General features: G+C 45.5%; 43 protein-coding genes and 1 tRNA gene. 12 read left to right on the top strand and 32 right to left on the bottom strand.

The genetic code is table 11. The features are described from left to right. Positions 1–260 precede the first annotated feature (260 nt). Both BMY62_RS04685 and BMY62_RS04680 read left to right on the top strand, forming a co-directional pair. Positions 261–1,595 (top strand): HD-GYP domain-containing protein, encoded by a 1,335-nt coding sequence (locus tag BMY62_RS04685; RefSeq protein ID WP_090657255.1) that lies wholly within the window; start codon positions 261–263, stop codon positions 1,593–1,595. Further along, entirely contained in the window at positions 1,555–2,898 is a 1,344-nt protein-coding gene (locus tag BMY62_RS04680; protein ID WP_090657164.1) for a putative bifunctional diguanylate cyclase/phosphodiesterase, read from the top strand. Before BMY62_RS04685 ends, BMY62_RS04680 begins: the two co-directional genes overlap by 41 nt. A gap of 173 nt (positions 2,899–3,071) precedes the next feature. Here BMY62_RS04680 and BMY62_RS04675 read toward each other — a convergent pair whose 3' ends face one another. The 6 genes from BMY62_RS04675 to BMY62_RS04650 form a co-directional block, all read right to left on the bottom strand. Next, positions 3,072–3,761, bottom strand: a complete 690-nt coding sequence (locus tag BMY62_RS04675) for a M48 family metallopeptidase (protein ID WP_090657163.1) — start codon at positions 3,759–3,761, stop codon at positions 3,072–3,074. Continuing rightward, entirely contained in the window at positions 3,761–4,525 is a 765-nt protein-coding gene (locus tag BMY62_RS04670) for a lysophospholipid acyltransferase family protein (RefSeq protein WP_177170291.1), read from the bottom strand. Before BMY62_RS04670 ends, BMY62_RS04675 begins: the two co-directional genes overlap by 1 nt. Continuing rightward, a complete protein-coding gene (gene gmhB / locus BMY62_RS04665; RefSeq protein ID WP_090657161.1) occupies positions 4,522–5,061 on the bottom strand; it encodes a D-glycero-beta-D-manno-heptose 1,7-bisphosphate 7-phosphatase in 540 nt (179 codons plus the stop codon). The genes BMY62_RS04670 and gmhB overlap by 4 nt, the downstream gene beginning before the upstream one ends. Before the next feature lies 1 nt (position 5,062). Further along, positions 5,063–7,180 (bottom strand): glycine--tRNA ligase subunit beta, encoded by a 2,118-nt coding sequence (gene glyS / locus BMY62_RS04660; RefSeq protein WP_090657159.1) that lies wholly within the window; start codon positions 7,178–7,180, stop codon positions 5,063–5,065. Beyond that, positions 7,177–8,109, bottom strand: a complete 933-nt coding sequence (gene glyQ, locus BMY62_RS04655) for a glycine--tRNA ligase subunit alpha (RefSeq protein ID WP_090657157.1) — start codon at positions 8,107–8,109, stop codon at positions 7,177–7,179. Before glyQ ends, glyS begins: the two co-directional genes overlap by 4 nt. A gap of 143 nt (positions 8,110–8,252) precedes the next feature. Beyond that, positions 8,253–9,260 (bottom strand): J domain-containing protein, encoded by a 1,008-nt coding sequence (locus tag BMY62_RS04650; protein ID WP_143058754.1) that lies wholly within the window; start codon positions 9,258–9,260, stop codon positions 8,253–8,255. 685 nt (positions 9,261–9,945) lie between these two features. On the opposite strand from BMY62_RS04650, the gene BMY62_RS04645 reads away from it, so the two are divergent. Further along, positions 9,946–10,695, top strand: a complete 750-nt coding sequence (locus tag BMY62_RS04645; protein ID WP_177170290.1) for a DUF4114 domain-containing protein — start codon at positions 9,946–9,948, stop codon at positions 10,693–10,695. A 240-nt stretch (positions 10,696–10,935) separates the two neighbouring features. On the opposite strand, the gene BMY62_RS04640 is transcribed toward BMY62_RS04645, so the two are convergent. Continuing rightward, positions 10,936–12,456, bottom strand: a complete 1,521-nt coding sequence (locus BMY62_RS04640; RefSeq protein WP_090657153.1) for an NAD(P)H-hydrate dehydratase — start codon at positions 12,454–12,456, stop codon at positions 10,936–10,938. 74 nt (positions 12,457–12,530) lie between these two features. Here BMY62_RS04640 and purL point away from each other — a divergent pair, with 74 nt between their 5' ends. The 3 genes from purL (at position 12,531) to BMY62_RS04625 (ending at position 19,996) form a co-directional block, all read left to right on the top strand. Further along, the gene (purL, locus tag BMY62_RS04635; protein ID WP_090657151.1) at positions 12,531–16,562 is read left to right on the top strand and encodes a phosphoribosylformylglycinamidine synthase; all 4,032 of its coding nucleotides are present in this window, start codon (positions 12,531–12,533) and stop codon (positions 16,560–16,562) included. A gap of 18 nt (positions 16,563–16,580) precedes the next feature. Further along, positions 16,581–17,840 (top strand): ChaN family lipoprotein, encoded by a 1,260-nt coding sequence (locus BMY62_RS04630; RefSeq protein WP_090657149.1) that lies wholly within the window; start codon positions 16,581–16,583, stop codon positions 17,838–17,840. Positions 17,841–17,941: 101 nt separating this feature from the next. Next, positions 17,942–19,996: a M1 family metallopeptidase gene (locus BMY62_RS04625; RefSeq protein ID WP_090657147.1), complete on the top strand. Its 2,055-nt coding sequence runs from the start codon at positions 17,942–17,944 to the stop codon at positions 19,994–19,996. 304 nt (positions 19,997–20,300) lie between these two features. On the opposite strand, the gene glgB is transcribed toward BMY62_RS04625, so the two are convergent. Continuing rightward, positions 20,301–22,526 (bottom strand): 1,4-alpha-glucan branching protein GlgB, encoded by a 2,226-nt coding sequence (gene glgB / locus BMY62_RS04615; RefSeq protein WP_090657143.1) that lies wholly within the window; start codon positions 22,524–22,526, stop codon positions 20,301–20,303. 226 nt (positions 22,527–22,752) lie between these two features. Between glgB and glgC the strand changes: the two genes are divergently transcribed. The 5 genes from glgC to lpxK all read left to right on the top strand — a co-directional run bounded on the left by glgC (position 22,753) and on the right by lpxK (position 30,979). Beyond that, on the top strand, positions 22,753–24,033 hold the full coding sequence (gene glgC, locus BMY62_RS04610) for a glucose-1-phosphate adenylyltransferase (protein ID WP_090657141.1): 1,281 nt from the start codon (positions 22,753–22,755) through the stop codon (positions 24,031–24,033). Between the two features lie 12 nt (positions 24,034–24,045). Next, on the top strand, positions 24,046–25,746 hold the full coding sequence (locus tag BMY62_RS04605; RefSeq protein ID WP_090657139.1) for a glycoside hydrolase family 57 protein: 1,701 nt from the start codon (positions 24,046–24,048) through the stop codon (positions 25,744–25,746). Between the two features lie 129 nt (positions 25,747–25,875). Beyond that, a complete protein-coding gene (locus BMY62_RS04600; protein WP_090657137.1) occupies positions 25,876–27,900 on the top strand; it encodes an alpha-amylase/4-alpha-glucanotransferase domain-containing protein in 2,025 nt (674 codons plus the stop codon). 50 nt (positions 27,901–27,950) lie between these two features. Next, the gene (pgi, locus tag BMY62_RS04595) at positions 27,951–29,588 is read left to right on the top strand and encodes a glucose-6-phosphate isomerase (RefSeq protein WP_090657135.1); all 1,638 of its coding nucleotides are present in this window, start codon (positions 27,951–27,953) and stop codon (positions 29,586–29,588) included. A 341-nt stretch (positions 29,589–29,929) separates the two neighbouring features. Then, positions 29,930–30,979 carry a tetraacyldisaccharide 4'-kinase gene (lpxK, locus tag BMY62_RS04590; protein ID WP_090657133.1) on the top strand — a complete coding sequence of 350 codons (1,050 nt, stop codon included), beginning with the start codon at positions 29,930–29,932 and terminating at the stop codon, positions 30,977–30,979. A 129-nt stretch (positions 30,980–31,108) separates the two neighbouring features. Here the strand turns inward: lpxK and lnt are convergent, their stop codons facing one another. Beyond that, entirely contained in the window at positions 31,109–32,608 is a 1,500-nt protein-coding gene (gene lnt, locus BMY62_RS04585; protein WP_371264068.1) for an apolipoprotein N-acyltransferase, read from the bottom strand. Between the two features lie 222 nt (positions 32,609–32,830). On the opposite strand from lnt, the gene lysS reads away from it, so the two are divergent. Beyond that, positions 32,831–34,342: a lysine--tRNA ligase gene (lysS, locus tag BMY62_RS04580; RefSeq protein ID WP_090657130.1), complete on the top strand. Its 1,512-nt coding sequence runs from the start codon at positions 32,831–32,833 to the stop codon at positions 34,340–34,342. Between the two features lie 70 nt (positions 34,343–34,412). On the opposite strand, the gene xerD is transcribed toward lysS, so the two are convergent. The 23 genes from xerD to pstC form a co-directional block, all read right to left on the bottom strand. Next, positions 34,413–35,327 (bottom strand): site-specific tyrosine recombinase XerD, encoded by a 915-nt coding sequence (xerD, locus tag BMY62_RS04575; RefSeq protein ID WP_090657128.1) that lies wholly within the window; start codon positions 35,325–35,327, stop codon positions 34,413–34,415. After that, complete coding sequence (locus tag BMY62_RS04570; protein ID WP_090657126.1) at positions 35,314–35,820, bottom strand: methylated-DNA--[protein]-cysteine S-methyltransferase; 507 nt, start codon at positions 35,818–35,820, stop codon at positions 35,314–35,316. Before BMY62_RS04570 ends, xerD begins: the two co-directional genes overlap by 14 nt. Before the next feature lie 418 nt (positions 35,821–36,238). Next, entirely contained in the window at positions 36,239–38,161 is a 1,923-nt protein-coding gene (htpG, locus tag BMY62_RS04565) for a molecular chaperone HtpG (protein ID WP_090657124.1), read from the bottom strand. A 206-nt stretch (positions 38,162–38,367) separates the two neighbouring features. Next, complete coding sequence (gene nuoN, locus BMY62_RS04560; protein WP_090657123.1) at positions 38,368–39,813, bottom strand: NADH-quinone oxidoreductase subunit NuoN; 1,446 nt, start codon at positions 39,811–39,813, stop codon at positions 38,368–38,370. A 46-nt stretch (positions 39,814–39,859) separates the two neighbouring features. Further along, on the bottom strand, positions 39,860–41,344 hold the full coding sequence (locus BMY62_RS04555; RefSeq protein ID WP_090657121.1) for an NADH-quinone oxidoreductase subunit M: 1,485 nt from the start codon (positions 41,342–41,344) through the stop codon (positions 39,860–39,862). Between the two features lie 72 nt (positions 41,345–41,416). Then, entirely contained in the window at positions 41,417–43,357 is a 1,941-nt protein-coding gene (nuoL, locus tag BMY62_RS04550) for an NADH-quinone oxidoreductase subunit L (protein ID WP_090657119.1), read from the bottom strand. Between the two features lie 60 nt (positions 43,358–43,417). Beyond that, positions 43,418–43,723 carry an NADH-quinone oxidoreductase subunit NuoK gene (gene nuoK / locus BMY62_RS04545; RefSeq protein ID WP_090657116.1) on the bottom strand — a complete coding sequence of 102 codons (306 nt, stop codon included), beginning with the start codon at positions 43,721–43,723 and terminating at the stop codon, positions 43,418–43,420. 53 nt (positions 43,724–43,776) lie between these two features. After that, positions 43,777–44,382, bottom strand: coding sequence for an NADH-quinone oxidoreductase subunit J (locus BMY62_RS04540; RefSeq protein ID WP_090657114.1), 606 nt, complete (start codon positions 44,380–44,382; stop codon positions 43,777–43,779). 19 nt (positions 44,383–44,401) lie between these two features. Further along, on the bottom strand, positions 44,402–44,890 hold the full coding sequence (gene nuoI / locus BMY62_RS04535; RefSeq protein WP_090657111.1) for an NADH-quinone oxidoreductase subunit NuoI: 489 nt from the start codon (positions 44,888–44,890) through the stop codon (positions 44,402–44,404). Between the two features lie 13 nt (positions 44,891–44,903). Beyond that, entirely contained in the window at positions 44,904–46,001 is a 1,098-nt protein-coding gene (nuoH, locus tag BMY62_RS04530; RefSeq protein ID WP_090657110.1) for an NADH-quinone oxidoreductase subunit NuoH, read from the bottom strand. A gap of 24 nt (positions 46,002–46,025) precedes the next feature. Further along, positions 46,026–48,431, bottom strand: coding sequence for an NADH-quinone oxidoreductase subunit NuoG (gene nuoG / locus BMY62_RS04525; RefSeq protein ID WP_090657108.1), 2,406 nt, complete (start codon positions 48,429–48,431; stop codon positions 46,026–46,028). Between the two features lie 82 nt (positions 48,432–48,513). Further along, positions 48,514–49,791 (bottom strand): NADH-quinone oxidoreductase subunit NuoF, encoded by a 1,278-nt coding sequence (gene nuoF, locus BMY62_RS04520; RefSeq protein WP_090657107.1) that lies wholly within the window; start codon positions 49,789–49,791, stop codon positions 48,514–48,516. Next, on the bottom strand, positions 49,788–50,264 hold the full coding sequence (nuoE, locus tag BMY62_RS04515) for an NADH-quinone oxidoreductase subunit NuoE (protein ID WP_090657098.1): 477 nt from the start codon (positions 50,262–50,264) through the stop codon (positions 49,788–49,790). The genes nuoF and nuoE overlap by 4 nt, the downstream gene beginning before the upstream one ends. A 5-nt stretch (positions 50,265–50,269) precedes the next feature. Continuing rightward, entirely contained in the window at positions 50,270–51,523 is a 1,254-nt protein-coding gene (locus BMY62_RS04510) for an NADH-quinone oxidoreductase subunit D (protein WP_090657096.1), read from the bottom strand. 43 nt (positions 51,524–51,566) lie between these two features. Next, positions 51,567–52,190: an NADH-quinone oxidoreductase subunit C gene (locus BMY62_RS04505; RefSeq protein WP_090657092.1), complete on the bottom strand. Its 624-nt coding sequence runs from the start codon at positions 52,188–52,190 to the stop codon at positions 51,567–51,569. A 4-nt stretch (positions 52,191–52,194) separates the two neighbouring features. Next, the gene (locus BMY62_RS04500; RefSeq protein WP_090633679.1) at positions 52,195–52,674 is read right to left on the bottom strand and encodes a NuoB/complex I 20 kDa subunit family protein; all 480 of its coding nucleotides are present in this window, start codon (positions 52,672–52,674) and stop codon (positions 52,195–52,197) included. 4 nt (positions 52,675–52,678) lie between these two features. Continuing rightward, complete coding sequence (locus tag BMY62_RS04495) at positions 52,679–53,035, bottom strand: NADH-quinone oxidoreductase subunit A (protein ID WP_090657091.1); 357 nt, start codon at positions 53,033–53,035, stop codon at positions 52,679–52,681. A 96-nt stretch (positions 53,036–53,131) separates the two neighbouring features. Beyond that, positions 53,132–53,216: transfer RNA gene (locus BMY62_RS04490), tRNA-Leu, on the bottom strand. A 47-nt stretch (positions 53,217–53,263) separates the two neighbouring features. Then, positions 53,264–53,659, bottom strand: a complete 396-nt coding sequence (gene secG / locus BMY62_RS04485) for a preprotein translocase subunit SecG (protein ID WP_090657090.1) — start codon at positions 53,657–53,659, stop codon at positions 53,264–53,266. A 19-nt stretch (positions 53,660–53,678) separates the two neighbouring features. Beyond that, positions 53,679–54,437 (bottom strand): triose-phosphate isomerase, encoded by a 759-nt coding sequence (tpiA, locus tag BMY62_RS04480; protein ID WP_090657089.1) that lies wholly within the window; start codon positions 54,435–54,437, stop codon positions 53,679–53,681. A gap of 183 nt (positions 54,438–54,620) precedes the next feature. Continuing rightward, on the bottom strand, positions 54,621–55,403 hold the full coding sequence (pstB, locus tag BMY62_RS04475) for a phosphate ABC transporter ATP-binding protein PstB (RefSeq protein WP_090657088.1): 783 nt from the start codon (positions 55,401–55,403) through the stop codon (positions 54,621–54,623). Between the two features lie 4 nt (positions 55,404–55,407). Continuing rightward, on the bottom strand, positions 55,408–56,316 hold the full coding sequence (gene pstA / locus BMY62_RS04470) for a phosphate ABC transporter permease PstA (RefSeq protein WP_371264070.1): 909 nt from the start codon (positions 56,314–56,316) through the stop codon (positions 55,408–55,410). Positions 56,317–56,359: 43 nt separating this feature from the next. Beyond that, positions 56,360–57,280: a phosphate ABC transporter permease subunit PstC gene (gene pstC, locus BMY62_RS04465; RefSeq protein WP_371264069.1), complete on the bottom strand. Its 921-nt coding sequence runs from the start codon at positions 57,278–57,280 to the stop codon at positions 56,360–56,362. Between the last annotated feature and the right edge of the window lie 391 nt (positions 57,281–57,671).

Raw genomic sequence — 57,671 nt, 5'->3', positions numbered from 1 at the left:
AAATATGGCGATTTCACCGCCTTTTTCAATCTCTAATTTTGGAAAAAAGAGTGTATAAATCAGATTTATAGACCGCTGAATCCATTTACGATTCGCTATATTAGATGTAGCGGATGCTACTATCAATGGCCAAATATTCGGAACAGGCCTATTGGCGAGATTCTAATGAGCAGCCAACAAAGCTAATTATCAGAAGGCCCGCCAAAAATAAAACCAGATACATAAATAATAATTTATTGACGGTACGTTTTGTTAATGACATGCAAACCAGTAATACAACCCACAAAGTAATGGTACGGAACCTGAAATTCGGCATGTATGTGAGCCAGCTTGATCGCCCCTGGCTGGAAACGCCATATTCGATTCAAGGTATTCTGATTACCGACATGGAAGACATCCTAGAGCTTGAACGACACTGCAGATATGTTTATGTTGATATCAATCGATGTGAATCACACATAATCCAAAAATATCGTCTGGGAAAATTTGATCAAATACTGACAAAAGAAACCTACAAAGCCAGCCTTGATGCACTGAATAAAGCACTCATCCGTGAAACCACCAAAAAAGCCGGAAAAATTCGTCAGACACCCAGAGCAGTTGTTGACAAAACACACTTTCATGGTAATCAGGTTTACGCCGACGCATGTACAGTCGAGGAAGAACTTCCAGTTGCTACCCGGGTGCATCAGTTTGCGCACGATATCATCAAAGAAATCACCAGCGACTTTGAACGCAATCAATATCTTGAAGTGAGTGGTGCACAAAACTCAGTATATGCATTGCGGGACAGCATCATAAGAAACCCCGATGCAATGCTGTTACTCGCTCAACTTAAATCTTCCGGTGAAACGCTCTATGACGATGCCGTGAAACATTCCATTCTATTGATGGCGTTTGGCAGACATCTTGGTCTCCCAGGAAATGAACTTTCAATGCTGGGATTAGGCGGCATGTTTATGGATATCGGCAAACTGCAGTTACGACAAAAAATAACCGCCACCCAGGATGCGCCCGACACCGTCGATGTGAACCTATTGAAACAACATGTGTTACTTGGTGAAAAAATAATTAAACAGTCAGGCGACATACCCACATCCGTATATGAAATTGTTGCACAGCATCACGAACGTGAGGACGGATGCGGGTATCCGCGAGGACTCAGTGCCAATCAGTTGAATACTTATGCACGCATGGCCGCAATTGTTGACAATTATCTGGAACTTTGCAAGTCACAAGCAAACGTCCCGTCAAACAGCGCATTTCAGGTTTTTAATCAACTAAAAACACTGGCCCGTTATGGGTTAAATGCAACCCTGGTTGAACAGTTTGCACACTGCCTTGGTTTTTTTCCCGTGGGCAGCCTGGTGGAGCTAAACTCGGGCGAAGTAGCTATCGTATTGTCACACAGTCGCTCCAAAAGATCTCTGCCCTCTGTCATGGTGATACTCGACGCCAACAAACAACCTTATACAATGCCTGAAACTCGAAACCTCAGACTGATGAAACCCGGACCGGACGGTGCACCATACACTATTGTGCAGGATCTGCCACATGGCGCTTATGGTATTGATTCCGCCAGTCATTATTTATGAAACACATCATAACTTAGCGATGCCGATTCATAGTTATCAAGCCTTTCTACAGACTGCTTCAAAAATCCTGCTGGACGCCAACAATGCGCACCAGCATAGCGCCGTGATCATTATTAATCTGGATGGGCTGCCAAAACTCGATGGTATCCTGGGATATACGGAAGTCGATGAAATTCTCGGCAACCTGGTTCAACAAATACAAGGCGCTTTAAATGGTAAGGATATTACCGGACCTAGTGGGCGCCATCAAATCTGCTGTCTGCTTTCTGATTTACTGACTACGAATCATGCGATTCTGGCAGCACACAAAATCATGCGTATTTTTACACAAAACCACTACTTCAATCGTCGGCGGGTCAGCTTGCTGCCACGTATTGGTGTGGCACTGAATAGTACCAAGAAAGACAATCTAAAACAGCTCATGTGCAACGCCAGCACTGCCCTCTATCATGCACAGCGCAACCGGGAAACGATTCGCTTATACGACGATAATGAAAAGGCGTTGTTGCTTTCCGGTATGGATATCTGGTCAGAACTTGACCGGGCAATCGATACCGACGAACTACAATTGGTCTTTCAACCACAACTGTGGATAAGCACGGGGACAATCAGGTCAGTTGAAGCATTACTACGCTGGAATCACTCCAGTCTGGGATTCATTCCGCCAGATAAACTCGTACAAGCGGCTGAAGGTACTGAACTAATGACCAAGCTGACACTGTGGGTTCTCAACTCAGCGCTGAGGCAGTGCCAGGAATATCGCAAAGCTGGTCTTAGCACAGGTGTTTCAATCAACTTATCCGCTGACGATTTTAACGACACTGAACTGGTAGAATTGATCGAACAGGCCGCCAATATCTGGTGCGTACCTCCTGGCGATATCATGATTGAGTTAACAGAAACAACCATCATGGAGGACCAAAACAACTCATTAGAGACAATACATGCCCTGAAAAATATCGGCTTCAAACTTGCAATGGACGATTTCGGAACAGGGTATTCTTCTATGGAACGGCTATTGCTGCTGCCACTGGACGAAATCAAAATCGACAAAACCTTTGTTAAGGACATGCTGATGTATCCCGCACATGAGCATATTGTCAGCTCAATGATCAATATAGGCCATCGACTTAATCTGGATATTGTGGCTGAAGGCGTCGAGGATATGGAAACCTATAAGCACCTCCAGATACTGGGTTGCGATGCCGTTCAGGGCTATTTTGTAGGCAACGGCATGACGTTGTCTGAACTGATCAGTTTTGGCCTTCGGCTCAAAGCAGTCGGACGAGATGCGCTCTGTTAAACCTGGTAGCTGACGAACCGTAATCCAGGAATCTGCAACGCTACCAAAAGCCGAAGGGCTGCCTGATGTAATTCCATAACGATCGCAACGTGGCTCAATTCAAATAACACTCGCAAAATGACTGCTTTCAGCATAAAAGCCCTGGTCAATCAGGCTTTTGGATCATGAACAGGCTAGTAGTTGCGCAATTCCCTGCGCGCATGCTGATAATCCGGATATATGGCAGCAACTCGTTTCCAGAACGCGCTTGAATGGTTCATTTCAAACAAATGACATAACTCATGAGCAACGACATAATCAACCAGAAATAGCGGTAACTGCACAAGACGTACATTCAATCGAATGACGCCGCTGCTGTTACAACTGCCCCAACGTGTCTTGGCATGCGAGAGTTTGAAAGGCGGATAAGGCAAGTTGAGTCGGTCCGCATACAACGCCAGGCGCTCACTGAAACAGGCAAGGGCACGCTGCCGATACCAGTCAATCATCCATTTCCGAAAAACTTCCGAAGACAAATACCGGTCAGACAATTTCTTTTCAGCGGAATCGGCAGGCACCATGCAAAGCTGGCCGTTTACCGTTATTTCTGGCTTCCATAAATCGCCCAGTAAGGGAAACACTGCTGTGCCAGGCAAAAAACCAACCGCTGTATCTTGTGAAAGCTTATTGCGCCAGATGACCAATTTTTCAAGAATCCAGTCTGTTTTACCGAGAACGATTGCATCTATTTGAGCGCTCGTCAGATCATGTGGCGCATTAACCTGCAGACCCTGTTGACAGATCCTCAAGCCAACCGATTTGCGGCCGCTGCGTTTTATTCGATAATCAATGACTTCACCGGCCAGGCGAATTTGACGCAACATCACTGATTTCTGGCTTCAGTCTGTATGGTGCTACTATTGATTGCCGTCTGTCGCTGACTGATACGTACCACTTCGGTTTCGATCCATTCTTCCACCTTGGCGTTAAGTTCATTAGCCTCCATTCCCGCCGGATCAATTGGTTTGCCGATACTGACGGTAATGATACCGGGTTTTTTGACAAAAGCGTTTCTGGCCCAGAATTCACCAGCATTATGGGCGACCGGCACGACCAGCGTGTTGGTATGGGTCGCTAGCCATGCGCCACCGATACGATAGCTCCCCCGCTTGCCGGGTGGCATGCGTGTACCCTCTGGAAAAATCACCACCCAAAAACCACTTTTCAGTCGCTCCTGTCCCTGCTCCACTACCTGGTCTAGCGCACTTCTTCCAGCAGTACGGTCAATAGCAATGGGACTGGTCATTGCCAGCCCCCAGCCAAAAAATGGAATCTGTAACAGTTCTTTTTTCAGAACCCATACCTGCGGTGGAAAAATTTTCTGAAAAGCCAGTGTCTCCCAGGCTGATTGATGTTTAGATAACACGATACTCGGGGTTTTCGGAATATTCTCAGCACCCAGCAGGCGATAGCGCAAACCACAGACATGCTGCAGTAAAAACAGAATCATGCGTGTCCAGGTTGATGTTACACGATAGCGGGCATGCGCGGACAATGGAAAACATGCCAGCGTGAAAATCGCATATGGTGGTGTGATTATGACGAGCAGCAACATGTAACAGGCAGAACGTAAAAATGCCAGCATCATGCGAATCCTACGATGGCATCAACCGCAGCTGACAGATCGTCATATACCTGTGTGCGCGGTGGCAGTTTATCCATTTCCCGGGTTGCTTTGCCTTTACCGGTCAACACGAGAATCGGTAAAGCGCCTACAGCATCCGCTACCAGCAAATCACGCAAGGCGTCTCCAATCGTCGGCGTATTTTTCAGATCCGTTCCGTAACGTTGCATGATTTCTTCAAACATGCCGGTTTTTGGCTTGCGACAACGACATTTGTCAGCACTGGTATGCGGACAGAAAAAAATAGAATCAATCCGTCCGCCTGCCTGGGCCACTGCTTTATACATTTTATCGTTAATAGCATTAAACGTGACCATGTCAAGCAGACCTCGACCGATCCCGGACTGATTGGTAGCGGTTACAATCCGATAACCGAAATGCGTCAGGCGCGCAATAGCCTCTATACTGTTAGGAATCGGTTCCCACTCATCTGGAGTCTTTATAAAAGTTTCACTGCTCTGATTAATGACGCCGTTATGATCAAGAATAACCAGTTTCATATCAACCTGCCAGCTTGGAAAGATCGGCCACCCGGTTCATTGCCTGATGCATCATTTTGAGCAAGCATAACCGGTTGATACGCAGACCAGCATCATCCGTATTGACCATAACATGGTCAAAAAATGTATCAACCGGCTCCTTGAGGGCGGCAAGCGATTGCAGCGAACGAGTATATTCACCGGATTCAAATGCATTGTCTGCCTGCGGCTTGGCCTGCATCAGTGCATCGTACAGAGCGGTTTCGGCCGGTTCTTTAAGCAAACCCGTGTTTACCTGGCTGTGAATGACTGCATTGCTTTCTGTGCTTTTTTCCAGAATATTATGCACGCGCTTGTTGGCAGCCGCGAGACTTGGGGCTTCAGGGAGCTTCTCAAACGCGCGCACGGCTTCAAGCCGTTTGGGGATGTCTTTGAGAATTGCTGGTGCCTGGCTCAATACAGCATCAATAGTCTGCGGCGTATAGCCCTGTTCACGCAGGTTTCCCGCCAGGCGGTCATATATGAACTGTAATGGCGAGATCGCTGTTTCAGGGTATTTCTCGTCAAATGCAAGCCGGGCTTCCTTGAGCAGGAAATCCAGCGACAAGGGTAATTCTTTTTCAATCAAGATGCGAATCACACCCAATGCATGTCGCCGAAGCGCAAACGGATCTTTGTCGCCCGTCGGCACTTGACCGATACTGAACAAACCGGTCAGCGTCTCAAGCTTATCAGCCAGCGCAACACAAATTCCAACCATATTACGCGGCAATGAATCGCCGGAGAAACGCGGTTTATAATGATCCGCGATAGCCTGCGCAATTGTTTCTCCGTGTCCGTCATGCAACGCATAATAATATCCCATGATACCTTGTAATTCGGGAAACTCGCCGACCATTTCTGTCAACAGATCCGTTTTGGATAATAATGTTGCTTTACCTGCATCATCCGCCAACGCTTCACCGCCAAGTAGCAGTGCAATAGACCGGGCGATGACTCGTACCCGCTGAATACGTTCTCCCTGGGTACCAAGTTTATTGTGATAGACTACCTGATCAAGCCCGGGTAATCGAGACTCCAGCGACTTCTTGCGATCCTGATCGTAGAAAAATTTGGCATCGGCCAAACGCGAGCGCACAACGCGTTCATTGCCGGTAACAACAAGCGATGGATCGGCTGGACGAATATTCGAAACCAGCAAAAATTTGTTCGCCAGTTTTGCATTTGCATCCATCAGCGGAAAATATTTCTGATTGGCCTTCATCGTCAATATCAGGCATTCCTGCGGCACTTCGAGAAATTCGGGGTCGAACTGGCCAATCAGTACATTGGGCCACTCAACCAGCGCAGTAACTTCGTTGAGCAATGCATCATCCTGAAACAATGTCAGCCCTGCCTTTTCTGACGCTGCATTCAGTTGCTGGCTGATTTCATTACGACGATCATCAAAGCCAGCGATAACAGCGCCTTCTTCCAGCAGTTGCTGTGCATAGCTATCCGCGTTTTGCAACTGAATAAATAACTGGCTTGCTTCAAACCGGTGTCCCAGCGCCTCACGCCCCGCGTCCAACCCCAATAGCCGGACCGGTATTATTTCCGAGCCATGCAAAGCAACCAGCGTATGCGCAGGACGTACAAAATTGACACTCTCCCAGCCGTCTGCAAGCTGATATGTCATCACTTTAGGTATCGGCAGCCGACCAATAATCTCGTCAAGCGCAATTTGCACCCCGTCTGCCAACTTCGTCCCAGTGACAACAGTATCCAGAAACAATGTTTCTGTTTTACCGTCACGGACGCGCTTGAGCTCGGCAACAGCGTCAGCACTCGCCCCCAAACTGGTCAGCTTTTTCAGCAACGGTGGCGTTGGCCGGCCTTTTTCGTCCAGTCCGACTTTGACCGGCATAAGTTTCCGTGAAACGGGTTTATCCGCCGCCTGTGATACAACATTCGGCACCCACACAGCTAAACGCCTGGGTGAAGCGTACACCTTGAATGCTGCTGCCTGTACGTCGTTTATAAGCGCTTGCGCTTGTAGACTAGCAATAATCGATTCAGCAAAACTGAAACCCAGCTGTTCAAGTGACTGGGGCGGCAGCTCCTCCACACCCAATTCAATCAATAAGTTCTTTGCTGTCATGCGGTATTTTTCGAGTGTGCAGATGCAGGCATTTGCGCCACCCAGGTACGTGGTGCCAGAGGAAATGGCGGATCAAGTTGCTCACGGCTAGCGTAATAGGCCTGTGCCACATCACGCGAAAGTGCACGAATGCGGCCAATATACGCAGCGCGTTCGGTTACCGAAATTGAACCACGCGCATCCAGCAAATTAAAAATATGCGCCGCTTTCAGCACATGCTCATAGCCCGGCAATGGCAAACGCAGATCGATTAACCGCTGCGCCTGTGTCTCATGGTTGGAAAATGCGCAAAACAAGTATTCCGGATCGCTTTGTTCAAAATTATAAACCGATTGCTCAACCTCATTCTGGTGATAGACATCTCGATATCTCAGACCTTCTGTCCAGACCAGATCAAACACGTTTTCGACGCCCTGCAAATACATGGCCAGACGCTCCAGACCATAAGTGATTTCCCCGGTTATCGGTTTGCAATTGATTCCCCCAACCTGCTGGAAATAGGTAAATTGCGTCACTTCCATCCCATTTAACCACGCTTCCCAACCTAGACCCCAGGCGCCGAGTGTTGGATTTTCCCAGTCGTCCTCGACCAGACGCACATCGTTTTTTCGCAAATCGAGACCAAGCTCCCGCAATGAATCAAAATACAAATCCAGAATATTACTGGGTGCGGGCTTAAATACAACCTGAAACTGGTAATAATGCTGCAGACGATTAGGATTATCACCGTAGCGACCATCCTTGGGACGGCGAGATGGCTGTACATAAGCTGCCTTCCACGGCTCAGGGCCGAGCGCGCGCAAAAATGTCGCGGTATGACTGGTCCCGGCACCCACCTCGGTGTCGAAAGGTTGCAAAATGGCGCAGCCCTGCCTTGCCCAATACTGTTGCAAAATAAAAATAATTTCCTGAAAAGTATGCTTGCTCATGAAAAAAACGTTGGCAGCGTTTGCTAAATTTGGAATAGTCGAATTTTACAGGGTTTTACGGCAAGCGCGAAAGAATGACGGTAATTTTAGGGAAAATAAAACAAATAGCAGTATTTTCCATCTTCAACCAAAGTGTTCGATAGTCAGACCCTGACTGCTAGAAAGCTTCCGCGCTCCTGCTCAAATTTAACTGTAAGAAAGCACGCACCGACAGATATAAAAGCCTGTATCCTGTGTTGATGAACCACTTCTGCAACAGCCCGGAAATTAGGTGCGTCAATTTTGATAACATCATTCAAACTGAGTGATGTCTCGGCCAGAAAACGTGTACCCCGCGGCGATAAATCCTGAATTATGCCTTTACTGGGTAAGTCTGGCCAAAACTGATAGTATTGAAATTCCCCGTGCATGCTGATTCGTATGTTTGTACGGTGTTTTGGCTCAAGGAACGTTTCAGCGGGCACAGGCAACGGACTGCCACATTCCAGGCAAGCATGTTGCTGGTAGGGGCCAACTTGTTCTGTATACGCTGCATGACAGAATACGCAATATGACAATGTCGCTCCGGATTCCTCGACAACCGGCGAAGTAGTATCGCTGCCACAATCCGGGCGACCGGTACGTCCTATTTTACCTACCGGTATCAATGTTTTTTCAGAATACTTCCATTTGCCGGCGAGATAAGCATCATATCGCATCCGCGCCGCAGGATTTGCAAGAACCGCATACGCTTCTCCCAGCAAATCGACGTTCTGATAGGGATACTGCAGCAAGGCCTGGTAACTGGCGATAACAATTTCTGCAGGAGCATCAGGCTGTATCTGGAGAACCCGGTAATAATTGCGCCGGTTTGTCCGAGATTCAGTACAATCAGGGATATCCTTGACAATGCCCGACGCAAAAGACCCAAGGCTTAACATCCTGATAGGATATCGCTTTCGCAAATCGCGATCATATACTGCGCGTTTTAGTGGATCGTTTAAAACCGCCATAGCCATTTTTAACGCATTAGAACGCAGTTCTGCATAGTCCTGATCCGGGCACATCCTGATTTTCAGCTTTAAAATACGATAGTTAACCTGAATAACCGTCAATGGCGCGTCAGGCTGTGCATAGAGTGATCTGTAAAAGTTCCGCCTTTCCTCTTTCATAAAATAACGCACTCGCATAATCTACGTAACGTACATTAACAGCATCAGTGCTTTTGAGTCCATTTTCCTGATTCACTGAGACGACTTCATTTTTCTGTTCAGGGTCGTTTATTGCCAGCGTGTTCTATTCTTTCCGACAATTCTGGCTCAGCCATCCTATCGAGCATTATCCGAATCACATACTGTACTTTAGTACATGCGCACAATCATCTCTGCAACTTTCACCGCCCGCAAAACCATGCATTGAGAAAAACACGTCACATATTTCTGCGTCAGCAGAAACAGATTGAATACGCGTTCAAACATCATCTGGTTTGTTTATCAACGAAAACAAGCGAATATTTACTGTGTATTCAAACTGAAAAACAGTGCGAGTTACATATCCCTGATCAGAACATACATAAATACTTTCTTTATATGCATTTGTATACACACATGTTTTTTAAATCACCTTCTCATTTGTACCATTGTCCAATGGTTGGAAGATTCTAAACCATCAAGAATAGCTACCCATAAAAGATGTCAGCTGATGTCTCGATTGAGGCAGGCAAGCTTCGCGGAACGACTGTTGCACTGATCGTAGATCAATAAATCCGGGCATGTGTTGATTTCAATCTGAAATCAACACCTGATCCGGTAATTTTTCAAAGAATTGCAAAGAAAACGGATCAAAGGAGAAATGAATATGAAGAAACAATACGGCACAGCTTTCAAAACAACAATGGCTGCAGCAATAAGTCTGGTGGCAGCCGGATCAGCACATGCAACAGTTACATTCGGTGATGGCGGCGCATCACTACAGGGTATTTTAAATGACATCACCGTGGCACCGATAATCAATGTCAGCAGCACAAATGTCAATACAGATCAAATTCTACTGGATGAATACTGGCAGATATCCGGAAGCGGTGGTTCATTTGCTCAAATTATTATTGAACTAGCCGGCAATGCAAATACAAATACCGTTGGCATTTATGATGCCAGCGACCCATCCAAACAGGTAACCTTGTTTTCCGGAACAGAAGGAGCAGGCGCGCAAAAGCTGTTATCTTTTGCAAATGATGGATCTGTAATTATCAATTTCGCAGATACCGGTGCTGATTTTTCGGGAAATGCATTTGGTTATTTTTTAAACACTGGCGGGAACATTTTTTATAGTGATACCGATTTAAACAGTGACGGCATTGATCACATGGTCGCTTTTCAAGGGCAAGGCACTGACACAATTGACCTTCCTTCAACTCTTCCAGGAATCTGGAGCACAAATGAATATATCATGGCGTGGGAAGATATTTACGGCGGTGGCGACACCGACTACAATGATTTTGTTCTGATTACGGAATCCGTCAATCCAATCCCCGAGCCATCCATGCTGGCATTATTTGGCATCGGCTTGATTGGATTTATCAGAAGGCGCAATGAGCAAATCGGTTAAACGAGATCATTTCACTCAGCCGCCTGGCCCGTACAATACAGTCTACCGGGCCAGGATCTTGATTAAACTCCGATTCGTTGATCGTTCGCAAGGTCAGCAAGCAGATTTTTAACCCATGTCAGGCTGTTTGTGCACCCGACTATCCGGCTTTGAACCGTACAATCCGATAAAAAACAATAAAACCCGCTGCCAACCGGAATATTGATTTGTTTCCTGTCACCCAACTCTTCATATATGTAATCAGCTTTTCTTATAAATCCAGTCGTTCAACAGCAAGCGTGCGGCGTTACTAACTTCCGATGCTGTCATTCCCACCGGTCCGTTATTTCGTTTCAGTAATTCATCGGCAGCGGCACCATGCAGGTAAACAGCCAGTAGTAGCGCATCCTCCGGCGTTTGCCCCTGTACAATTAACGCCCCGATAATACCAGAGAGCACATCGCCAGTGCCTGCGCTACTCAAACCCGGATTACCGCTGGTATTGAAAAAGCATGTTCCATCTGGTCTGGCGCAGATACTGCCTGCGCCTTTCAGTAAAATCTGGCAACAGAATTTTTCCGACAGACTGGTTGCGGCAATCTGACGATTGCCTTGTATTACAGCTGTATCGGTATCCAGAAGCCGCGCCGCTTCAGCTGGATGAGGTGTTAATATGGCAGGCGCTTCGCGTTGTTTGAGTTTTCTGGCCAGTTCGCTGTGAAAAGCAACATGGTTCAGCGCATCAGCGTCCAGCACTAAAGGTAAATCAGTATCGAGCGCTCGCTCCAGCCAGCCATAAGTAAATTCATCCATACCCATGCCCGGTCCGATCACCAGACAATCTAGCGTATCCAGATCAAACAATTCTGATGGCGAGCGCATCATCAACTCGGGATGCACGATGTCGACATCGGGTGCCGAGGTTGCCAGTATAACCAGATAGACGCGCCCGGCACCCGCATGCAGTGCCGCACGGCCAGCCAGAATAGCTGCACCGGTCATACCATTGTTGCCGCCCAGAATACCGATACTGCCAAAGCTGCCTTTATGGCTGTTTGCTGCACGCGGGGGAGGCAATAAAATACTGGCCAGTTTTCGGTTAATCATCCATGCCCGGGGCGGCAAGATGGCAACCGGATCAAGATCCAGGTCGCAGATAATGATCCTGCCACTATATTGCGGGCCATAGTGGGTCAGAATACCCGGTTTTGGACTGATAAAAGTAATGGTAATGTCAGCGTTTATCACCGCGCCGTAAACGCTGCCATCATCACTTCCAAGTCCTGATGGTATATCAATTGCCAACACAGGCTTTTGCATGGCATTGACGGTATTAATCCAACTCAGGTATTGACCCGCCATCGGGCGATCCTGCCGCAGACCGATGCCAAAAATGCCATCAATGATCAGATCCCATTTCTGACCGTTTGCGGTTCCTGGAATCTCCGAATAAATATTTTCCTCGCCACCCTGCCATGCCAACCTGGCCTGTTTGGCATCCTGTGACTGACGATCAGGATCACCGTTGAATATCACAGTCACTGCATATCCCCAATGCTTCAAATACCGCGCGGCAACAAAAGCATCGCCGCCGTTGTTACCGGGACCGGCCAGTACGAGAATACGGCTGTCACAATTCAGGACAAAATATTTTCTGGCAATCTCTGCAGTTGCGCGTCCAGCCTTCTCCATTAAATCCGGTGGTTCAGGCAGGTCAAAAACTGTCTGCTCTATTGTGCGTATTTCATCGGTCAAGTAGACCGGGGTGATTGTTCTTATCATCTGGACTGCCAGTATCAGTGGAAAGAATTATTTCTCGTGTAAAATGGTGATTTTGATTTTGGTAATATTTCCCGATGCTTCGATTTTGTGGCGGTCATGCGTTATCTGCATTCAGGCTGGAAAAGCTGATTTGTGCATTCAACGCACTGGATTTACAAGTTTCTCACATTTATGCTGAATTTTGGTATTTCTGTGCAATCAGCCGCACATTAACCAAAACCGAAACGGCAATGCTCGAGAAATTACTTAACAGTTGCCAATCCCAACGTCCTGCTGCAGCAACATTGCCTCTCGCGCTTGTGGTTCCCCGTCCGGGCACTATTTCACCCTGGTCGAGCAAGGCCACCGACATCGCGCATCATTGCGGATTGAAGCATGTGGAACGGATTGAGCGCGGTATTGCTTATACGATACAAACAGACCGTCCTTTCCGCCCCGAGCAGCAACAGCCTCTGCAGTCACTGTTACATGATCGCATGACCGAAACTGTTTTACGGTCTTTTGATGATGCAGAACGATTATTTCATCATTTGACCCCACAACCGCTTCATGTCATCGATTTTCATTCCAGAGGGTTACAGGCGATCGAGGAGGCCAATACGGAAATGGGGCTTGCGCTATCAGCTGACGAAATTGAATATCTTGCGCATAATTTTCAGCAAAGCGGGCGCAACCCTACAGACGTAGAACTGATGATGTTCGCACAGGCGAATTCCGAACACTGTCGTCACAAAATCTTCAATGCCGACTGGATTATAGATGGGAACAGGCGCAACCGCACCCTTTTCGAAATGATCCGACATACGCATCACCAGAATCCACAAAATACGCTGGTTGCTTACGCGGATAATGCAAGTATTATCGAAGGCGCAAAAATTGCGCGATTTTATCCAGGAGAAAATCTGCACTATTTGTACAAGCAGGAACAGACACACCTGCTGATGAAAGTTGAAACGCACAATCATCCTACCGCAATTTCTCCTTTCCCTGGAGCGGCGACGGGTGTAGGCGGGGAAATACGCGATGAAGGCGCAACGGGCCGTGGCGCCAGGCCCAAAGCGGGATTGACCGGATTTTCAGTATCCAATCTAAATATTCCAGACTTTGTACAACCCTGGGAATATTGCGATACCAACCGAAAAATCATATATGGCAAACCACATCGCATCGCCTCAGCTCTGCAGATTATGCTCGATGGGCCAATTGGCGGCGCGGCGTTTAATAATGAATTCGGACGTCCGAATCTTGCCGGTTATTTTCGCACTTTCGAAGAAAAAGTCGCAGGTGAAATGCGCGGTTACCATAAACCGATCATGCTTGCAGGAGGCATCGGACAAATCTCGGCCAAACATATCCGTAAAGAAAAATTTTCTCCCGGTGCTTTGCTGATCCAGTTAGGTGGTCCCGGCATGTTGATCGGTCTCGGCGGTGGCGCAGCATCGAGTATGGATGCCGGTACGAATGCCGAGGCACTGGATTACGATTCAGTGCAGCGAGGCAACCCTGAAATGCAGCGCCGTGCTCAGGAAGTGATAGATCGCTGCTGGCAACTAGAACGTTCGGGAATAGAGAATCCCATCCTGTTTATCCATGATGTCGGCGCAGGCGGACTGTCAAATGCTTTTCCGGAACTGGTGCATGACGCAGGGCATGGAGGACGCTTCGATTTACGCGCCATACCCGTCGAAGAATCCGGCATGTCACCCATGCAGATCTGGAGCAATGAAGCTCAGGAACGTTATGTACTTGCAATTCATCCGGATTCGCTCACACAGTTTCAGGAAATCTGCGAGCGTGAGCGATGCCCATATTCAGTGGTCGGCGTAGCAACCGAAGAAACTCAACTCGTAGTAGTCGATGAACAGCATGCGTCAATGACTGCACCTGTCGATATGGCGTTACCGGTATTGCTTGGCAAACCGCCCAAAATGACACGGGATGTCACTCATCGAATACAGCCATTGCCTGTTTTTCATACCCATGAAATCGATTTGAAAGAAGCAGCCTACAGGGTCTTGCGGTTACCGACGGTTGCAGACAAGACATTTCTCATCAGCATAGGCGACCGTTCCGTCGGCGGCATGACGGCGCGCGACCAGATGGTAGGTCCCTGGCAGATACCTGTCGCTGATGTGGCTGTCACCATGATGGGATACCAGACGTATTTTGGTGAAGCATTTGCAATCGGCGAACGAACGCCAGTGGCCTTGATTAGTCCCGCCGCCTCTGCGCGTATGGCGGTTGGCGAGGCTGTTACCAACATATCCGCAGCCCTGATACAGCAGATCAGTGACATCAAGCTGTCAGCAAACTGGATGGCAGCGGCCGGGCACCCGGGTGAAGATGCAGGCTTGTATGATGCCGTCCATGCCATCGGTATGGAATTATGTCCGCAGTTAGGTATCAGCATCCCGGTAGGTAAGGACTCGATGTCAATGAAAACGACCTGGCAGGGCATCGACGCGCAAACCGGATTATCCATTGACAAAACCGTAACTGCACCGCTGTCGCTAATCATATCCGCTTTCTCCAGGGTCGGCGATGTTCGCCGCACACTGACGCCACAGTTACGTACCGATTGCGGTGAAACTGAGTTATTACTGATCGACCTCGGTCAGGGTAAAAACCGTTTGGGGGGATCTGCGCTGGCACAAGTTTATAAGCAGGTCGGCCATGAAGCGCCGGATATTGACGGACAGTCCGGTGCTGACAGGCTTAAAGCATTTTTTACCGCCATCCAGCAACTTAACAAAGCGGATGCGATACTTGCTTACCACGATCGCTCAGATGGTGGTCTTTTCGTCACGCTGTGTGAAATGATTTTTGCCGGTCATACCGGCATCACTGTCAACCTTGACCAGCTTTGCTTTGACATGTTGTCAAGCGACATTGACGGAGCCGAATTGCGTTCTGGTGATTTAAACGGGCGTTTCATTGAACGATTACTCGCAGTGCTGTTCAACGAGGAACTGGGTGCAGTCATTCAAATCCGGAGCGGAAAACGATCATTTGTCATGAACACATTGGCCGAAGCCGGGCTGCAGAGCATGAGCTTTGTTATCGGCTCCCTCAATTCTGTAGACGAACTGCGACTAATGCGGAACAATCATCCTGTATTGGCGGAAAAACGCATTGACCTGCAGCGCGCCTGGTCTGAAACAACCTATCGCATGCAAAAACTGCGCGATCATTCCGACTGTGCACAACAGGAGTATGACCGCATTTTGATTAGTGATGACCCGGGATTGCATGTCGCGCTCAGCTTTGATGTGGAAGACAATATCGCAGCACCTTTTATTCGACGAATGCGAACCCGTCCTGCCATAGCAATCTTGCGTGAACAGGGTGTTAACGGGCATATAGAGATGGCTGCTGCATTTGACCGCGCTGGTTTTACGGCAATTGACGTACATATGAGCGACATCATTTCCGGCAGAATTTCACTGGACGCATTTAAAGGAATGGCTGCATGCGGCGGTTTTTCCTACGGTGACGTGCTGGGCGCCGGCGAAGGCTGGGCCAAATCGATATTATTCAATACACAAGTTCGCGAAACATTTGAAGCGTTTTTCCAGCGTACGGATACATTCGCACTTGGTGTTTGTAACGGTTGCCAGATGATGAGTCATCTGCATGCCATTATTCCGGGCGCAGAACACTGGCCGCGATTTATACGCAATTATTCGGAACAATTTGAGTCGCGCTTTGTCATGGTAGAGGTACAGGCGGGTCCATCGATATTGTTCGAAGGCATGTCAGGCAGCCGCTTGCCGGTAGTTATAGCACACGGTGAGGGCCGCGCAGATATAAGCCGTTGCAGTGAAGCGGACTGCGAAGCACTGGTGACCTTGCGATATATCGATAACTTTGGCAAAGTCACGGAAGTATATCCTGGTAATCCGAACGGTTCGCCGCGCGGCATCACCGGACTGACAACCCCGGACGGGCGCTTTAATATACTCATGCCACACCCTGAACGTGTTTTCCGCATTGCACAGCATTCATGGTACCCGCCCGAGCCGAATGGTTCAGGCCGGCGTACACGTACACATGAAGACGCCCCCTGGATACGTCTTTTCAGAAATGCTCGTAAATGGGTAGGATAACAATCAAATATATTAACAATGAAAAGTGATACAACATTAACAAAAAGACTTGCAACACTGGGATTGCTGGCATATCTCGCCTGCACAGTCACAAACGCGCTGGCCAACACTGCAGACTTGTCCGCGACCGGTATCAAACCCGCTCATAAACCAGCCCGGACAGACTGCGTACCGCTAGGAAGCTGGATAATACCTGGCAGTGGAGCAGCTGTTTATGCCGATATCATTGATCAGTCGGTCAAAAACTCAGTCGTACTTCTTGGCGAAACCCATGTCAATGCAGATCACCATCGCTGGCAACTGCAAATGCTTGCGGCGATGCATGCATTGCGCCCTGATATGATCATCGGTTTTGAAATGTTTCCGCGCCGCATCCAGCCTGTACTCGACCAATGGATTGCCGGTGAATTAACTGAACAGGAATTTCTTGCGGCATCCGAATGGGACAAGGTGTGGAATACCGATCCTGCACTTTATCTGCCGCTATTTCATTTTGCGCGCATGAATCATATTCCGATGATTGCATTGAATATCGAGCAGCGCCTGCGTCGACTGGTTTCCGAGAAAGGTTTTCACGGCGTCCCAGTCGAACAACGCGAGGGATTAACTCGTCCGGCGGAACCGAGCCAGGCGTATCTCGACTTTCTGATGCCGATTTATCAACAGCACGACCGTAAAGACAGAAAAGACGGTCAGATCGGGTACGACGACCCGGATTTCAAACGCTTCTACGCCGGACAGCAATTGTGGGATCGCGCCATGGCGCAGGCATTGCACCAGGTCTTGAGTCATTCCGGCAACGCCAGGAAACCGCTGGTGGTCGGCATAATGGGTTCGGGACATGTCGTACATGGATATGGCGTACCGCACCAATTACGCGATCTCGGTATCGAGGATATCGTGTCGCTGCTGCCGTGGGATATCAACAAATCCTGCAAACAGCTTGTTGCAGGGGTCGCTGACGCCGTCTTTGGTGTATTGCCGCATGCTTCGGGTCCTTCCGAACAACCGGAATATCAACGTCTTGGCATCCGCTTTGAGATGGCACGTGGTGGCGCTCTGGTACTGCAGGTCGAGAAAGGCAGTATTGCCGAAGCTTCCGGCCTGCAAAGCGCAGATGTTATTCTGGAAATGGCGGGGATGGCGCTTGAAACGACCGATGATGTGATTAATATTGTCAAACGACATGCCCCGGGAACCTGGCTGCCGCTCAAAATCAAACGTGATGATAGCGAAACAGAAATTATTGCCAAATTTCCGCCGCTGACAGCCCGTTGATTTGCTTTAATGATGTATTTTCGATACCGGAAACAACTTAATTACCTGTCTGACAAACCTGCTAACCGGCACCTCATGTGCTGCGACAATTCTTCGGAATCATGTTAAACATTCAAACAATTCGCCTGATATCTTTTTTTTCGTTTTTTGTATTGTCATATTTTATCAATACCGCCAATGCTGCAACCATACCCGGCAGTGACATTTCTCATGAAGGCTCTATCGTTTACGACATTGCAGTGAATATCGACCCTTCAACCCGTATGCTGGAAGGTAAAAGCGTTATTACATTCAATAAAACCCGCGAGCATACCCTGATGCTCGACAGACAATTCGAAGTCACCCAGGCATTCATAGACGACATGCCGTACGCACCACAAACCGATTCAGAGCGGTTGCATTACTGGCAAATTCCGTACACCATTCTTCGTCCGCACCGAATCGAAATTCACTGGCGCGGACAGCTGCACCCGCTTGATGAAGCGATTGATCATGAACAGACGCTCGGAAGACCGATTGCCGTCAGCGGGGAAGCAGGAACATTTCTTCCGGATGCGGCAAACTGGTATCCGCGCGTCGCCAATGGTCTGGCCCGTTATACCCTGCAGCTATCACTGCCCGCCGGCCAGCGCGGCCTGGTACCGGGAAAACTGACCCACGAACAGGATGAAGACGACGGCTACAGCGCGCGCTTCGAATTTGATCATCCTGCCGGCGGTATTGATTTAATGGCCGGACCTTATGAAATTGAATCGGATCACTATAACGGCATCCAAGATTCAACGATTCGGCTGCGTACTTATTTTCATCCACAGATCAGCCAGCTGGCAGACGACTATCTGACAACCGTCAAACGCTATTTCGAGTTGTACGAATCATGGATTGGCGCTTATCCCTATACCGAATTCAGTATTGTTTCCAGCCCGACGCCAACCGGATTCGGCATGCCGACGCTGACTTACCTCGGCATTAACGTGCTGCGGCTGCCGTTTATCAAAAACACCTCTCTCGGCCACGAAGTGCTGCACAACTGGTGGGGCAACGGGGTGTATCCCGATTATAAAAGCGGCAACTGGTCGGAAGGATTGACGACCTTCATGGCTGACTATACGTATAAAGAACAGGAAAGCACAGAGGCCGCACGCGAAATGCGACAGAGCTGGCTGCGCGACTTTGCCGCACTGGAACCTGGTCAGGATGCGCCATTAACGGCATTCACCTCGCGCACGCACGGTGCATCCAAAATTGTCGGTTATCACAAGGCTGCGATGTTTTTTTTCATGCTGCGCGACTTGATCGGCGATGAACTGTTTAATCGCTCGATACAGGGGTTATGGAACATGCAGCGCTTTAAAGTCACAACCTGGTCAAATCTGCAAAGCGTATTTGAGATAATCTCAGCCCAGGACTTATCGTTCTTTTTTGATCAATGGCTGAACCGTACCGGTGCTCCGAATCTGACTATCACCGAAGTCCGGCAAGAACCGACCGATTTGGGTCATCGCCTGCATATCACACTGCAACAGTCAGAACCGGCTTATCAACTGCGCGTACCGGTCGCCATCCAGACCGAAACCGGCGAGCAAACACACCTATTCGACCTGCAGCAAACGAAGCAGGCATTTACGCTTGATCTCAGTGAAAAAACACAGTCCGTGATCCTTGATCCGGATACCCGACTGTTCCGCCTGCTTGCGCCCGGCGAGGCACCACCTATTCTGCGCGAAGTCATGGTCAACCCAACCACGGCCACTGTTATATTATCGGACGACGATGAAACACAGCAAACCGCGGCAACACTGGCCGAGAAACTGCAACGCCGCACTCCACAGCTCCTGCCAGCCAACCAATCCATATCAAACATCCCGACTTTGGTCATCGGCTTGCGGCATGAAATCGACGGCTGGCTTGAATCCCGTAGCTTGCCTGCAAAACCCGAGGAAGTACTTGGAAAAGGAACCGCGCAAATCTGGACGTTGACAGGACCGGACGATTCGCCAATGATTATAGTCTCCGCGCAGGATACAGCCTCTCTTGAAGCGCTCATCCGTCCACTGCCGCATTACGGACGGCAGAGTTATATTGTATTTGACGGACGACAGGCGGTGGAGAAAGGGGTTTGGCCGATGCGGGTGCAGCGAGTGAAAATAAAATAGTACGCGCTGATACCGTGTCAATCGTATGACACCTGGAAAGTGGCCATGTTGACGTTTTATTCCTGGTTTGTGTTTACGAGTATATAGAAACCCATCCTCTTACATCTGCACAAGTCTTTTTTCATCTTCACTGCGCCAGCAACAATTCCAATGTCATTTCCGGCCTGGTAAAAGTTGTATACCTTGTAATCCATTGCCATATTACCCGCTGGCAAAATACCGGCGAGGTGGTAAAGAATGCTTTCAGTTTTACCGCCGCTGACGAACACTTCGAAGCAACAGATGAGAGCATTGGTCTATCATTTTATCCCTGCAGAGAAAATATCAACCCGGCCAGCGGCGGCAGTGTTATTCTGAGCGAACAAGGCAGGCCCATCCAGGGCTCCCTGCCAGCAAAAATCTGTCCGGCATTACCGGTGTTGCTGCCACCGTAATATACCGAATCACTATTGAACAGTTCCTGATAGATACCCGCAGCAGGAACACCAATACGGTAATTTTCACGCGGCATCGGCGTAAAATTCAGAATTACTACGACAAAGCATCCGTTTTTTGCCCGACGCAGATAGCTGATAATCGAATGTTCTGCATCGTGGCAGTCAATCCAGGCAAAACCATCGGCCGAAAAATCGAGTTCGTGTAGGGCAGGTGTATTTTTGTATAAATGATTCAAGTCATGCAACACGGCCTGAATGCCAAGATTCGGTCTGTTCTCCAGTAATTTCCAACTCAACTCCCGGTTTATCTGCCATTCGTCCTGCTGCGCAAAATCATTTCCCATGAAATTCAGTTTCTTTCCAGGGAAAGTCATTTGATACGTAAACAACAAACGCAGATTAGCGTATTTTTGCCAGTCATCCCCAGGCATTTTGTTAAACAACGAACCTTTTCCATGAACAACTTCATCATGTGAAAAAGGCAATACAAAATTTTCCGTGTATGCATATAACTGACCGAAAGTCAGTTGATCATGGTGATAACACCGATAGACCGGATCTAGTTGCATATACGACAGAGTATCGTGCATCCAACCCAGATTCCATTTCATAGAGAACCCCAGGCCACCTGTATAAACCGGACGTGACACCGCAGGCCAGCTGGTAGACTCTTCTGCAAATGTCATTGCACCCGGAAACTCATCATGCACCATTATGTTGAGTTCGCGCAGAAAATCAACTGCTTCCAGATTTTCGCGACCACCGTACCGATTGGGAACCCATTCACCTTCCTTACGCGAATAATCAAGATAAAGCATGGATGCAACGGCGTCGACACGCAATCCGTCAAAATGAAATTCCGATAGCCAGTAATGCGCACTCGACAGCAGAAACGATTTCACTTCGTTGCGACCATAATTGAAAATAAAGGTGCCCCAGTCTTGATGAAAGCCCAGACGTGGATCCTCATGTTCATACAGAGCCGTCCCGTCGAAACGGGCCAGTGCAAAAATATCTTGCGGAAAATGTCCCGGCACCCAGTCGAGAATTACGCCGATATCGGCCTGATGACAGCTATCGACAAACATTTTGAGATCCTCGGGCGAACCATACCGGCTGGACGCGGCAAAATAACCGGTGGTTTGATAACCCCAGGACTCATCGAATGGATGTTCCGAAATCGGCATGAGCTCGATATGGGTAAAACCCATTTCCAGCACATAAGGCAACAAATGCTGCGCCAGTTCGCGGTAACTGTAAAATCGCCCATCCGGATGCCGTTTCCATGATCCTGCGTGTATTTCCAGAATATTCACCGGTGCATGCAGCCAGCTCTTATCCGCACGCTTTTCCATCCATTTGGCATCATGCCATTGAAAATAACCATTTGCGACTGGCGTTAACGCAGCCGTCCCCGGACGCAGCTCGTAGCGCGTTGCGTAAGGGTCAGCTTTGAGCTGGATTTCACCATTGTGCCGATTACGGATTTCGAATTTATAGAATGAACCTGCTGGCAGCTCAGGAATGAACAATTCCCATACACCGCTGGAATGATGTGCTGCCATTGAATGAGCGCGCCCATCCCAACGGTTGAAATCGCCAACGACACTGACACGTTCGGCATTGGGCGCCCAGACTGAAAAACGCAACCCATCGACACCGCTATTGTTGACACGCTGCACGCCCAGTGTTCGATAGGCCTGATACAACTTGCCCTCATTAAACAAATACAGATCATGGTCGGTAATCTGCAATGGAAACGAATAAGGATCATATGCTTCGTATACACGCAATACATCAGGGGCCTGATACATGACCTCTAATTTGAGTAACACCGGCGTAGACGGCTGTACTGTTCCCTGCCACTCAAATACGCCCGCATCATGAATACGCTGCATCGCTTCAAACCCCTGTACTGTTCTAATCCAGACAGATCTGACATCCGGTCGAAACACGCGTACTTTAAATGATTCTGTTGTTCTGTGAACACCCAAATACGAGAAAGGATCGTGTAACCGACCGGCCACCAGTGCGGCCAGAAGTGGATGAACGGATAAATGTTTTTCTGAATGTTTTAAAGTATGCAATATCATGCATAAATTATAACGTGTCTTTATTTGCCTAATTATGGATTTCGTAGTACGGTAACAACAGTAAAATATGCGAGTAATTTAATTGTAAAAACTGTTGCAAACATTCCAGGCCGGTTTTTTTCGATTAACCCGAAAGGTGCGCGCTGCTGTCAAAAAACACCCTGACTGGACATACAGGCTCCTGCAAAGGAGACAGATTTTTAATCTATTGAAGCGAAAATTCCAAATGAAACAGCACTTCAATTCAGGTACAGCACGAAACTCAATAACCCGCAACATTATCGCGCTTATTCTGGCAGGAGGCCGCGGTACAAGGCTGAAACAATTAACTGACTGGCGCGCTAAACCGGCAGTGCCCTTCGGGGGCAAGTTTCGCATCATCGATTTTCCGTTATCAAACTGCGTCAACTCAGGTGTACGTCAGATCTGCGTTGTAACTCAGTATAAAGCCCAGAGCCTGATACGGCACATACAACGTGGCTGGAGTTTTCTTGACGGGCGTTTTAATGAGTATGTTGAATTGTTACCGGCACAGCAACAGATCAAAGAAACGTGGTACCAGGGAACCGCTGACGCTGTGTTCCAGAATCTCGATTATCTGCGTCGTCATCATGCTGATTATGTGCTTATTCTGGGCGGCGATCATGTTTATAAAATGAATTACCGCAAACTGCTTGCCGAACATGTCGAAAAAAATGCAGAACTGACAGTTGCCTGCGTTGAAGTACCGCTGGAAGAAGCAAGTGCGTTCGGCATTATAGCAGTAGATGACAACTGGCGCGTCGTTGATTTTATTGAAAAACCGGATGATCCGCCAGCCATGCCGGGACATCCCGATAAGGCGCTTGTCAGCATGGGTATTTATGTATTCAATACGGACTTTCTATTCGATCAATTAATCCGCGATCATCATGATGAAAATTCCGCGCACGATTTCGGTAAAGATTTGATTCCTTATCTAGTTCCGCGAAATCGCGTCTATGCGCACCGTTTTATGGACAGTTGCGTCAACATGGCGGCAGGCATACCTTACTGGCGAGATGTCGGCACGGTCGACGCTTACTGGGAAGCCAACATAGATTTGACAACTGTCACACCGGATCTGGATCTGTACGATAAAAACTGGCCGATCTGGACCTATCAGGAACAATTGCCACCGGCAAAATTTGTTTTCGACGATGATAAACGTCGCGGTCAGGCATTCGATTCTATGGTATCCGGCGGTTGCATCATCAGCGGAGGTACGGTACGTCGATCATTGCTGTTTTCCAATGTGCAGGTACGCAGCTTCAGCAGTGTCGAGGACGCAGTAATTCTGCCCAATGTCGATATCGGGCGCAATGCACGGTTGAAGCGGGTCGTAGTTGAAAAAAACTGCAAAATTCCGGAGGGTCTCGAAGTCGGTTTCGATGCAATTGCGGACAGTAAAAAATTTCACGTAACCGACAAAGGCATTACATTGATCACACCTGAAATGCTCGGTCAAAGAATACATTATCTGGAATAGTATTCACTTTTCATGCAACAGATTGACCTTATCCTGCTGTGGCACATGCATCAGCCAGATTACCGTCATTATGACACCCGTGAATTTCAGATGCCCTGGGTCTATCTGCACGCCATCAAGGATTATACTGATATGGCATACCACTTGGAAAACCATCCAGAAATCAGGGCAGTGGTAAATTTCGTACCGATACTGCTGGATCAAATCGAGGATTACCAGACACAATTTTCTACAGGCCAGCTCCGAGACCCCCTGCTTCGCCTGCTGATTACGCCTGATCTGGACAAGATCTCCGACAACGAACGCGAATACATTTTAAGCACCTGCTTTAAAAGCAATCACGATACCATGCTCAAACCGTATCCGGCTTACAAGCGACTGCATGATTTGTATGACACCCTGCACAAATCAAATGCAGATGGATTGATCCAGTTTTCCGGGCGTTATTTTTCCAATCTGCTGGTCTGGTACCACCTGGCATGGACAGGCGAAAGCGTCAGACGAAGTCACAAAATAATCCAGCAACTGATGCAGAAGTGTGATAACTATGATTATTCTGACAGAACACAACTGTTTAACCTGATCGGGGAATTGATCCGAACACTGATACACCGTTACCGCAAACTGGCCGAAAATGGACAGATAGAATTATCCACAACGCCACGTTACCATCCACTCGCGCCACTATTAATTGACTTTAGCTCGGCACGAGACAGCCTGCCCGAAATCGCATTGCCGGCTAAAAAACAATATCCAGGCGGCCGCGACCGCGCAGCCTTTCATTTGGCATCCGCCATGAAAAGCCATCAACAGCGATTTGATATCCAGCCTGTCGGGATATGGCCAGCCGAAGGCGCAGTCTCGCATTCGCTGATTCAAATGCTGGAAAAATCCGGTTGTCACTGGTGTGCAAGCGGTGAGGGGGTGTTAGCGAACAGCTTGCGCCGTTCTTACCCAGATTCGATTTTACCCGACCGTAACCGTTATCTGTACCGCCCTTACCGCATCCATGGCAGTGAAGGCCTGTTCTGCTTTTTTCGGGACGACCAGCTGTCCGATTTAATTGGATTTGAATATTCCAAGTGGTTCGGCCGTGACGCCGCCCACCATTTTATTCAGTCTCTCGAGCAGATCGCACTTCATGCACAACCGGATGAAAATCCGGTTGTCAGCATCATACTTGATGGTGAGAATGCCTGGGAATTTTATCCATACAATGCTTATTATTTTCTCGACGATCTGTACAGTCTGCTGAAAAGTCATACCAGCATCAACACAACCACATTTCGGGATTACATCAACTCGGCCAGTCATGCCGAGCAGTTCGTGACGTTGCCTGCGCTGTCGGCAGGGAGCTGGGTATACGGTACATTCTCAACCTGGATAGGCGATCCAGAAAAAAATCGTGCCTGGGATCTGCTTTGCGCCGCAAAAGAAAATTATGACACTGTCATACATAGCGACAAGCTGACCGCACAGGAAAAAAGCGAGGCAAATCTCCAACTCGCATCATGCGAAAGTTCTGACTGGTTCTGGTGGTTTGGTGATTATAATCAGGCAAATACTGTTGCCCGGTTTGATCAATTATTCAGGGATAACCTGGCTAATCTCTACCGCCTACTGAAGCAACCGGTACCACCGGTATTACGCGAGCCGATCAGTAAAGGTGACGAGCACGCTATGGAAGGCGGCACGATGCGGCGGTCAACATAGTAGATGGCGCATCGGCAGTAAATACTATTTTGTTGACACTTTAATCGACCATCGATTTTTCACATGTAACGTATAGTCGATTATACTGTTTAGGCGTATTGTTATATCAATTCAAACGGGGATATTCTTATGCAGCGGCAGGTATCGTTACTCTTTGGCGTGCACGCACACCAACCGATTGGCAATTTTCCTGAAGTGCTTGAGGACGCTCACTTTCGTTGTTACAGGCCTTTCCTGGAAACACTTTACCGTTATCCTGATTTTCATTTTGCAGTGCATTTTTCCGGATGGCTACTTGAGTACCTGTTCGAACACTATCCAAACGACATGGCTTTACTTAAAGCAATGGTTGAGCGCGGGCAGGTTGAATTGTTCGGTGCAGGTGACACTGAGCCCGTTCTGGCTGTAATTCCATACCGCGATCGTATCGGGCAGATCGAGACTTTCTCAAGCAAGCTTTCTGCAATGCTGGGTCAGCGACCTCAAGGCGCCTGGTTGACCGAGCGTGTCTGGGAATCTACTGTAGTGCCGGCGCTGGCTGTCTGCGGTATTCGTTACGTTATTGTGGACGATTACCATTTTCTTTGCACAGGTATACCTGCCGAACAGCTGAATGGTTTTTACACAACGGAAGAAGATGCCCACAAGCTGGATATTTTTCCCATTTCCGAAACATTACGGTATAAATTACCCTTTTCTCCTGCCAGCGATGCAATCGGGTATCTCGAGTCACTGGCTGACCGGCACTTGAACAGCAGCGACAACATACCTCATGCTGCAATTTATTTTGATGATATCGAAAAGTTCGGTATATGGCCGGAAACCTACCAATGGGTTTACGAAAAAGGATGGCTCGAACAGTTTATTCAGGGCGTTCTGGCATCCCCAAAAATCAGGGTACGTCACTATCGTGATTATCATGCGACCGCAAATACTCAGGGGGTTGTTTATCTGCCCACGACTTCATATGTTGAAATGAACACCTGGACACTACCCGCTCACTCAGCACAGTCATTTGAAGATCTGATCAAAGAATCCAAAGCAGCTGGCTGGCACGAACAAAAAAAGGCCTACCTGCGCGGAGGCATATGGAAGAATTTTCTGTCTCGCTATCCAGAATCAAACTGGATGCATAAGCGCATGCTGAGCCTTTCGGCACGTCTGGCCGAATTACCGGAAAACCAACGTACACCACTTATGCAACAAAAACTGTACGCCACACAGGCCAATGATGCCTACTGGCATGGTTTATTCGGTGGACTGTATCTACCGCACCTGCGCCGCGCTATTTACAAAAATTTAATCGAACTTGAGGCCATGCTTGATCACTGCAAGCCCCGCGAAACCGTTCAGATAAAAGACTTCGACCTTGACGGCCTGGATGAAATCTTTTTACAAAACAATATTCACCAGATTATTATGAAGCGTGACTGTCATGCCAGTATTGTAGAGTTAGACGCCTATCAGCTTAATCATAATTTTGGCGATACCCTTCAACGTCAGACTGAGCATTACTATCGGAACGTGCAGCTGGATGGTCAAGATGCGCATCAAAATTCGCACAAATTGGAAAACGGTATCAGCTCTGCACACGATCGGGTACTAAATAAACATATTATTCATGCTGCGGACCTTGAGCCCGACTCACATCAGCGTCATTTGTTTCTGGACAGCATCGACGGCACATTTATTAGCTATCAATATACCGCTTCAGATTTGAACGCTATTTATTTTCAAACTGAAAACAGCCAGCAGTCTATTGAAAAAATGTTATCTTTAACAGATAACCATTTAAGTGTTCGATATAGTTTTACTGAGAAGTCCGGCAGTCTTTTTCGCACCGAAATCAATTTGGCCATGCCCAGTTGCGATGGCGTGGGCGGGCGCTTTGTTTATAACGACACCGATATGGGCAGCTTCGGCCAACTGCTGAAGTTGACAAAATTGCGCAGGATCACTTTGGACGATGACACGCTTGGTGGCCGTATCCTATTAAGTACTTCTGTACCTGCTGAATTCAGTGCGCAACCACATTTCACAGTTTCCCAATCGGAACACGGATTTGAAAAAATTATGCAGGCAGTGACGTTACAACTTGAATGGCCGATCCAGATGCAGGAATTAACCGTCACACTCGAAGTATATCCGCACTAGTGTGCAAACATTAAAATGTTGTTTCCCGTCAACACAACTAATACCCGATCATGTCTTTACTGACCGAATCACAAGCATGGCTTGATCTCAAAGCGCACCAATCCGCCAGCAAGCAACATTCTGTGCGCGATCTGTTCAAGCTGGATATACAACGTTTCAGCAAATTCTCTTTATGTTTCGAAGATATACTGGTCGATTTTTCGAAACAGCCGGTCACGCAACAGACCGTCGATCTACTACTGACGCTTGCCCGCCAGCAAAATCTGGAAACATGGATTAACCGAATGTTTCTTGGTGAAAAAATTAACCATACCGAGAACCGGGCAGTTCTTCACACTGCTTTACGCAGCAAAAAACCCGTAATACTTGATGGTGAAGATGTCACGCTCAGAGTAAAGCATGAACTGCAGAAAATGATGCGTTTTTCATCCGCTGTACGAAATGGTGAATATCTGGGTTACTCCGGCAGATCCATTACCGACATCGTCAACATAGGTATCGGTGGATCAGATCTCGGTCCACTTATGGTCACCAAAGCACTCCAGCCTTATTGCTCAGAAAGGCTCAAGGCCCATTTTGTTTCAAACGTCGATGGCGTCCAGCTTTATGAAACATTGCATCAGCTCAATCCTGCCACGACGCTGTTTATCATTGCCTCAAAAACTTTTACTACCCAGGAAACCATGGCCAATGCGCATTCCGCGCGTGATTGGTTTGTTGCAAAAAGTGGCAATAAAGATGCCGTGTCAAAGCATTTTATCGCCGTTTCCACCAACCTTGAAGCGGTAAAGACATTCGGCGTCGACGCTGACAATATGTTTAAATTCTGGGATTGGGTTGGCGGACGTTATTCACTATGGTCTTCAATTGGATTGTCAATTGCATTAATGGTCGGCATGGATCATTTTGAAGCGCTGCTCGCGGGTGCTGATGCTATGGATCAACATTTCTCAACGGCTCCGCTAGAAAAAAACATACCAGTCATACTGGCGCTGCTTGCCGTCTGGCATATAAACTTCAATGGCATCCGGTCACATGCTGTGCTGCCTTATGACCAGTACCTGCACCGTTTTCCCGCTTATCTGCAACAATTGGAAATGGAAAGTAATGGTAAACGGATTTCCCGGGACGGCCAGGAAGTTGACTACCAAACAGGTACTGTAATCTGGGGAGAACCCGGAACAAACGGTCAGCATGCCTTTTATCAGTTATTGCACCAGGGAACGCAGAATATTTCCGCTGATTTTCTTGCGCCCTGCCAGAGCCAGCACCCAATCGGCAACCATCATCTGTTACTACTTGCAAATTTTTTCGCCCAGACTGAAGCACTGATGCGGGGCAAGAATGAAGATGAAGTACGGAATGATCTAGAATCTGAAGGGCTGTCATCAGAGTATATTGAAAAACTGCTACCGCATAAAACTTTTCCCGGGAATCGTCCGACAACCTCCATTTTGTATAAGAAGCTGACTCCCAGAACCCTGGGTACATTGATTGCAATGTATGAACATAAAGTTTTTGTTCAAAGCGTCATCTGGAACATCAATCCATTTGATCAATGGGGCGTTGAATTGGGAAAACAACTCAGCAACAAAATTCTTCCCGAACTTGAGCAGAGTGGACCGGTTTCAACGCATGACGTCTCCACCAATGGATTGATCAATTTTTTCAAAAATAATCAAAACTGAATCACGTCGTTATCAGTATTTACGCTGGATGATTAATTTTCAGCACATGCTATGCTGAAAACCCAATTGGATCTCATACCCGAAGCTCGGTCGATTAACTATTCAAGCTCAGCGCCCTAAGTACTTATATAATTTTTCCAAACTAATTAAAACGTTTGATCAGTTTGATGTGTCTAATGGTTTGGTTAAGATTGTAATTTTCACCTATCGAATATATAACCAAATAAAAGCAGCTTGCATTATTCACAAAATCCGTGTGAGAATTTTCACATTTAACACCAGAAAAATATTATAAAATTTTTCTAAGTAATTGTAAGTATTATAGCTTACGGAGGGTTGTCATGAAACTGTCAGATTTGTACTGGCATCGTGTTACACCATTGCATCTATTACTTTGGCCACTGAGCCTGTTATTAAATTTATTTTTTAAAATACGCAGGTTATGTTATTGGCTGGATTTTTTTCCTTTGGTAAAGCTTCCTGTCCCGGTGATTGTTGTCGACAGTATTACAATTGACGATGGCGGTAAGACACCGCTGGTGTTATGGCTTGTCGAAATGTTGCAGGGACGGGGCTTGTCACCCGGTATCGTCACTCAGGGAGACCCTGATCGGCCCGGCCAACCTGAGGCCATAGCAAAACTGAGTGAGCATGCCAGGGTACGCAGCAAGGCACTGCTGCTGGGAAAACGTTTAGAACATACCTGCCCTGTCTGGGCCGGCAATAATCCCGCCGATGTTGCTAAGGCACTGCTGCAAGCACACCCTGACTGTAACATCATCATCTGCACCTTTGGATTGCAATACCCGCGCCTGGAGCGTGATTTTGAAATTGCCGTTGCCGATTTTAATGAAACCAGCTTTGGAAATGGATTAATGTTACCCGCCGGCCCGTTACGCGCCGGTTTAAAACGTTTACACAGTGTTGATGCTGTAGTAATCAACAGTCCACGAAAATTGCGTTTCGATACCAGCGATTGGGCACCAACTTATCATATGAAGCTTGTTGGTAACATGGTCTACAATTTATCCAGTCCCAATGTTCGACATCCAGTCTCAGATCTAAAGGACAAATCAGTACAGGCTTTTGCTACATACGGAAATACACAATGGTTAGCCAACCAATTACAGCAAAATGGCCTCAAGGGCAAAATGCAATCTGTCACCGATGATCACCGCTTTGTGGAACAGGATTTTTCAGCTTTTGATGCAGAAGTAATTATTATGTTGGAAGAAGAAGCGATTCAATGTCAGAAATTTGTAAAAGACAGGATATGGGCATTACCGGTGGAAGCCTGGATCGACGGCGAGATTCAAGCGCGAGTGTTGAATATGTTAAGGGAGAAATTTGCTGATTCAGACGTTCTGAATGAGATGGCCTGTTCAAACTGAAGCCACGAATTACCAGTTATTCAACAGGAAAATACACAGGTGATTGTTAAGATTGTCGAAGTCGTTCGATACTGAAAGCGCACCTATTTTAGCCTTGGATCAGCAATCAGCAGCTACGTAAAACTTAATCTAGATATTGCGTCCAGTTCGGTGCGATACGATCCAGGCGGCTCCAAGTAAAATACCGGCCAACACCAGTACAAAGTAATTTCCCAGCTTTACATAAGGTGTTGCTCCGGTAAACCCCTGAGCACTTCCATGAAGGCCTGCTGTGGTAAAAACAGGTATCTGCTCCAAAATACTGCCTTGTTCATCAATAATGGCCGTTAAGCCCGTATTGGTTGCACGCAACATGTAACGCCCGGTTTCCAGAGCACGCATTTGCGATATCTGCAAATGCTGATGCGGACCGATAGATCGACCAAACCATGCATCATTACTGACATTCACCAGCAGCGTTGCCTGTGGCAACTGCTTGATAATTTCTTCCCCGAAAACATCTTCGTAACAGATATTAACACCAACCTGCTGTCCGGCCAGCTGCAACGGCTGCTGATCGGAACTGCCACGCGAAAAGTCTGATAGCGGAATTTGCAACACATCAATTATCCAGCCAAATACCGGCTTTAATGGAATAAACTCTCCAAACGGAACCAAATGGTGTTTACGATACACCTGTTCCGGTGAAGCTCCGAAACTGAACATACTGTTGTAATAGGTATCAATGCCGTTCGTCGCGTGTTCAGCAAGACCAATGAGTACGTCGCCGCTATTTTCTTTTGCATGATTAGCCAGATAAGCCAGATATTCAGGTGGCACTGCATCATTGAAAAGCGGTATCGAAATTTCGGGGGTTACTATCAGACGGCTGTTACTTTCGAGTATCAGTTGTGCGTATGTATGCATCGTTTTTTCTATATGATCCTCGCGCCATTTAAGATCCTGCTCGATATTGCCCTGTAACAAACTAACAGAGACTGGTTTACCAACAGGTTCAGTCCAGCTGATAAACTGCATACTGAATCCGATTAACCAGATTCCTCCGAAAAACGCACCAAGGCGCCAGACGACTTTACCCCTTTGAATCAAAAAACTGAGTAGTGCGGCGCTTAAAACCAATATCAGAGTAACGCCATAAACACCCATAATCGGAGCGAATCCGGCCAACGGACTCGCGGGAACCTGAGAATAGCCGAGTGCTAACCAGGGAAAGCCGGTAAACAAGGTTCCACGCAACCATTCCATCAGTACCCAGATTGCCGCAACGATCATTATCCAGGCGTATGGTTCATTTCGGCTCATTCGAACAGTTACCCAGCCTGTAACCGCAGGAAAAAATGACAAATAAGCACACAGCAACACCAGCGCAAAAATAGCAATAGCTGGCGGCATGGCACCAAAATCATGCAGACTGACATACAACCAGGTAACACCGGCGCCAAACAAACCCATACCATACCAAAAGCCTAATGCAAACACCCGAGTCGCAGAAGAAGCATCACGCCAAAGATAAAACAAAAAAGCCAGTGTTATCACGGGCAATGGAAACAAATAAAAGGGCGCAAAACCGGGTACAGTCAGTACACCCAGAAAAATTGCAATTAAATATTTAATAGTATGATTTCTCAATCGAAAGATAATGTTCGTTTATTTTTCCGAGCGAGTATATCATTCTGCGAGCATGAATGATCATCTATATATTAAGCCACACAGCCTTATTGTTTAGAAAAAAATTCAAATTTTTTTATAGCTGGCGAATACAGATCGCAGTTTACTGCGAAAGCCCGACCGTTTTGCGTATAATACTTCCCCTTAACTACCCAATGAGCAACAATACAAAACGAACCAAACATGTCACAGGAAAAACCATCCGTTCAGTCTCAGCACGATGAAAACCAGATCGTATCCGAGCGTCGCGCCAAGCTCGAGGCATTGCGGCAAAACGGCAACGCGTTTCCAAATACATACCGGCGTGAAAATCTTGCAGCAGCATTGCACACGCAGTATGGCGAACAATCGAAAGAATCTTTTGATGAACAAGCAATCAAGGCAAAAGTTGCTGGCCGCATGGTACTCAAACGGGTTATGGGTAAAGCTAGTTTTGCAACCATCCAGGATATGAGTGGACGCATCCAGTTATATATCTCGAACGATCATACCGGTGAAGCCGTCCATGCAGCATTCAAGCACTATGATCTTGGTGACATTCTAGGCGCCGAAGGTACGCTGTTTAAAACCAAAACAGGCGAGCTATCTATACGGGTTACCGATTTGCAGTTGCTGACAAAATCCTTACGCCCGTTGCCGGAAAAATTTCATGGCCTTACCGACCAAGAGCAAAAATACCGGCAACGTTACCTCGACCTGATTACAAACGAAGAAACTCGGAAAGTGTTTACTTTGCGGTCCAAGATTATCCAGACCATTCGTGATTTTCTTGTCAAACACGAATATCTGGAGGTGGAAACGCCGATGATGCACCCGATACCTGGTGGAGCAACAGCGCGTCCTTTCTCCACACATCATAACGCACTCGATATGGCATTGTATCTTCGAGTAGCACCCGAATTATATCTTAAACGCCTTGTTGTCGGTGGCATGGAAAAAGTTTTCGAAATCAACCGTAATTTCAGAAATGAAGGTATTTCCACACGGCATAATCCCGAATTCACCATGCTTGAATTCTATGAAGCTTATCAGGACTATACCTATCTGATGGATTTCACTGAAGACATGCTGCGTTTCGTGGCAGAAACCGTATTGGGAACCACATCACTGCAATATCAACAGCAGATTATTGATTTCAGTAAACCTTTCAAGCGAATGACCATCACCCAGGCCATCATGACATTTCATCCGGAGTACACAGAGAAACAGTTGTCAAGTCGCGATTTTTTGACTGAACGTTTGACTCAACTCGGTATTCACTATAATCCTAATGACGGTATAGGCGGTTTGCAGTTATCGCTGTTTGACGAGACAACTGAACATTTGTTGTTCGAGCCAATATTTATCATTGATTATCCTGCCGAAGTCTCTCCGTTGGCCCGTCGCAGTAACGCCAATCCGGATATCACAGATCGATTCGAACTCTATATTGCGGGCCGTGAAATCGCCAACGGCTTCTCAGAATTAAATGATCCTGACGACCAGGCGAGAAGGTTTATGGCGCAGGCCAAGGCAAAAGAAGCAGGTGACCACGAGGCCATGCATTATGATTCCGACTATATACGTGCCTTGGAATATGGTCTACCACCCACAGCTGGGGAAGGTATCGGTATAGACCGACTGGTAATGTTATTCACAGACAGCCCAAGCATTCGCGATGTTATTCTGTTTCCACAGTTGCGCAGAGAAGAGTAACCGCGGCATTTTTAACTTTACTCTCTGTTCGATTGATCATCACTTTCACGTTATAGTGTAATTTACGTTTTTACCCTCGTGGATGATGCTTGCTGTGCAGTTGCTTTAGACGTTCTCTGGCAATGTGCGTATAGATTTGTGTCGTCGAAATGTCTGCATGACCGAGTAATAGCTGCACCACTCGTAAATCAGCGCCATGATTGAGCAAGTGTGTGGCAAATGCATGTCTCAGTGTATGCGGTGAAAGATGTTTCTTTATTCCTACCGTTTGTGCATGCCGTTTGATCAAGTACCAGAATGCCTGGCGAGTCATGGCACCACCGCGTGACGTAACGAAAACTGTATCTGTCACTATCCCTTGAAGTAATAGAGGTCTCGATTGGCGTGTGTATCGGTTTAACCAATCGAGTGATTCTTCACCCAACGGAGTCAGCCGTTCTTTCCTCCCTTTCCCCATTACCCGGACGATACCCATGTCCTGACTGACCTGTGAATACTTCAAGTTGATAAGTTCTGAGACCCGCAACCCACTGGCATACAACACTTCGAGCATAGCTCTGTCCCGCAGCCCCAAAGAACTGTTCAAGTTGGGCGCATTCAACAGCTGCTCAACTTCGGTTTCTGTCAGGCTTTCCGGTAGATTTCTCAGCAGTTTGGGTGTTGCAATATTCAGGCTCGGATCAATCTGAATTTTTCCCTGGCGCAATAAATACCTATAAAATCTTTTCAGACTCGACAATTCCCTGCTTGTTGTACTCGCTTTCACTTTGGCCGATACTCTGGCAGCCAGAAAATCAAGCAAATCAGCATGCGTAGCATCTATCAGCGATTCGCGCTTTGAATGAGAATGTTTGTAAAGCCAATCAGCAAAAAGCTGCAAATCGTTTCGATAACTTTGCAATGTATTGCGAGAAAGACCGTCCTCTAACCATAATACATCGAAAAATTCATCGAGTATTTCTGCGTTCTGTTCAGATACTCTCATGCTGTAACAACCATCGTTTTATTTCCAATGGTTCTCCTTCCTTGGCATTCATAAAACCTCCTAAACCACCATTTTTTGCGACAACCCTATGGCAAGGTATAACAATTGGAATTTTATTAGCGCCGCATGCCTGTCCAACAGCCCTTGGTGCCGAATGAATCGTTGCTGCAATCTCTGAGTAACTGCAGGTCTGGCCACTAGGAACCTGTTGAATTTTCTCCCACACGCGCTGTTGATGTACAGTCCCACTGACATGTAATGAAAGATCGAACGAATAACGTGGATCGGCCAGATACGCTGCCAATTGTGCGCATACCTCTTTTGCTAATGGTGTTATCGGCGCTTTGAGCGGTGAATTTAGCGGCAGATAATCGATTTCCGTCAGCCAGTCTTCTTCCGTGCGTATACCGAGTACCGCAAAAGGCGCAAGTATCTTGGCCTGATAGGAGCAGACAACTGTAGTGACTTTCTGATGATTTATGGATTTATTCACTATTTTTATTCTATTTTTCTGAAATGCGAAAAATAGTATTTCTAACCTAAACCCTATAGACTTTGGAATTGTTCTAAAGTTGCACCTGTGTTACTTCGCTACAAAACATGAAGAAAACAAAGCGAGGAAGAGAGCAAACGTATCATCTCCACACCAAACATTTTTCAACAGGTGTCCACAAGTGTTATGAGCAACGGTTATGAATAGGAATTATGTGAATATGTAGAATTGTTTTACGTGACGCAAGCATCTACTGCTAGTGCCTGCTTGTTCCAGTTTAAATAGCCTTGGCATTATCATCCATAAGATACCATCTATAACTCAGATCGCTCCAAAGCTGATTTAATCAATAAGCCTCCAGCAGGCATCGTGCAACCTGAAGGAAGCTTATATTCAAATACGGGCTGGTTTAACTGTTCTAGCGTCCACTCAAAGTTGCCGATAACAACAAGTCATTGAGTCTTTTTACGAAAATGGCCGGATCATCCGGTTGACCGCCTTCGGCCAACAATGCTTGATCGAAAAGAATGTGACTCCAGTCATCAAAATGACTGTTTTCCGTTTTAAGGCGCTTTAGCATTGGATGATGCGGATTAATTTCAAGAATAGGCTTGGTATGATTTATTTTCTGTCCAGCCTGTTTCAGCAGGCGCTCCAGATTACCACCCATATCATATGTATCAGCAACCAGACAAGCAGGAGACTCGGTCAAACGTAGCGTCACGCGAACGTCCTTCACCTTACCTTCCAGTGTTTTTTTCATTCGTTCGACGAGTTCTTGATATTCATTTGCTTCTTTTTTTTGCTCCTCTTTTTCAGCTTCATCCTCAAGATTGCCAAGGTCTAAGCCACCTTTGGCTACAGACTGCAATTGTTTACTGTCGAACTCAGTCAAATGACTGACGAGCCATTCATCAACTCTGTCTGCAAGCAACAATACTTCTATTCCTTTTTTTCGAAACACTTCCAAGTGGGGACTGCTTTTAGCTGCTCTGAGAGTATCAGCAGTAATAAAATATATTTTTTCCTGCCCTTCTTTCATGCGGCCTATATAATCTTCAAGGGAAACTCCAGGCTCATCCGATTCACTGGCAGTTGTTACAAAGCGAAGCAATCTGGCAATCCGGTCCCGATTGGTAAAATCCTCACCCACACCTTCTTTTAGGACTTGCCCAAATTCTCGATAAAATGTGCTGAACTTGTCTTTTTCTTCATCAGACTCGCCTTTGGCAAGATCTTCTATCATTCCCAATACCTTCTTGATAGAGCCTGCTCTGATTGCCTCGATATCTTTTGACTCCTGCAATATTTCGCGCGATACATTTAATGGCAAACTGTTTGAATCTATAACCCCACGAACAAAACGCAGATAATTGGGCATCAGTTTTTCTGCATCATCCATGATGAAAACACGCTGTACATAGAGTTTAATACCATGACGGTGTTCCCTGTCGAACAGATCGAATGGCGCGCGTGAGGGAATATAGAGCAATTGTGTATATTCCTGTCGCCCTTCAACACGGGCATGCACATATGTCAATGGCGGCTCGAAATCATGCGCGACATGCTTATAAAACTCATGATATTGCTCCACAGATATTTCATTCTTAGGTCGCGCCCACAATGCGCTCGCCTGATTAATGGTCTCGTCTTCGTCAATTATTTTATTTTTCTTGTCTTCATCCGACCATTCTTCCTTTTTCATCAGAATCGGCAAGGTAATGTGATCCGAGTATTTACGAATAATATTGCGTAACCGCATACCATTTAACAGATCATCTTCTCCCTCACGCAAATGGAGAATAATCTCGGTTCCACGTGTTTCCTTATGAATCGTCTCAAGGCTATAATCACCCTCACCGCTGGATTCCCATCGCACCCCATGTTCACTCGTCAGACCAGCGCGCCGTGTATTGATCGTTACTTTGTCTGCAACTATAAACGCTGAATAAAAGCCCACACCAAACTGGCCTATCAAGTGTGCATCTTTGGCTTGATCACCAGTTAGTGATTCAAAAAACTCCCGTGTGCCCGATTTAGCTATAGTACCTATGTGATCAATGACCTCCTGTCGAGACATACCAATACCGTTATCTGTGACAGTTATCGAGCGGGTATCAACATCATAATTGACCTGAATTTTCAAATCAGAATCAGACTCATACAGCGCGGCATCGGTTAAACCCTCAAATCTCAGTTTATCGGTCGCATCTGATGCATTGGAAATCAATTCCCGTAAAAATATCTCCTTATTGCTGTATAAGGAATGAATCATCAGTTTGAGTAATTGTTTGGCCTCCGCCTGAAAGTTCAGATGTTCTTTTGTTGTTTCCGTTTGCACAGTTCTCTCCTTCAAACTATCAATTGAAAAAGAATGGGGATAAATTCCTTTATTTCAAGCATATGCAGGATGCAGTTCTTTATTTGAAACGATTGAATTGAGTCGACGCGCTAGAGATAGCAAACGCTTGGGGATTAGCAACAGAAATCGATACAAATGCAGAAATATGAATTTTAATGTCTATGATTGATGTCAACTAATTTCTGTCACATTGAATTCTGAATGGCGTAAAGACTCAATCCCATCAGCGACTGGGGAAAAATACCGAGTACAAGAACTGCTAGACAGTTTGCACTGATCAGCAATTTTACGTCGCCTTTAACTGTTAGTGGCTCTTCCGTTTCTGGCGCATCGAAATACATAAACTTAACTATGCGTAAATAATAAAATGCACCAATCAGGGAGAAAATAACTGCAGCAACTGCAAGCCAGACAAATCCAGCATTTACGACGGCTTGTAATACTGCCAGTTTGGCATAAAAACCTACCATGGGCGGAATGCCTGCCAATGAAAACATAAGAATCATAGTCATCAACGCATACCATGCATTTCTTTTATTTAGTCCCTTAAAATCGCTGATCTTTTCCGCCTCAAAACCACTGCGTGACAGGATCATTATCATTGCAAAAATTCCCAGTGTCATCAATACATATGTAATCACATAAAAGAGTGAAGCACTATATCCATTCCAGTCTGCGCTAATAAATCCCAGAATCAGAAAACCCATATGCGAGATAGTAGAATATGCCAGCATTCGTTTAATATTTGTTTGCGCTATTGCCACTATATTTCCAATTGCCATTGACAATACAGCAAGTATCACAAGCATTCCTTGCCAGTCAGCTACCATCGCGCCCATTCCCTCTATGAGCAGGCGCATCACAAAAGCAAATGCTGCCAGTTTCGGAGCTGAACCGATAAACAAAGTGATTGCGGTTGGCGCACCTTCGTAGACGTCAGGGGCCCACATATGAAACGGAGCTGCACTCAGTTTGAAGCTGATGCCTGCAACTATAAAGACAAGACCGATAACAAGAACTTCATGATTTCCCACGCCATCTTGTATGGCTTCTGATATGTTTAGGATATGTAATGAGCCGGTTGCACCGTAAACCATAGACATACCATAGAGTAGGAAACCTGAGGCCAAGGCTCCAAGAACGAAAAATTTCATGGCTGCCTCTGTTGCCGCAAAGGAATCACGACGTAACGCAACCAGCGCATATAGCGACAAAGACAGCAATTCCAGCCCTATATAAAGCGTCAAGAAATGACTGGCCGAAATCATGACCATCATTCCAAGCGTAGCAAAGAGAATTAGGCTGAAAAATTCACCTGTTAAAATTCCACGTTCACTCACATAGGTATACGAATAAATCAGGACAGCCGACACAGTGACATAAACCATTATTTTGAGAATGTCAGCCATACTATCGTCAACAAACATTCCTGAGAATGTGTAAATTGTCTCTGTTGAGAATGAGACAAACGTCAACAATCCGCACCCAATTAACGCAACCTGTGCAAGGTAATAAGTGATGTAACGTTTTTTTTCACCAGTTGCAAGATCTGCCAGCATTATCACGCATACCATGATCAGTAAAAAAATTTCAGAATAAGCTGGTGTAAAATCAGGTGGTAAAAAATTCATATATAATTCATCCTCTTCTCGAGAAATTTATTATTCTTATAAAGCACTACAATTTACTGTTACTAATATGATCCAGGAGATTATCGACAGTAACATGCATGACATCGGTCAATGGAAATGGATACACGCCAAGCCACAAAACCGCTATGGCTAAAATGGCTAACAGCGCAAACTCGCGTTTGGACAAATCGCGCAATCCTTCCACTGCCGGACTGGCTACAGCACCGAAGATTACGCGCTTATACATCCATAATGTATAAGCTGCACCAAAAATCAGCGTGGTTGCCGCAAGAAATGCATACCAAAAATTTACCTTCACTGCACCCATAATCACCATAAATTCACCGACGAACCCACTGGTTCCCGGGAGACCTGCATTTGCCATCGCAAACAGCATAAAGAAAGCTGCAAAAGCAGGCATTTTATTAACGACACCCCCATAATCGGCAATCTGTCTGGAATGCAATCTATCGTATAAAACACCAACACATAAGAACATGGCCCCAGATATAAACCCATGGGAAATCATCTGCACCATGGCGCCTTCTATTCCATAAGCATTAAATAAAAATAATCCAAGCGTCACAAAACCCATATGTGCAATCGATGAGTATGCGATCAATTTTTTCATGTCAGCCTGCATCAACGCAACAAGACCGATATACACCACAGCAACTAATGATAGTGCAATCATCATTTCAGCCAGATAATGGCTAGCATCAGGGGCGATCGGTAACGAAAATCTTAAAAAACCATAACCGCCCAGCTTCAACATAATGGCTGCCAGCACCACAGAGCCACCGGTTGGCGCTTCCACGTGCGCATCTGGCAACCATGTATGCACTGGCCACATAGGTACTTTTACAGCAAATGCCAGCAGGAATGCTACAAATATCAGAATCTGTGCACTTAGCGGTATTGGCAATTGGTGATAATCAATAATGGAGAAGCTGCCTCCCGACGACTGATAAAGATAAATGAAGGCGATTAACATCAGCAGCGAACCAAGCAGGGTATACAAGAAAAATTTGATGGCTGCATAAACCCTGTTAGGACCGCCCCATATACCGATAATCAAAAACATCGGTATCAGTGATGCTTCCCAGAAAACATAAAACAATACCGCATCCATAGACGCAAATACGCCGTTTACAATACCCGACATTATCAGAAATGCCCCCATGTATTGGGATACACGTTCCTGTATGACTCGCCAACCTGCTATGACAACTAAAGGCGTTGTAAAACAGTTTAATAGAATTAACGGCATGGATATGCCATCAACGCCGATATGGTAGTATACGTTCAGACGTTCAAACCAGACATGATTTTCAACAAATTGCATCGCACTAGTTGCTGGATCAAATCCGGTGTAGAGTGGAAGGGCGATTAAAAAGCCCAAAATTGAACCTGTTAGCGCTATCCAGCGGGCCAGTTGTGCATTGCGATCACCGCCCGTCGCAAGGATTGCGATGCCAACGAGGATTGGTAACCATATAATCAGACTTAAAAGCGGGAAACCAAACAGCATGTCATTTCCGTTCTATTTGTTAGAGTTATTTGTTGCGTTTTTTGGAAAGAAATCAATCGTTAATTCATGGACTTAATATAACCATATGGTTAGAATAGCAAAGATACCGACAATCATGGTGAAAGCATAATGATAGATGTATCCGGTTTGAAAACGTTTTGCTAGAACAGCAAGTCCAGCAATCAGTTTTGCCGATCCATTAACGATTAATCCGTCAATTAATTTAATATCCCCTATTTTCCATAACCCGGAGCCCAGTGCGCGTGCACCACCTGCAAACAACCAAGAATACAGTTCATCAATGTAATATTTTTTATCCAGGATCGTATAAACAGGACCAAATATTGTCTTTATTTTGGCTGGAATATCTGTTCTGATCGTATACAAGTACCATGCAGTCAGAATACCGGCAAGCGATAACCAGAATGGTGCCGTCACTAGTGCATGCAGCATCATTCCACCTATTCCGGTAAACTCGGCTCCCAATTTTTCCATCGCTGCATGCTCTGGAAGTACGTAAATAACATTATCAAAATAATCTCCGAACACGATTGGACCGATAAACCAGCCTGCACCGACAGTTGGTATAGCTAATACCACCAACGGTAGCGTCACTACCCAAGGGGATTCGTGCAAATGTGACTTGGTATGTTCATCCATTCTCGGTTTACCGTGAAATGTCATGAAAAGTAACCTGAAAGTATATAACGCAGTAACAAATACCGTTGCCAGCACACAGAAATAAGCAAACCCAGCATATGGAATATCAGCAAATGCAACCGCTTCTATAATAGCGTCTTTTGAAAAGAAACCGGAAAACCCAGGCACACCAGCACTGGCTAATGCAGCAATGAACATCGTCCAGTATGTAATAGGCATGTATTTCTTTAACCCTCCCATTTTTTCCATATTCTGTTCATGATGCATCGCAATAATCACTGATCCAGCACCAAGAAACAATACAGCCTTGAAAAACGCATGAGTCATTAAATGAAATATCGCTGCTGAATATGCTGATGCACCAAGCGCAACAGTCATATAACCCAGTTGAGATAATGTAGAGTAAGCAACAACCCGTTTAATATCATTTTGTACAACAGCAACAAATGCCATAAATAGCGTTGTGATTCCTCCCGCAACAAGTACGACAGAAAGCGCCACATCGGAAAGCTCGAATAACGGCGACATACGAGCTACCATGAAAATCCCCGCGGTCACCATAGTTGCAGCATGTATCAATGCAGAAATTGGTGTTGGACCCTCCATCGAGTCCGGTAGCCACACATGCAGGGGAAACTGCGCCGATTTACCCATCGCACCTATAAAAAGCAGAATACAAATTGCGGTAATAACCAGCCATGAAGAGCCAGGAACAAATTCAAAGCTTTTTTCTGCTAGGTCTGGTGCCTGCTCAAAAACACCTGCATAATCCAATGTGCCGAAATGCATTAATACCAGTGCTATCCCCAGCAAGAATCCAAAATCACCGACCCTGTTGACAAGAAATGCTTTTAAATTTGCATATGTGGCTGTTGGACGCGTGTACCAGAAACCAATCAGCAAATATGACACTAATCCAACAGCTTCCCAACCAAAAAAGAGCTGCAAAAAGTTATTCGACATGACCAGCATCATCATCGAAAATGTAAATAGGGAGATGTAGCTAAAGAACCGTTGATACCCTGGGTCTCCCTGCATATAACCAATTGTATATATGTGGACCATGAGCGAGACTAAACTGACAACCACCATCATGGTAGCTGATAGCTGGTCGATCAAAAAACCAATTTCGAAGCTTGTATCGCCCGTTACAAGCCAAGTGTAAACTGTTCCATTAAATATGTTACCGCTTAAGACATCCTGAAAAATAATTAATGACGCGAGAAAGGATACAAATACGAGCGATATAGTGATTCGATGACTCCAAACCGTACCTATATAACGGCCAAATAGTCCGGCAACAACAGCACCTACCAAAGGCGCAAGCGGAACCAGTAAATAAAGTGTCTGCATGTCTGTCTATTTATCTTAATGTCGGTTATTTTTATTATTCAGATACGTGTCTTAATTAAGCTAGCCCTTCAAACGATCCAAATCATCTACATTAATTGTTCTTAGATTACGAAATAATACGACCAGTATTGCCAACCCTATAGCAGCTTCAGCCGCGGCGACTGTTAGGATGAAAAAGACGAAAATCTGCCCTGATATATCCTGTAAGTAGTGTGAAAAAGCGACGAAATTCATATTCACTGCGAGCAGCATTAACTCGATTGACATCAAAATAATGATGACATTTTTTCTATTGAGAAATATGCCTACTATTCCGATCGAAAATAAAATCGCACCAAGTACGAGATAATGAGACAACGAAACCAAGCTGACTTTCCTCTTAAATTATTTCAAATAAATTTTACAAACAATCTGTTTTTTTATTTCTTTCTTTCTGCCTGCATAGAAACAATTCGAAGTCGTTCCGTTTTTTTCACATTGACCTGTTTGGCGATGTCCAATGTTTTCTTATCTTCCCGATGACGCAAAGTTAGGGCGATAGCGGCGATCATTGCAACTAGTAACAAAACAGCAGCCAGTTCAAATGCATAAACATACTCAGTGTACAACAACCGCCCCAATTCTTTGGTATTACTGTAATCCGCAGCTTTGGGCTCCGGTGCAGGCATTTCTTCAAGGCTAAAATGCTGCCCAAACATAATCATTGCGATTTCAACCACCATCACCAGCGCCACAAGACCGCCAAGAGGGAACCACTTCCAGAATCCTTCCTTCAGTTTTTCCAAATTTATATCAAGCATCATCACAACAAACAAAAACAGCACCATTACAGCCCCAACATACACAAGCACAAGTGTAATGGCTAAAAACTCCGCTTCCAACAACAACCAGATGCCAGCGCAGGTGACAAATGCCAGGACCAGCAGCAACGCCGAATATACCGGATTACGAACAGTAATCACTCCCAATGCTGATGCAATTAATACTGTCGAAAAAAAATAAAATATAAAATCCTGGAAATTCATGAGCTTCTATCCGTTCATTTCAGCGATAAGACGCGTCTGATTCTCTGTCTTTAGCAATCTGCTCCTCATAGCGGTCACCGATTGCTAGCAACATTTCTTTTGTATAAATCAAGTCGCCCCTTTTCTCGCCATGATATTCAAGGATTCTTGTTTCCACAATTGAGTCAACAGGACAGGATTCCTCACAGAACCCACAAAAGATACACTTAGCAAGATCAATATCATATCTTGTTGTTCGTCTTGTGCCATCTTCTCGTTGTTCTGAATCTATTGTAATTGCCAAAGCAGGGCACACAGCTTCGCACAATTTACAGGCTATACACCGTTCTTCGCCGTTCGGATAGCGTCTTAAGGCATGCAATCCTCGGAAACGCGGTGATTGAGGTGTCTTTTCTTCCGGGTAATGTACGGTTATTTTTGGTTTAAACAAGTAACGCCCTGTAACCATCATGCCCTTCCACAGTTCCAGCAACAGAAAAGTACTAAAAAATTTTTTGATTCGATTCATAATATGCTCTCTTTTAGAACCAAAGATTGAGCGGGAAATCACCGCGAACAGTTTCGGGCAATTGCATGATACCACCCAGAACAACAATCCAAATAATTGTTATTGGAATAAACACTTTCCAACCCAGTCTCATAATTTGATCATAGCGATACCGAGGAAATGTAGCGCGAAACCAAAGAAAAAAGAATAGCAAAAACGCTATTTTCAATAACAACCAGATAAATCCCGGAATCATATTCAGTGGAGCAATATCCAACGGCGGTAACCAACCACCCAGAAACAGGATTGCAGTCAGGGTAGCAACCAATATCATATTCGCGTATTCAGCAAGAAAAAATACCGTAAAGGCCATACCCGAATAATCTACGTGAAAGCCGGCTACTATTTCTGATTCGCCTTCTGCCACATCAAATGGAGCACGATTGGTTTCAGCTACACCCGAAATAAAATAAACCAGGAACATAGGAAATAGCGGAATCAGATACCAGCTCAACAAGCTATCACCCTGCTGTCCATTAACGATATCTCCCAGATTCAGGCTTTGAGACATCATGAGAACACACACCAGCGCAAACCCCATCGCAAGCTCATAGGAAACCACCTGCGCCGCAGAACGCATCGCACCCAGGAAGGCATATTTTGAATTTGATGCCCAACCGGCTATGATCACACCATAAACTCCCATTGATGTCATTGCTAGGATATACAACAATCCTGCATTAATATCAGCCAGCACAAGTTCTGCAGAGAAGGGCACAACTGCCCAAGCAGCCAGGGCAGGCATAATTGTCAGTATTGGTGCAAGAATAAAAAGAAATTTGTTGGCTCCGGTCGGAATAACAATTTCTTTCATTAACGCTTTCACCGCATCAGCTATTGGTTGCCCCCAACCCCGCAACCATGGTATGCCAAAAAAGGTAACCCGATTAGGCCCGACACGGATCTGCATATACGCGATGATCTTACGTTCTGCAAATGTAAGATATGCAACTCCTAGCAATAGTGGCACAATAATTGCGGATATAAATGTTATATTGGTTGCAAGCGTATACAGCATGCCCCCCCATTCATAGCCAAAAAGCTGCTCGAATATCTGACGTATAGATTCCATTAATAAATCCTAACCCTCAATGCATTAAAGTTTTTCTATAGTTACAGCACCAAACAGTGCGCCTAATGCATATGTTTTTGGATGAGCACCAGGTAAGCGAACACAATTAGCTGGCAACCTATCATCACATGCTGCTTCTAATTTTACTGCTTCCTCACCTTGTATTATTCGAATTTCGTCACCAGATTTAACATCAAGTGTCTCCATTAAAGAGGAATTTAACCAAGCTTTGATGGAATTCGCATCTCGTGTCTGCTGCAAGGAATCTGCCCGACGCACTATCGGGTCAGCTTGGTATATAGGTATTTCTCCAATACGCTGAATAATTTCTTCCTGATGAACACCAAAGTCTAGTACTGAGCCTCTAACACTATTGCTTAAATATTTATCCAGGTCGACATCGGTTAAAAAAATGTCATCACGAACTTGCTCAACCGTCTCATAATCAAAGTAATTTAAATTCAATAAATTAGCTAATACTCGCAATACTTTCCAAGCAGGCCTCGCTTCACCGAGCGGGGTAACGACGCCATTGAAACTCTGGGCGAGTCCTTCTGTATTGACAAATGTTCCGGAAGTTTCAGTAAATGGCGTGATAGGTAACATGACATCGGCATATTCATGTACATTTCCCTTGTATATGCTCAGAGACACTACGAAATCTGAAGCTTTCATAGTGTTCATCGCTTGCTGAGCATTATATGTATCGAATTCCGGTTCCACGTTCATGAGAATAAAACCACGACATTTATTTTCAACAGCCCCACCCAGCATTTGTGCAGCGTTCAGCCCAGCAAGTGCTCCTGTATATAATCCAACCGCTGCTGATAAGCCAGTTAGATCGGGTATGGCGCCAGCCATGTATGCACCTACACTATTTGCTGATTCACCCAAAATTCCAAATGCCGCACCGGTTATTTCAGCAATTGCATTCGATAAAATATGAATCTTCGTATAATCCGGATGATGCTGCGCCAAATTCCCTAGGTACACCGCAGCAGGTGTATTTTCTATCAAACTCAAGGCAATGGCTTGAGTTTGCGGTGTTTCTTCTTCTTGAATAGACGACAGTATCTCTTTGAGCTCGTGTGGACATTCAACGCCCTTCGCCGTTGACACCTCCTTTAGCACCCCAGCCAGTGTTCTCGCAATCATATCCGGAGCAGCAATGATTTTGTTGCTGACTTTAGTCAACAAATCGTCATCTACCGGGTTGATAACATTAAGTTCAGTACCTTTTTTTACCGCCTGTCTGATTCTTTGTGCAATGAGCGGGTGGTCTTTTCTTAATGTACTGCCAACTATCAGAATCGATTTCTGCTCAGATATTTCCGCAATACTCGTACCTAACCATGGAATACCATGCAATTGCTTATCAGCGCTGAAATCTGATTGACGTAATCGGTGATCAATATTGCCACTTCCAAGTTCACGCATCAATTTTTGCAGCAGATATAACTCCTCTGTTGTACTATGCGCTGAGCCAAGTGCACCTAGTCCTTGAGCACCATATTTTTCTTTGATCATCAGTATATTGTTTGCTGCAAATTCAAGCGCTTCCTGCCAGCCACATTCCCGCCAAACTCCATCCTGTTTGATCATCGGCCGCGTTAATCTATCTTCTGAATTTAAACCTTCATAGGCAAAACGATCCTTGTCTGAAAGCCAACATTCATTAATCGCTTCGTTATCTCGAGGAAGTACTCGCATAACACGGTTCTGTTTTACCTGCACAACTAAATTCGATCCCAAACCACAGTGCGGACTTATCGATTTTCTACGTGACAACTCCCATGTACGAGCAGTATAGCGAAAGGGTTTACTGACTAAAGCACCCACAGGGCATAAATCTATTACATTACCTGATAATTCTGAATCAACTGTTTTACCAACAAAAGCCAAAATTTCTGAATGCTCACCACGGCCAGCCATCCCAAGTTCCATAATGCCTGCGATTTCTTGGCCAAAACGCACGCATCGCGTACAGTGAATGCATCGAGTCATATCAGTAGAAATCAGTGGCCCCAGATTTTTATTGGTAACCACCCGCTTCGCTTCCTGATAACGTGATCCACTCGAACCATAACCGACCGCAAGATCTTGCAGTTGGCATTCGCCGCCTTGATCACAAATCGGACAATCCAGGGGATGGTTGATCAACAAAAACTCCATGACGCCCTTTTGTGCAGTCACTGCCTGCTTAGAATGGGTATACACTTTCATACCATCCATAACTGGCGTAGCACAAGCTGGTAATGGCTTGGGTGCTTTTTCTACCTGAACCAAACACATCCGGCAATTTGCCGCTATCGACAATTTTTTGTGATAACAAAAATGCGGGATATAAATTCCGATCTCTTTGGCACCATCCATAATGGTGCTGCCTTTAGGGACGGAAACAGTTTTACCGTCGATTTCAATATTGACCATCGGCTAAAATTCTTTGTTTAAAAATTCGTGTTAAATAATGCGAAGCAAATTTATTTGGTTTGCAAATCAAACACTCACTTACTCACACCATGCACTTCTTATGTTCAATATGATATACAAACTCATCTCTGAAATGCTGAATCATGGCTCGAACCGGCATGGCTGCTGCATCACCAAGCGCACAAATTGTCCTTCCCTGTATGTTGTCAGCTATATCGTCAAGCAGATCAATATCTTCTTGACGCCCCTTTCCATGTTCAATACGATTTATGATGCGATAGAGCCAGCCTGTTCCTTCACGACAGGGAGTGCACTGACCACAGGATTCCTCAAAGTAAAAATAAGATAATCGCTCAAGAGCTCTCACCATACATGTCGTTTCATCCATAATTATGACGGCTCCGGATCCCAGCATTGACCCCGCCTTAGCAATGGAATCATAATCCATATCTGTTTCCATCATAATCTCACCCGGCAAAACCGGCATCGACGATCCTCCGGGTATGCAACCCTTCAGTTTGCGGCCACCACGCATCCCTCCGGCCAACTCCAGCAGCTCTGCAAATGGTGTACCCAGCGGAATTTCGTAATTTCCGGGTTTGTTCACATGCCCGGAAACTGAAAATATCTTTGTACCGCCATTATTTGGTTTGCCCAGTTTCAGATATTGTTCACCGCCATTGCGAATGATCCAGGGAACGGATGCAAAAGTCTCTGTGTTGTTTATCGTTGTCGGTTTCCCATACAAACCAAAATTTGCTGGGAATGGCGGCTTAAAGCGAGGTTGCCCCTTTTTGCCTTCTATAGATTCTAGAAGCGCCGTTTCCTCTCCACAAATATATGCACCGTATCCGTGATGATTGTACAGTTGGAAGCTAAAAGAAGAACCTAAGATATTTTCACCGAGATATCCTGCCGCCCTTGCCTCATCGACAGCTTCCTCCATCCGTTCGTAAGTATCCCAAATCTCGCCGTGAATGTAATTATAGCCGGCTTTTGCACCCATCGCATATGCTGCGATGATCATCCCTTCAATCAGAATATGCGGGTTATAACGCAAAATATCTCGATCCTTAAATGTACCGGGTTCACCCTCATCCGAATTACATACGATATATTTATCTCCCTGATAATCCTTAGGCATGAAACTCCATTTCAAGCCCGTCGGAAATCCGGCGCCACCGCGCCCACGTAGAGCGGACACCTTGACCTCTTCTATAATCGCTTCGGGAGTTATATTCTGTGACAAAATTTTTCTCAGCGCCGCATATCCATCTCGTTTTTCATAACTTTTCAGACGCCAGTTCTCGGAATCTGATGGATCAACACCGTTAAGTAGTGTTAGCGGATACGTTTTCATTTACGCATTTCCTCCAACATCTCATCTATTTTTTCGTTAGACATGAAGCTGCACATACGCTTATTATTAACCAGCATAACAGGTGCATCGCCACACGCCCCCATACACTCACCTTCTTTTAAAGTAAATTTTCCATCTGGCGTTGTTTCATTAAATCCAATACCCAATTTCTGTTTTAGGTATTCGGCCGCGTTATTTCCACCTGACAACGCACATGGCAAATTTGTGCAAACGGTTATCTTGTGCTGACCCAAAGGCTCGAGATTATACATGTTGTAAAATGTAGCCACCTCATACACAGCAATAGCTGGCATATCCAAATAATCCGCGATGAAATTCATTGTCTCGTTAGCCAGCCAACCTTTTTCGTCTTGCGCAATCGCCAAGGCAGACATAACTGCAGATTGCTTTTGATCGACTGGATACTTCGCTATCTCATGGTCAATTTTTTTCAGGGATTCAGCACTTAACATTTTTCTTATCTATCTATTTCACCAAATACAATATCCTGTGTCCCAATGATTGCCACCACGTCTGCAATCATATGCCCACGAGACATCTCATCGAGCGCAGCCAAATGCGCAAAACCCGGTGCTCTAATTTTCAATCGATAGGGTTTGTTGGCACCGTTGGAAACTAAATATATTCCGAATTCACCTTTGGGATGTTCAACACCTACATAAGCCTCCCCCGGAGGCACATGAAATCCTTCCGAAAAAAGTTTGAAATGATGAATCATTTCCTCCATATTTTGCTTCATGTTAATACGCGATGGCGGAGCAACTTTATGATTATCGATTATCACCGGACCCGGATTCTTCCGCAACCAGTCAACACATTGTTTAATTATTCGATTGGACTGGCGAAATTCTTCCATACGCACTAAATAGCGATCATAACAGTCACCATTGACACCTACAGGAATATCGAAATCCACCTGGTCATAAACTTCATAAGGTTGTTTTTTTCTCAGATCCCATTCCACACCAGACCCACGCAACATCGGTCCTGTAAAGCCGAGTGCTTTTGCGCGTTCAGGCGAGACCACGCCAACATCCACAAGTCGCTGCTTCCAAATGCGATTATCTGTCAGCAATGTTTCGTATTCATCCACATAAGTTGGAAAACGCTCGGTAAAATCTTCTATGAAATCAAGCAAGGATCCTTCTCTGTTTTGATTTCTTTGTTGCGTCTGCTTATCGCTGTGAATGGCTGAAGACTGGTATCTAGGCATTGTATCGGGAAGGTCTCTATATACGCCACCTGGCCGATAATAGGCAGCATGCAATCTCGCACCGGAAACTGCTTCATAGCAATCCATCAGATCTTCTCGTTCCCGGAATGCATAAAGAAACATGGTCATCGCTCCGACATCAAGTGCATGCGCGCCAATCCACAGCAAATGATTTAATATACGTGTTATTTCATCAAACATCACCCGTATATACTGTGCCCGTACCGGTACCTCTATCTGCAGCAATTTTTCGATAGCCATGACATAGGCATGTTCATTGACCATCATTGACACATAGTCCAATCGATCCATATATGGAACTGACTGCAAATATGTTTTATTTTCCGCGAGTTTTTCAGTGGCACGATGCAATAGGCCAATATGCGGGTCTGCACGCCGAACTACTTCTCCATCTAACTCCAGGACCAAACGCAACACCCCATGCGCTGCCGGGTGTTGCGGTCCAAAATTCATGGTGTAATTTCTTATTTCCGCCATATTTTGATTTAAAAATCTGATCGTTAATTAAGCGAGCCCGATACTAATCTGCATGGCTGTCGCCATAATTTTGCTCACGGATTACAAGTGGTGTTATTTCTCGTGGTTCTATGCTGACAGGCTGGTAAACAACACGTTTCTGATCTTCATCGTAACGCATTTCCACATAGCCTGAAATTGGAAAATCCTTACGAAACGGATTACCGACAAACCCATAATCGGTTAGTATTCTTCTAAGATCTGAATGTCCCGCAAATACGATCCCGAATAGATCGAATGCTTCTCGTTCAAACCAGTTCGCTACCGGCCAAATATCAGTAACTGAATCCACTACCGGCAATTCACTATCTTGCGCGAATACCTTCATACGCAAACGCTGATTAAGATCTACGGACAACAAATGATAGACTACAGCAAAGCGTCTGCCATCAGATTGTCCCAATGCATTTGTCTCATCACCATAGGTTAAATAATCCATTCCACAGAGATCTATCAGAGTGTCAAAACCCAGGTCCTGGTGGTCACGTAAAATTTCGCTGACCGAGTGCACATGATTTGCCTGAACTACGATTGTCAGTTCATCGAAAAGTCGATGCAAGCTGACCAATCTATCTGCCAGAATTTTCTCCAGCCTCTCAGTCAGATATTCTATTTTATTATTATTCATATACTTATGACCGAGCAATCGTGTTTGTGCGTTTTATCTTGTTTTGCAATTGAATGATGCCATACAACAGCGCCTCTGCAGTTGGTGGACAACCTGGCACATAGATATCAACCGGCACAATACGATCACAACCACGAACAACTGAGTAAGAGTAATGATAATATCCTCCGCCATTGGCACATGACCCCATTGAAATCACCCAGCGCGGCTCTGCCATTTGATCATAAACTTTTCTCAATGCCGGAGCCATTTTATTGCATAAAGTGCCGGCTACGATCATTACATCCGATTGCCTTGGACTTGGACGAAAAACCACTCCGAAACGATCCAGATCGTAGCGGGAAGCTCCGGTCTGCATCATCTCTACCGCACAGCAAGCCAAACCAAATGTCATTGGCCACATAGATCCTGTTCGACCCCAGTTAATTACAGAATCAAGACTCGTTGTAACAAATCCTTTTTCTAATGCACCCTCAATACTCATATTATTAATCCCACTCCAGTGCGCCCCGCACCCATTCGTAGATAAAACCCACTACCAAAATACCAAGGAATACCATCATCGCGACAAAGCCGAATAACCCAATCTCATCAAGCACTATTGCCCATGGAAATAAAAATGCAATTTCCAAGTCAAACAATATAAACAATATCGCAACAAGGTAATAGCGCACATCAAACTTCATGCGTGCATCTTCAAACGCCTCAAAACCACACTCATATGCTGACAATTTTTCTTTATCAGGCCGATTTGGCGCAAGCAACCATCCACCGATCATACATCCGGCACCCACAACAAAACCAACAATTAAAAATAACAAAATTGGGAAATAATTTTCAAGCATTTCTATTTTAGTTTATTCGTAAATCAATAGACGCCTTTAATTTGGCTAATGAAATACGTCCACAAGCTCTTTATTAGCATTTAAATTGTAACTGTATGGTGCCGACGGCGAGAATCGAACTCGCACGGCTTTCGCCACCGCCCCCTCAAGACGGCGTGTCTACCAGTTCCACCACGTCGGCGGCTAACTTTGAACCTTTGCCAACGGTTCTGATAAAACCCTAAATTATTAATCGGGTATCTGATCTGCTTTCAAAGCACGTTCTGCTTCAGTTACACTTGGCACCACAATTTCATCTATTTCTGGTTTTGCTTCGACCGAATCTTCTGGTAATGCGCTATCCTTTTGTTCTTCGATTTCACCAAACGCACCCATAATTCCAAGATCTTCAGCTTGATTCATCGAAAGATATGTCAGACTCAGACTCGTAATGAAAAACATTGTCGCAACTATCCCGGTGGTTCTGCTTAAGAACGTTGCAGAACCACTAGCACCAAACAGGCTTCCCGCTGAGCCGCTGCCAAATGCTGCTCCCATATCCGCGCCTTTGCCTTGCTGCAGCAGCACCAGAACAATTAATACTACCGCCAATATAACATGAATTGACCAAACCAAGGTTTCCAAAGTTTAACTCCAAATTATTTTAACTACTTATTGCACTGCAAATGGCGATAAATTCTTCGGCAATCAACGATGCACCACCAATCAATCCGCCATCAATATCTGGCATTGCAAACAATTCTGCAGCATTATTTGCCTTCACACTGCCACCATATAAAATCGTAAGCCCAGAAGCCACTTCTGCATTTTGTTTTACTATGCTCTGCCGAATAAAATGATGTATATCCTGCGCTTGTTGTGGAGTTGCAGTTTTTCCTGTTCCAATCGCCCAGACAGGCTCATATGCGATTACGGCATTTCGGAACGAATCAACTCCAGCCACTGTCATTACTGTATTTAACTGCTCATAAATGACTTGCTCAGTAATATCAGAGTCACGTTGTTCAAGCGTTTCACCCACACATAAAATCGGCACCAGCCCCGCTTTTTGTGCAGCAAGATACTTTTCAGCAACTACTTGATTGCTCTCTCCAAAGAGCATTCTTCTTTCTGAATGCCCCACTATGACGTACGTACATTCAAAATCATTCAGCATGATTGCCGAGACTTCGCCCGTGAAAGCACCACTTTCATGTTGACTGACGTTCTGTGCACCCCATTTAATAGTCGTATTTTTCAGCGTCGATTGAGCCACTGCCAAATATGGATATGGGACGCACACCGCATAGCTGGTATTGCTTCCTATTGTGGAAATATCTGTAACCAGCGCATTTAATAGCGAAACGCTTTCTTTTAGGTTACCATTCATTTTCCAGTTACCAGCAACCAGCTTCTCTCGCATTTTGTATTCCTTGCTTACTCAAAATGGGCGATGCTACCTCTGATTTGCTGACGAGTCAATGTTATTGCTTAAGACAACATGGATAGGCGATCAGGTATGTAGTCTGCGCAGGTTTCAAAAAAGAGCAACGTAGTTCGTTTTTTTGGGGGGACTAAGAAGTCATATAACTAATAAACACTTCTATTATCCAAACCGACCTGTTATATAATCTTCAGTCTGCTTATTTTTCGGTTTGATAAATATATCATCTGTTTCACCAAATTCTATCAGCTCACCAAGGTACATAAATGCCGTGTAATCAGACACTCTAGCGGCTTGCTGCATATTATGCGTCACAATCAAGATTGTTACTTTATCCTTGAGATCAGCAATTAATTCTTCAATACTTGCAGTCGCTATCGGATCCAATGCTGATGTCGGCTCATCAAATAACAATATTTCAGGATTAGTTGCCAGTGCACGGGCAATACACAACCGCTGCTGTTGTCCACCGGAAAGGTTAAAAGCCAAATGGTTTAAGCGATCTTTCACTTCATTCCACAACGCTGCGTTTCGCAATGCATCTTCAATTTTTTCATCGAGTATAGCCCGCTGTTTTATCCCTCTCACTCTTAAACCATAAGCAACATTTTCATATATTGACTTTGGAAACGGGTTTGGTTTTTGGAAGACCATACTAATACGCATTCTGACTTCAATCGGATCAACCTTTGGCGATAAAATATTAACATTATCCGGATACAATACAATATCGCCTTCATAGCGGTTTCCAGGGTACAAGTCATGCATACGATTATAACATCTCAAGAATGTTGATTTGCCACAACCAGATGGCCCAATAAGTGCCGTGATCTTTTTATCATGCAAAACCATATCGATATTTTTCAATGCATTAAATGTACCATAATAAAAACTCAGATTTTTAACTTCTGACTTGTATCGATTTATCGCTGCATTCTCTTGCATTTTTTTACCATTTAATGTTTTTACGCATGCGGTAACGCAAATAAATTGCCAAACCATTCATTGTCAATGTCATAACAACCAATACCAACCCGGCTGCCGCCGCGTTCAGCTGAAATGCTTCTTCAGGTCGTGATACCCAGTTAAACATCTGAATCGGCATTACTGTAAATGGCGCAGTAAGCCACTCAAACGATATAAACGGAAACTCATTTGTAACAGGAGAAGGTGGTAGAAAAGCAATGAATGTTAATGCGCCTATCGTGATTATAGGTGCTGTTTCTCCGATAGCACGTGCAAGTCCAATAATAATACCTGTCAAGATTCCTGCAGAGGAATAGGGTAACAAATGATCTGACACCGTCTGCCATTTCGTTGCACCCAAAGCGTAAGCACCTTCTCGTATCGCTATTGGTATTGATCTTATCGCTTCACGTGTAGCCACAATCACTACCGGCAATATAAGCAGCGCGAGCGCCATACCTGCTGCCAGAATACTTTGGCCAAAACCCAATTGATAAACAAATAAACCCAGAGCTAGTAAACCATAAATAATCGATGGTACACCTGCCAAGTTTGTCACATTGATTTCAATTATTTCTGTAAACAGGTTTTTGGGCGCATATTCTTCAAGGTATACTCCAGCACCAACCCCCAGCGGTACCGCCGACACTGCAGTTACCAACATTACCAAAGTAGTTCCAACCCATGCCGATAGTATTCCTGCAGACTCCGGTCGACGCGATGGAAAAGAGGTAAAAAAATCCCAGGACAATCTTGGCATTCCATCTATTAGCATTTGCGCAAACAATGCAATAAAAGTCAGGATTGCAATCATAAGCGCAATAATTCCAGTTATCATAAACAACAAATCCCATCGTTTATGATTGCTTATTGTTTTTCTCAGATCGATCAGTTCATTAGCACCTTTTGTGCGATCCAGAAATCCAGATTTATTTTTAATAAATTTCACGATATCGTTTGCGCAGTTGATGGCCAATAATATTGAATATCAGTGTTATTAATAGCAACGTCAGGCCTGCAGCAAATATTGTTTGATACCCTACACTGCCATGCGGCAAGTCCCCTAAGCTGACCTGTACTATGTATGCTGTAATTGTTGCTGCTGGTTCCATAGGGTTCCAGGTCAAATTGGGTTGCATACCTGCGGCGATTGCAACTACCATCGTTTCTCCAACAGCTCGAGAAATACCAAGAATATACGCTGCCGCGATCCCAGAAAATGCTGCGGGCGTCACAACCCTTATAGCAGTCTGAAATCGAGTTGCTCCCATCGCATAAGAACCTTCACGCAATTGCATCGGTACAGCTCGCATAGCATCTTCCGTCATCGAACTGACATACGGAATGATCATTATTCCCATCACCAAGCCAGCTGATAATAAACTGAAACCTGGCAGCTCAGGAAAAATCATCTGCAGCAAAGGTGTTACAAACAACAATGCAAAATACCCATATACTACTGTAGGAATACCACCCAGCAACTCCAGAAACGGCTTGGCAACCTCGCGCACTGCAAAAGGTGCAAATTCAGAAAGATAAATTGCAATAATTGTACCTAATGGTAATGCTACCAGCAGTGCAACCACTGAACTAACAACAGTACCCGCTACTAGCGGCAAAATACCATAATGTGCATCGTCAAATAATGGCGTCCATTGTGTATCGGTCAGAAATTCCCATATCGACACATGTTTAAAGAAAACAACCGATTCCTTCACCAGCATCACAATTATAGCCATCATGATGACTACGGAAAGCAATGCAGACAGAAATAATATGGATTCTATAAATCGTTCATGAATTTTACGGCGATAGCTATAGCCTAGCTTGCCTACATGTTCCTTTTTACTCGGCAATTCTTTTGACACAGGATTTTGTATGAGCAAATTGGCTGGGTATTTCGCCAGCAAAATATTTGGGTGAATTAGGCAATTTTTTGCGTTTCCAACAAACAACACAGAGAGGTGGAAAACTATCAGAACGCTAAGTTACTGGTACATTTAAACCAACCCGCTGAATTTATATTTTTGCATTTCCACGTAGCAGACGTCATGGCATAGCAAACGTCAAGGCAATTCTGAAACCAGGTAAAAGTGAATAATGGTTTCAGAATTGCTATTTTGTTGATTGTTGTTGTAGATTACGACAATTTATTAATAATCGTCGTCGTCCTCGTCATCATCATCGTAGTCGTCATCGTCATCTTCGTCCCATTCATCCCAGCCGTCTTCCTTCAGCACAAGCTTG

The sequence above is a fragment of the Nitrosomonas marina genome, from assembly GCF_900111605.1.
In the GTDB taxonomy this organism is placed as follows: domain Bacteria; phylum Pseudomonadota; class Gammaproteobacteria; order Burkholderiales; family Nitrosomonadaceae; genus Nitrosomonas; species Nitrosomonas marina_A.
Note: the sequence above shows the minus strand (reverse complement) of the source record. Positions and strands in the feature narration are given on the sequence as shown.

Coding starts and splice junctions, on each gene's coding strand:
- BMY62_RS04640 (WP_090657153.1), bottom strand. CDS start 12,456: ATGATAAGAACAATCACCCCGGTCTACTTGACCGATGAAATACGCACA.
- nuoG (WP_090657108.1), bottom strand. CDS start 48,431: ATGGTCAATATTGAAATCGACGGTAAAACTGTTTCCGTCCCTAAAGGC.
- nuoI (WP_090657111.1), bottom strand. CDS start 44,890: ATGAATCGAATCAAAAAATTTTTTAGTACTTTTCTGTTGCTGGAACTG.
- pstB (WP_090657088.1), bottom strand. CDS start 55,403: ATGCAAGAGAATGCAGCGATAAATCGATACAAGTCAGAAGTTAAAAAT.
- BMY62_RS04540 (WP_090657114.1), bottom strand. CDS start 44,382: ATGAATTTCCAGGATTTTATATTTTATTTTTTTTCGACAGTATTAATT.
- purL (WP_090657151.1), top strand. CDS start 12,531: ATGCTTCGATTTTGTGGCGGTCATGCGTTATCTGCATTCAGGCTGGAA.
- BMY62_RS04605 (WP_090657139.1), top strand. CDS start 24,046: ATGCAACAGATTGACCTTATCCTGCTGTGGCACATGCATCAGCCAGAT.
- glgB (WP_090657143.1), bottom strand. CDS start 22,526: ATGATATTGCATACTTTAAAACATTCAGAAAAACATTTATCCGTTCAT.
- pgi (WP_090657135.1), top strand. CDS start 27,951: ATGTCTTTACTGACCGAATCACAAGCATGGCTTGATCTCAAAGCGCAC.
- BMY62_RS04625 (WP_090657147.1), top strand. CDS start 17,942: ATGTTAAACATTCAAACAATTCGCCTGATATCTTTTTTTTCGTTTTTT.
- lpxK (WP_090657133.1), top strand. CDS start 29,930: ATGAAACTGTCAGATTTGTACTGGCATCGTGTTACACCATTGCATCTA.
- glyQ (WP_090657157.1), bottom strand. CDS start 8,109: ATGAGCAAGCATACTTTTCAGGAAATTATTTTTATTTTGCAACAGTAT.
- BMY62_RS04495 (WP_090657091.1), bottom strand. CDS start 53,035: ATGCTTGAAAATTATTTCCCAATTTTGTTATTTTTAATTGTTGGTTTT.
- BMY62_RS04670 (WP_177170291.1), bottom strand. CDS start 4,525: ATGATGCTGGCATTTTTACGTTCTGCCTGTTACATGTTGCTGCTCGTC.
- gmhB (WP_090657161.1), bottom strand. CDS start 5,061: ATGAAACTGGTTATTCTTGATCATAACGGCGTCATTAATCAGAGCAGT.
- BMY62_RS04645 (WP_177170290.1), top strand. CDS start 9,946: ATGAAGAAACAATACGGCACAGCTTTCAAAACAACAATGGCTGCAGCA.
- BMY62_RS04510 (WP_090657096.1), bottom strand. CDS start 51,523: ATGGCGGAAATAAGAAATTACACCATGAATTTTGGACCGCAACACCCG.
- BMY62_RS04650 (WP_143058754.1), bottom strand. CDS start 9,260: ATGAAAGAGGAAAGGCGGAACTTTTACAGATCACTCTATGCACAGCCT.
- nuoL (WP_090657119.1), bottom strand. CDS start 43,357: ATGCAGACACTTTATTTACTGGTTCCGCTTGCGCCTTTGGTAGGTGCT.
- nuoE (WP_090657098.1), bottom strand. CDS start 50,264: ATGTTAAGTGCTGAATCCCTGAAAAAAATTGACCATGAGATAGCGAAG.
- xerD (WP_090657128.1), bottom strand. CDS start 35,327: ATGAGAGTATCTGAACAGAACGCAGAAATACTCGATGAATTTTTCGAT.
- glyS (WP_090657159.1), bottom strand. CDS start 7,180: ATGACAGCAAAGAACTTATTGATTGAATTGGGTGTGGAGGAGCTGCCG.
- nuoF (WP_090657107.1), bottom strand. CDS start 49,791: ATGAAAACGTATCCGCTAACACTACTTAACGGTGTTGATCCATCAGAT.
- nuoN (WP_090657123.1), bottom strand. CDS start 39,813: ATGAATTTTTTACCACCTGATTTTACACCAGCTTATTCTGAAATTTTT.
- BMY62_RS04600 (WP_090657137.1), top strand. CDS start 25,876: ATGCAGCGGCAGGTATCGTTACTCTTTGGCGTGCACGCACACCAACCG.
- lysS (WP_090657130.1), top strand. CDS start 32,831: ATGTCACAGGAAAAACCATCCGTTCAGTCTCAGCACGATGAAAACCAG.
- BMY62_RS04685 (WP_090657255.1), top strand. CDS start 261: ATGCAAACCAGTAATACAACCCACAAAGTAATGGTACGGAACCTGAAA.
- BMY62_RS04505 (WP_090657092.1), bottom strand. CDS start 52,190: ATGAATAATAATAAAATAGAATATCTGACTGAGAGGCTGGAGAAAATT.
- BMY62_RS04500 (WP_090633679.1), bottom strand. CDS start 52,674: ATGAGTATTGAGGGTGCATTAGAAAAAGGATTTGTTACAACGAGTCTT.
- BMY62_RS04630 (WP_090657149.1), top strand. CDS start 16,581: ATGAAAAGTGATACAACATTAACAAAAAGACTTGCAACACTGGGATTG.
- glgC (WP_090657141.1), top strand. CDS start 22,753: ATGAAACAGCACTTCAATTCAGGTACAGCACGAAACTCAATAACCCGC.
- nuoH (WP_090657110.1), bottom strand. CDS start 46,001: ATGGAATCTATACGTCAGATATTCGAGCAGCTTTTTGGCTATGAATGG.
- BMY62_RS04675 (WP_090657163.1), bottom strand. CDS start 3,761: ATGTTGCGTCAAATTCGCCTGGCCGGTGAAGTCATTGATTATCGAATA.
- tpiA (WP_090657089.1), bottom strand. CDS start 54,437: ATGCGAGAGAAGCTGGTTGCTGGTAACTGGAAAATGAATGGTAACCTA.
- BMY62_RS04680 (WP_090657164.1), top strand. CDS start 1,555: ATGGCGCTTATGGTATTGATTCCGCCAGTCATTATTTATGAAACACAT.
- BMY62_RS04555 (WP_090657121.1), bottom strand. CDS start 41,344: ATGCTGTTTGGTTTCCCGCTTTTAAGTCTGATTATATGGTTACCAATC.